Origin of the sequence: Cylindrospermum sp. FACHB-282, assembly GCF_014697195.1 — a bacterium.
GTDB lineage: Bacteria > Cyanobacteriota > Cyanobacteriia > Cyanobacteriales > Nostocaceae > Cylindrospermum.
In genome coordinates this window covers 1-57,671 of sequence record NZ_JACJRJ010000028.1, presented here as the reverse complement: position 1 = coordinate 57,671, position 57,671 = coordinate 1, and the positions used below count along the sequence as shown (strand labels likewise).

At 41.7% G+C, this 57,671-nt stretch carries 49 protein-coding genes and 1 pseudogene (1 of these 50 running past the window's edge); 22 read left to right on the top strand and 28 right to left on the bottom strand.

What is annotated here, in order from left to right:
• Positions 1–574: the 3' portion of a hypothetical protein gene (locus H6G32_RS15600; RefSeq protein ID WP_242046609.1), read on the top strand. It extends 176 nt beyond the left edge of the window; only the last 574 of its 750 coding nucleotides appear in the window; its start codon lies beyond the left edge, outside the window; the stop codon is at positions 572–574.
• Here H6G32_RS15600 and H6G32_RS15595 read toward each other — a convergent pair.
• The 8 genes from H6G32_RS15595 to petN form a co-directional block, all read right to left on the bottom strand.
• Positions 534–983, bottom strand: coding sequence for a type II toxin-antitoxin system VapC family toxin (locus H6G32_RS15595; RefSeq protein WP_190459848.1), 450 nt, complete (start codon positions 981–983; stop codon positions 534–536). The genes H6G32_RS15600 and H6G32_RS15595 overlap by 41 nt on opposite strands.
• A complete protein-coding gene (locus H6G32_RS15590) occupies positions 980–1,258 on the bottom strand; it encodes a hypothetical protein (protein WP_190459845.1) in 279 nt (92 codons plus the stop codon). Before H6G32_RS15590 ends, H6G32_RS15595 begins: the two co-directional genes overlap by 4 nt.
• Positions 1,259–1,627: 369 nt before the next feature.
• Complete coding sequence (locus tag H6G32_RS15585; protein ID WP_190459842.1) at positions 1,628–2,083, bottom strand: DUF29 domain-containing protein; 456 nt, start codon at positions 2,081–2,083, stop codon at positions 1,628–1,630.
• 128 nt (positions 2,084–2,211) lie between these two features.
• A complete protein-coding gene (locus tag H6G32_RS15580) occupies positions 2,212–2,424 on the bottom strand; it encodes a hypothetical protein (protein WP_190459839.1) in 213 nt (70 codons plus the stop codon).
• 114 nt (positions 2,425–2,538) lie between these two features.
• The gene (locus H6G32_RS15575) at positions 2,539–5,634 is read right to left on the bottom strand and encodes a GAF domain-containing sensor histidine kinase (RefSeq protein ID WP_190459837.1); all 3,096 of its coding nucleotides are present in this window, start codon (positions 5,632–5,634) and stop codon (positions 2,539–2,541) included.
• A 92-nt stretch (positions 5,635–5,726) separates the two neighbouring features.
• Complete coding sequence (locus H6G32_RS15570) at positions 5,727–5,894, bottom strand: hypothetical protein (RefSeq protein ID WP_190459835.1); 168 nt, start codon at positions 5,892–5,894, stop codon at positions 5,727–5,729.
• A gap of 178 nt (positions 5,895–6,072) precedes the next feature.
• Positions 6,073–6,234: a hypothetical protein gene (locus H6G32_RS15565; protein ID WP_190459833.1), complete on the bottom strand. Its 162-nt coding sequence runs from the start codon at positions 6,232–6,234 to the stop codon at positions 6,073–6,075.
• Between the two features lie 7 nt (positions 6,235–6,241).
• The gene (petN, locus tag H6G32_RS15560) at positions 6,242–6,331 is read right to left on the bottom strand and encodes a cytochrome b6-f complex subunit PetN (protein WP_012408302.1); all 90 of its coding nucleotides are present in this window, start codon (positions 6,329–6,331) and stop codon (positions 6,242–6,244) included.
• Positions 6,332–6,394: 63 nt separating this feature from the next.
• Here petN and H6G32_RS15555 point away from each other — a divergent pair, with 63 nt between their 5' ends.
• From H6G32_RS15555 to H6G32_RS15545, 3 genes are all read left to right on the top strand, one after another.
• Positions 6,395–6,784: a hypothetical protein gene (locus H6G32_RS15555; RefSeq protein ID WP_309232606.1), complete on the top strand. Its 390-nt coding sequence runs from the start codon at positions 6,395–6,397 to the stop codon at positions 6,782–6,784.
• 667 nt (positions 6,785–7,451) lie between these two features.
• On the top strand, positions 7,452–7,955 hold the full coding sequence (locus tag H6G32_RS15550; protein ID WP_190459831.1) for a MarR family winged helix-turn-helix transcriptional regulator: 504 nt from the start codon (positions 7,452–7,454) through the stop codon (positions 7,953–7,955).
• Between the two features lie 17 nt (positions 7,956–7,972).
• Positions 7,973–8,524 carry a 3'-5' exonuclease gene (locus H6G32_RS15545; RefSeq protein WP_190459828.1) on the top strand — a complete coding sequence of 184 codons (552 nt, stop codon included), beginning with the start codon at positions 7,973–7,975 and terminating at the stop codon, positions 8,522–8,524.
• Positions 8,525–8,693: 169 nt separating this feature from the next.
• Here the strand turns inward: H6G32_RS15545 and H6G32_RS15540 are convergent, their stop codons facing one another.
• The 3 genes from H6G32_RS15540 to H6G32_RS15530 all read right to left on the bottom strand — a co-directional run bounded on the left by H6G32_RS15540 (position 8,694) and on the right by H6G32_RS15530 (position 14,067).
• On the bottom strand, positions 8,694–10,385 hold the full coding sequence (locus H6G32_RS15540; protein ID WP_190459826.1) for a glycosyltransferase family 39 protein: 1,692 nt from the start codon (positions 10,383–10,385) through the stop codon (positions 8,694–8,696).
• A gap of 178 nt (positions 10,386–10,563) precedes the next feature.
• Positions 10,564–11,808, bottom strand: a complete 1,245-nt coding sequence (locus tag H6G32_RS15535; RefSeq protein ID WP_190459823.1) for a glycosyltransferase — start codon at positions 11,806–11,808, stop codon at positions 10,564–10,566.
• 567 nt (positions 11,809–12,375) lie between these two features.
• Positions 12,376–14,067 carry a glycosyltransferase family 39 protein gene (locus tag H6G32_RS15530; protein ID WP_375539802.1) on the bottom strand — a complete coding sequence of 564 codons (1,692 nt, stop codon included), beginning with the start codon at positions 14,065–14,067 and terminating at the stop codon, positions 12,376–12,378.
• A 498-nt stretch (positions 14,068–14,565) separates the two neighbouring features.
• Between H6G32_RS15530 and H6G32_RS15525 the strand changes: the two genes are divergently transcribed.
• The 6 genes from H6G32_RS15525 (at position 14,566) to H6G32_RS15500 (ending at position 21,497) form a co-directional block, all read left to right on the top strand.
• Positions 14,566–16,209: a glycosyltransferase family 39 protein gene (locus tag H6G32_RS15525; protein WP_190459820.1), complete on the top strand. Its 1,644-nt coding sequence runs from the start codon at positions 14,566–14,568 to the stop codon at positions 16,207–16,209.
• 190 nt (positions 16,210–16,399) lie between these two features.
• Positions 16,400–17,542 carry a 7,8-didemethyl-8-hydroxy-5-deazariboflavin synthase subunit CofH gene (gene cofH / locus H6G32_RS15520; RefSeq protein WP_190459818.1) on the top strand — a complete coding sequence of 381 codons (1,143 nt, stop codon included), beginning with the start codon at positions 16,400–16,402 and terminating at the stop codon, positions 17,540–17,542.
• A 104-nt stretch (positions 17,543–17,646) separates the two neighbouring features.
• A complete protein-coding gene (gene psb27 / locus H6G32_RS15515; protein WP_190459816.1) occupies positions 17,647–18,051 on the top strand; it encodes a photosystem II protein Psb27 in 405 nt (134 codons plus the stop codon).
• A gap of 749 nt (positions 18,052–18,800) precedes the next feature.
• On the top strand, positions 18,801–20,303 hold the full coding sequence (locus H6G32_RS15510) for a family 10 glycosylhydrolase (protein ID WP_190459813.1): 1,503 nt from the start codon (positions 18,801–18,803) through the stop codon (positions 20,301–20,303).
• A 508-nt stretch (positions 20,304–20,811) separates the two neighbouring features.
• The gene (locus tag H6G32_RS15505) at positions 20,812–21,081 is read left to right on the top strand and encodes a hypothetical protein (RefSeq protein ID WP_190459811.1); all 270 of its coding nucleotides are present in this window, start codon (positions 20,812–20,814) and stop codon (positions 21,079–21,081) included.
• Positions 21,051–21,497, top strand: a complete 447-nt coding sequence (locus H6G32_RS15500) for an HNH endonuclease (RefSeq protein WP_190459809.1) — start codon at positions 21,051–21,053, stop codon at positions 21,495–21,497. Before H6G32_RS15505 ends, H6G32_RS15500 begins: the two co-directional genes overlap by 31 nt.
• A 98-nt stretch (positions 21,498–21,595) precedes the next feature.
• Here H6G32_RS15500 and polA read toward each other — a convergent pair whose 3' ends face one another.
• Positions 21,596–24,520, bottom strand: coding sequence for a DNA polymerase I (polA, locus tag H6G32_RS15495; RefSeq protein WP_190459808.1), 2,925 nt, complete (start codon positions 24,518–24,520; stop codon positions 21,596–21,598).
• Positions 24,521–24,988: 468 nt separating this feature from the next.
• On the opposite strand from polA, the gene H6G32_RS15490 reads away from it, so the two are divergent.
• Positions 24,989–25,690 carry a choice-of-anchor E domain-containing protein gene (locus tag H6G32_RS15490; protein ID WP_190459805.1) on the top strand — a complete coding sequence of 234 codons (702 nt, stop codon included), beginning with the start codon at positions 24,989–24,991 and terminating at the stop codon, positions 25,688–25,690.
• Positions 25,691–25,956: 266 nt separating this feature from the next.
• Positions 25,957–26,832, top strand: coding sequence for a Cof-type HAD-IIB family hydrolase (locus H6G32_RS15485; protein ID WP_190459803.1), 876 nt, complete (start codon positions 25,957–25,959; stop codon positions 26,830–26,832).
• Between the two features lie 254 nt (positions 26,833–27,086).
• Here the strand turns inward: H6G32_RS15485 and H6G32_RS15480 are convergent, their stop codons facing one another.
• Complete coding sequence (locus H6G32_RS15480; RefSeq protein WP_190459801.1) at positions 27,087–27,953, bottom strand: DALR anticodon-binding domain-containing protein; 867 nt, start codon at positions 27,951–27,953, stop codon at positions 27,087–27,089.
• Positions 27,954–28,228: 275 nt separating this feature from the next.
• On the opposite strand from H6G32_RS15480, the gene H6G32_RS15475 reads away from it, so the two are divergent.
• Positions 28,229–28,987, top strand: coding sequence for a Crp/Fnr family transcriptional regulator (locus tag H6G32_RS15475; protein WP_190459799.1), 759 nt, complete (start codon positions 28,229–28,231; stop codon positions 28,985–28,987).
• Positions 28,988–29,074: 87 nt separating this feature from the next.
• Here H6G32_RS15475 and H6G32_RS15470 read toward each other — a convergent pair.
• The 5 genes and pseudogenes from H6G32_RS15470 to H6G32_RS15450 all read right to left on the bottom strand — a co-directional run.
• Positions 29,075–29,582, bottom strand: a pseudogene (locus H6G32_RS15470) (phosphate ABC transporter substrate-binding protein); the annotation flags it as partial.
• Positions 29,583–29,694: 112 nt separating this feature from the next.
• Complete coding sequence (locus H6G32_RS15465; protein WP_190459797.1) at positions 29,695–31,095, bottom strand: ABC transporter substrate-binding protein; 1,401 nt, start codon at positions 31,093–31,095, stop codon at positions 29,695–29,697.
• Positions 31,096–31,250: 155 nt separating this feature from the next.
• Positions 31,251–32,321, bottom strand: coding sequence for a PstS family phosphate ABC transporter substrate-binding protein (locus H6G32_RS15460; RefSeq protein ID WP_190459795.1), 1,071 nt, complete (start codon positions 32,319–32,321; stop codon positions 31,251–31,253).
• A gap of 115 nt (positions 32,322–32,436) precedes the next feature.
• A complete protein-coding gene (locus H6G32_RS15455) occupies positions 32,437–33,768 on the bottom strand; it encodes a serine/threonine-protein kinase (RefSeq protein ID WP_190459794.1) in 1,332 nt (443 codons plus the stop codon).
• An 84-nt stretch (positions 33,769–33,852) separates the two neighbouring features.
• A complete protein-coding gene (locus H6G32_RS15450; RefSeq protein WP_190459791.1) occupies positions 33,853–34,866 on the bottom strand; it encodes a LysR family transcriptional regulator in 1,014 nt (337 codons plus the stop codon).
• A gap of 212 nt (positions 34,867–35,078) precedes the next feature.
• On the opposite strand from H6G32_RS15450, the gene H6G32_RS15445 reads away from it, so the two are divergent.
• From H6G32_RS15445 to H6G32_RS15435, 3 genes are all read left to right on the top strand, one after another.
• On the top strand, positions 35,079–35,795 hold the full coding sequence (locus H6G32_RS15445) for an NnrU family protein (protein WP_190459790.1): 717 nt from the start codon (positions 35,079–35,081) through the stop codon (positions 35,793–35,795).
• A gap of 381 nt (positions 35,796–36,176) precedes the next feature.
• Entirely contained in the window at positions 36,177–36,563 is a 387-nt protein-coding gene (locus H6G32_RS15440) for a thioredoxin family protein (RefSeq protein WP_190459788.1), read from the top strand.
• Positions 36,564–36,973: 410 nt separating this feature from the next.
• On the top strand, positions 36,974–39,076 hold the full coding sequence (locus tag H6G32_RS15435; RefSeq protein WP_190459786.1) for an NAD(P)H-quinone oxidoreductase subunit 5: 2,103 nt from the start codon (positions 36,974–36,976) through the stop codon (positions 39,074–39,076).
• Positions 39,077–39,189: 113 nt separating this feature from the next.
• On the opposite strand, the gene H6G32_RS15430 is transcribed toward H6G32_RS15435, so the two are convergent.
• Positions 39,190–41,253: a hypothetical protein gene (locus H6G32_RS15430; protein ID WP_190459783.1), complete on the bottom strand. Its 2,064-nt coding sequence runs from the start codon at positions 41,251–41,253 to the stop codon at positions 39,190–39,192.
• Positions 41,254–41,783: 530 nt separating this feature from the next.
• Here H6G32_RS15430 and ndhD1 point away from each other — a divergent pair.
• Positions 41,784–43,358, top strand: coding sequence for a photosynthetic/respiratory NAD(P)H-quinone oxidoreductase subunit D1 (ndhD1, locus tag H6G32_RS15425; RefSeq protein ID WP_190459781.1), 1,575 nt, complete (start codon positions 41,784–41,786; stop codon positions 43,356–43,358).
• Positions 43,359–43,458: 100 nt separating this feature from the next.
• Here the strand turns inward: ndhD1 and H6G32_RS15420 are convergent, their stop codons facing one another.
• The 5 genes from H6G32_RS15420 to H6G32_RS15400 all read right to left on the bottom strand — a co-directional run bounded on the left by H6G32_RS15420 (position 43,459) and on the right by H6G32_RS15400 (position 46,218).
• Positions 43,459–43,890: a DUF29 domain-containing protein gene (locus H6G32_RS15420; protein ID WP_190459780.1), complete on the bottom strand. Its 432-nt coding sequence runs from the start codon at positions 43,888–43,890 to the stop codon at positions 43,459–43,461.
• Between the two features lie 19 nt (positions 43,891–43,909).
• Positions 43,910–44,125 carry a DUF433 domain-containing protein gene (locus tag H6G32_RS15415; RefSeq protein ID WP_190459778.1) on the bottom strand — a complete coding sequence of 72 codons (216 nt, stop codon included), beginning with the start codon at positions 44,123–44,125 and terminating at the stop codon, positions 43,910–43,912.
• 169 nt (positions 44,126–44,294) lie between these two features.
• Positions 44,295–45,116, bottom strand: coding sequence for a hypothetical protein (locus H6G32_RS15410; RefSeq protein WP_190459776.1), 822 nt, complete (start codon positions 45,114–45,116; stop codon positions 44,295–44,297).
• A gap of 35 nt (positions 45,117–45,151) precedes the next feature.
• Positions 45,152–45,376: a DUF4351 domain-containing protein gene (locus H6G32_RS15405; protein ID WP_190459774.1), complete on the bottom strand. Its 225-nt coding sequence runs from the start codon at positions 45,374–45,376 to the stop codon at positions 45,152–45,154.
• A gap of 35 nt (positions 45,377–45,411) precedes the next feature.
• Positions 45,412–46,218 (bottom strand): DUF4351 domain-containing protein, encoded by an 807-nt coding sequence (locus tag H6G32_RS15400; protein ID WP_190459771.1) that lies wholly within the window; start codon positions 46,216–46,218, stop codon positions 45,412–45,414.
• Between the two features lie 235 nt (positions 46,219–46,453).
• Here H6G32_RS15400 and H6G32_RS15395 point away from each other — a divergent pair, with 235 nt between their 5' ends.
• Positions 46,454–46,696, top strand: coding sequence for a CopG family ribbon-helix-helix protein (locus H6G32_RS15395; RefSeq protein ID WP_190459769.1), 243 nt, complete (start codon positions 46,454–46,456; stop codon positions 46,694–46,696).
• Positions 46,686–46,964 carry a type II toxin-antitoxin system RelE/ParE family toxin gene (locus tag H6G32_RS15390; RefSeq protein WP_190459766.1) on the top strand — a complete coding sequence of 93 codons (279 nt, stop codon included), beginning with the start codon at positions 46,686–46,688 and terminating at the stop codon, positions 46,962–46,964. The genes H6G32_RS15395 and H6G32_RS15390 overlap by 11 nt, the downstream gene beginning before the upstream one ends.
• A 38-nt stretch (positions 46,965–47,002) precedes the next feature.
• On the opposite strand, the gene H6G32_RS15385 is transcribed toward H6G32_RS15390, so the two are convergent.
• Together H6G32_RS15385 and H6G32_RS15380 are read right to left on the bottom strand one after the other, a co-directional pair.
• Positions 47,003–47,272 carry a LapA family protein gene (locus H6G32_RS15385; RefSeq protein WP_190459765.1) on the bottom strand — a complete coding sequence of 90 codons (270 nt, stop codon included), beginning with the start codon at positions 47,270–47,272 and terminating at the stop codon, positions 47,003–47,005.
• Between the two features lie 56 nt (positions 47,273–47,328).
• Positions 47,329–48,756, bottom strand: coding sequence for a phosphoglucomutase/phosphomannomutase family protein (locus H6G32_RS15380; protein ID WP_190459763.1), 1,428 nt, complete (start codon positions 48,754–48,756; stop codon positions 47,329–47,331).
• Between the two features lie 110 nt (positions 48,757–48,866).
• On the opposite strand from H6G32_RS15380, the gene H6G32_RS15375 reads away from it, so the two are divergent.
• Complete coding sequence (locus tag H6G32_RS15375) at positions 48,867–49,721, top strand: PD-(D/E)XK nuclease family protein (RefSeq protein WP_190459760.1); 855 nt, start codon at positions 48,867–48,869, stop codon at positions 49,719–49,721.
• 21 nt (positions 49,722–49,742) lie between these two features.
• Here the strand turns inward: H6G32_RS15375 and H6G32_RS15370 are convergent, their stop codons facing one another.
• Positions 49,743–51,104 (bottom strand): hypothetical protein, encoded by a 1,362-nt coding sequence (locus tag H6G32_RS15370; RefSeq protein ID WP_190459758.1) that lies wholly within the window; start codon positions 51,102–51,104, stop codon positions 49,743–49,745.
• A 302-nt stretch (positions 51,105–51,406) separates the two neighbouring features.
• Positions 51,407–53,077, bottom strand: a complete 1,671-nt coding sequence (locus tag H6G32_RS15365; protein ID WP_190459756.1) for a transglutaminase-like domain-containing protein — start codon at positions 53,075–53,077, stop codon at positions 51,407–51,409.
• A gap of 295 nt (positions 53,078–53,372) precedes the next feature.
• Here H6G32_RS15365 and H6G32_RS15360 point away from each other — a divergent pair, with 295 nt between their 5' ends.
• Positions 53,373–56,231, top strand: coding sequence for a cation-translocating P-type ATPase (locus H6G32_RS15360; RefSeq protein WP_190459754.1), 2,859 nt, complete (start codon positions 53,373–53,375; stop codon positions 56,229–56,231).
• A 117-nt stretch (positions 56,232–56,348) separates the two neighbouring features.
• Entirely contained in the window at positions 56,349–57,482 is a 1,134-nt protein-coding gene (gene recF, locus H6G32_RS15355; protein ID WP_190459885.1) for a DNA replication/repair protein RecF, read from the top strand.
• Positions 57,483–57,671 lie beyond the last annotated feature (189 nt).

Sequence of the window (57,671 nt, the reverse complement as noted above, 5' to 3'; positions counted from 1 at the left end):
AATAGACGATGTTGCAAAATATCATGAAGATATGGGAGCATGGGATGCAAAAATACAAAATACATGGAAGGGATTAATTCGTATTACATTAAGTGCTAATGGAAAAGAGAATATTGATACAGAAGATGTTCGTCAATATCAAGTAAATAAATTAGGTAGAGAAGATAAAGAGACTTGTTTATTAGAATTATTGCCTTTACCATCACCATCTATTAATAATTGGATATATGGTAAACATTCTAAGATTCCTTTTTTATCTGATAGAGATACTTATAGAAATTATTGTATTGAGAAACGAATAAATCATATTAGTCAGAGAATCAAAAAATATCAACCTAAAGCTGTTGTTTTCTACGGTATGGGATATGAATATTATTGGAGAAAAGTAACAGATATCGCCTCTTCTCTTTCTTCCTTTGCGGCTTTGCGCCTAACGCACTTCGTGCTAGAGCCTCCGGCACGCTCCGCGAACGCTTCGCTGGTGCGTGAAAAAAAAGCGATACCTACAGTAAGCTACGACAACCCTAATATAATTAAGCCTGCGCTGCAACACCACGTGGCTCAACAGCTATAATTTCCGAAAACCGTTTAAAATCATCAACATTAAATGTTAATAGATGTGTAATATTATGAGCTACCATAGCCGCAGCTAAACGTGCATCATGCACCTGTTTTCCCATAACTTGGTATTTAATAACAAGAGATTCCCACTCAGTAAAAATTAGTGGTGTATCCCATTCCAATATAAATATCTTTTTAAGTTTTTCGCTTTCTTCTTCTGCTTGAGTGATAGATAAACCTAAATCATTTTTCTCAATTGGTCTTGTAGCAACAGCCCAAAATTCAATTATATTTTGTGGGATAATACATAAGAAATCACCTTGTTTTTTGAGCGTTAAAATTGCCCTTTGAGTATCAAGGTGCATGGGACTATTTTTTTGTACTAGACGCAGTAAAATATTAGTATCTACCAGATATTTCATAACATTTCATCTTCTCTGGTATAAATACCATCACGACTAATAGCTGCATCTGAAAGTGGTGGTGCTAAAGCAAAAGCAGGACTATTGATTAAATTTGTTAGTGCAGTTTCCCACTCCTCCTGAGTTGCTACTTGAGAAAAAGATTGTTCCTCCTGATTTGTCAAACTATCTTCAATCAAAGATTCAAGATAAGCTTCTACTGATAAACCTTGTTTAGTAGCTTGGGCAATAATACGAGCTTCTATTTCTGGTTTCAATTGTAGCTGTATAGTCATTTGTTGTCTCATCCTGTTGAATGTAACTTAACTAACATGAAACAGCACATTTTATTACCTGTACATATAACAAGTATATAAGATCAGAGTTGGCGATCGCTCTTAAAAATCCCAAACCTCCAAAATGCAATCATTTCCAACGTGCATTGCCCTCTTCTTACTCTCTCTGCGGCTTTGCGCCTCTGCGTGAGACAAAAAAGATATAGCCACACACCCGAAAAATGCGATCTGCTGAAAGCAGCAGCGCTTCGCTATCGCGCCTTCTTTTTCTTCCTTTGCACCTTTGCGCCTAACGCACTTCGTGCTAGAGCCTCCGGCTCCCGTAAGGGATACGCTTCGCTGGTGCGCGAAACAAAAAACCGATTGTGATTAACTTGGGAAGAAATCAGAGTCTAAGGTTTCATCAACAGAAAAAGGATAGTCTTGAGGAAAAATAGACAGAGGAAGTCCAGTTTCAATAGATGCTTCTTTGCGAGCATGTTGGTAACAAATATCAAAAACTTCCGTATAATAGCTTTTTAGGCTAGGACTATCTAAAAATGCTTCTTGCAATCTTTGACGATGTTCATAGATAGTGTATAACCAGCTATTGGATCGGTTTTGGGGTTGAAATTTGTATTTGAGAAGGTGCATTAAAAGCACTCTAAGATTACTCCTTAAAGCATTTTTATCACTTCTTCCCATACTTTCAATTTCTTCAATTAAAATTTCTAAATCCAACTCTAAGAAATTCTTATTTTTTAACAAATAAGCAGTTTTCTCTAACCATAAATTATAATCTTGTGCGTAGAGATTATTGGTTGTATGAACAGATTGATTGCTCATAATCTTCTCCTTTATGGATATATGATTTTAGCATCACTTCTCTTGTAATAAAAAGATAGATAATTGCTGATTTAAGTTAATCTTTTTATTCGAGTAGTAATAATCAAGCTCAGTTTCAAGCCAAATCGCTATTTTTGTTGTTCTGCTTCCCGCAGTTGTTGCTCTGTCCGCTCATAGGGTTTCGTCTTCGGTTTCCAAGAGGGAGACAGACCCATAAAAAAATTGTTCATGGCTGTACGGGTTTGAGTGCTAGCTTGACCTAGAGCACCAGGAAACACCTTATCACCTCCTGCCACAAATAGCAGAAAGCCAATAAGTATAAAAGGTAGATATTGTTTCATGTTTAAATCCCCTCAAGCTAACTTTTTGCAAAACTTCATCAGGCGATGTTCCTTCAAAAGTTCTAACAATTGTAAATCATCAGATCATCATTTGCGCCAAACAAATACTTTAACCTACCGTTTCATCGGAATTTTTATCCAAATCTCACAACCGTTACCAGGTTGAGAAACACACTTGATTTGACCGCCATGTTTTTCCACAATAATCTGGTAGCTAATTGATAGACCTAAACCAGTACCTTGACCAGGTTGCTTAGTTGTAAAGAAAGGTTCAAAAATACGCGATTCCATCCCCTCCGGAATACCACAACCGTTATCAGCAATGCGAATCTGGATATAATTTCCTTCAATGACTGCTGTACGAATCCAAATTGTAGGATTTTCAATTATTTCTCCAGCAGATGCTAATTTTTCCAGAGCATCAATTGCATTACTCAGAATGTTCATAAACACCTGATTCATCTGAGCTGCATAGCATTCAACTAGAGGCAAATCACCATATTCTTTAACTACCTCAATAGCTAGGGATTTAGTCTCTGGTTGCAGCCAATGTTGCAAAATCAAAAGAGTGCTTTCAATACCTTCATGCAAATCAACAGGCTTCATTTCTGCTTCATCAAGTCGAGAAAAAGTCCGTAACGACAAGACTAATTCACGGATGCGATCTGCCCCCATCATCATAGAAGTGAGGATTTTGGGTAAGTCATCAGCAATAAAATCTAAATCCAGTTCTGCTGCTTGCTGTTGAATTTCCCTTGTTGGCTGAGGATAGTTTTCTTGGTAAAGGCGCAGCAAGTTTAGCAAATCTTTAGTATGTTGAGTAACGTAGGGGATATTACCGTAAATAAAGCTAATCGGGTTGTTAATTTCATGGGCTACCCCAGCAACTAACTGCCCTAATCCAGCCATTTTTTCACTTTGAATTAACTGGCTTTGAGTTTTCTGCAATTCTTTGAGAGTCTGGGTAATTTCTTCTTTTTGACGGCGAGTTCGTTCGAGCAATTCCGCTTGCTGAAGTCCTACCCCCAATTGAGAACCAATTTGCACCAGCAAATCTACTTCATCCTCTTGCCAATCATAGGGTTCTGTATTTTGATACGCTGCCAGTAATCCCCAGAGTTTCTCCCCCTGAAAAATCGGCACAATCATATAGGCCCTCGCCTCCATTGGCTCAATTAGGGCAAAATGGCGATTAGAATCATTGCTGGTGTGGGTATCTTTAATGACAAGAATTTTACCCTTAGCGTAGTCTCCTCCTTGGGTTTTTTGCAGATAATCATCGGCAATTACAGGCACAAGTTCCCGTATCGGTGTCCAACCATAGGCTAATGACTCGGCAACAAATTCCCCACTCCAATCAGGGCGGAAGCGATAAATTGTCACTCGATCAACTTCCAATAGCCGCTGCACTTCTTGAGTACTGGTAGCAAAAATAGTATTCAGATCAAGAGACTGGCGAATTTTCTCCACCGTTGCTGCTAATGCCTTTTCCCTTTCGGTAGCTTTAGCCAGTTTCTCCGCTTGCACCTGCACTTGTTTCAAGGACTCAGCTTGCTGTAATGCTACCCCCAGTTGGATGCCAACTTGGGCCAGCAAGTTGATTTCTTCATCTTGCCAATAACGGGGTTGGGAGTTTTGATAAGCTACTAGCAATCCCCACAATTTTTCGCCTTGAGAAATCGGGACAAATATTTCATTCCGTGCAAATTTACCTGCTTTCGTCCCTTGCAAAAGGAGCCGTTCCGTAACTGGCTGTGGCTTAACCATTGGCGTCCAACCATCAACAATGGAATCAGCAACAAATTCCCCACTCCAGTCAGGGTAGAAGCGATAAATTGCTACTCTTTCTACTTCTAATAACCGCAGAACTTCTTGAGTAGTGGTTTTAAAAATGGTGTCAATGTCAAGAGACTGGCGAATTTTTTCTACTGTGTTCGCTAGTCCTCTTTGCCTTTCCGCAGCTTTGCTGATCTCTGCTGCTTGGGTCTGCATTTGTTGTAAAAATACAGCTTGCTGTAAAGCTACACTAAATTGGCTGCCAACTTGTGTGAGCAAGTACACCTCATCTTCTTGCCAATCACGAGGCCCGGCATTTTGGTAAACGGCTAGCAAGCCCCAGAGCTTTTGATTATGAAGAATGGCAATGATTACATAAGCTCTGGCCTGATAGCTCTCTAAGACTTTAATGTAGCAGTCGCTAAAGCCAGTGTTGTAAATATCATTACAAACACGGTATACTTCACCTCTACTGAAGCGACCACCCTCTGTGTCTTGTAAGTAAGTATCAGTCACTGGGGGTGCAATTAAGTCTTGCAACCGACATTCGCTGATGTTTTCACCCAATTCTGGGCGCTGTAACTGCTCTAGCATCAGGGCGTCCCAACCCTCTGACAGAGATTCAAACACGAATTCACCACTCCAATCTGGATTGAAGCGATAGATAGCCACGCGATCAGCTTTTAGCAAATGCCTGAGTTCTTCGGTGCTGGTGCGGAAAATACTTTCTAAGTCTAGAGACTGACGAATTTTCTCAATGGTTTTGGCTATTATTTTCTGCCATTCCGCTGCTTTTTCTCTGGCTTTTGCTTGTGCTAGTTGTGCCGATTGTAGTTTTACCTGTTCCAGGTAATCTGCTTGCTGCAAGGCAACTGCCAAATGTTCGGCAATTAGTTGCACAAACTCAATTTCTGATCCTTCCCATTGCCGTGGGCCGCTACATTGATGAATACATAGCAATCCCCATAAATCTTTACCTTTCATCAGGGGGGCAGCTATATTGGCACGTACTTGGAATCTTTCTAGAATTTGGACGTGGCAATCGCTGGCACTATCAAGATAGATATCAGCGATCGCTTTAATCCGACCTTGTTGATATAGTCCGGCAAATTCCGCAGCAAAGCAGTGGTCGCGCAGTTTAGTTGCCAATGCTGGAACCCATTCTGTTCCTACATCCTCATAGAGAAATTCTCCTTCCCATTCCAACTCAGGATAAAACCGAAATACCCCAACTCTGTCAGTGTTCAGAAGCTGGCGCACTTCGGTGACTGTAATTTTGAAGATGGTGTCTATATCTAGAGACTCGCGAATGTGAGCAATTACTCTAGACAAAGCTTTTTGTTGGTCACCCTGACACAGGGAAAATGTCATATCTGGCTGATATTTTTGTTGGGAACTTGATTGTATTAGCTCTATTTTAGCTAACTCCGGCATAAGCCTCTCACTCACCGCAATAGCGGGAGTAATGAGTGAGATGAATGCCGGGACAAAAACGATGCAAACTCTGAGTAAATTAAGCCGCAAGCTTAAGAAGGAATCGGGTTAGGGTCGTTTTTGTGAATTTCTGTGTTCGGTCGTTTATCAATCCAGCCTTCTATCAGACTGGTAATAGCCTTTTCTTTATGCACCGTATAAGCTCGTAATTTATTTAACTGCCTTTCTGACAATCGTATATGTAAATCCTTGTACTTCATTTGTGTAGAAAACGCGAACAATATTGCTGGTAATATATTTCCAGAAAGGAAGTGATTTAAGTGTTGAACGCAGTTTGATTAGATTTATAAATCTAAGAATATAAGGACACGACAATACCGTGTCCTTAAAAAATATTTTTGGTCGCAGAAAATAGCCCTATATTTGCTGCATAGAGAATTATCGCCGCTTGGGAGTGTTGCGTCGGAGTTCGCGTGCTTCGTCTTCTCGACGTCGGCGATCGCGCCAATCTGCCAGTGTCAAATAACCAACACCTCCAGTGACTGCTACCAGAAGCAGTACAGCAACTAAAGCCAAAATACTCAGGAATGGATTTTCCACAATTCCTCTACAGTCCGTTGCGTCCCCAAACTACCATTGCAATTGACCAAGTGAATACAACTAGCAATGATACCCAGCCCAGTGTCAAAATCTCCATAGTCTTTATTTTCAATAATTACAAGAGGTCTCTAATATTTATCATACCGGGAAAGGACAGTTGATGAATCAACTGCATTGGTGGAGGTGTTGGACAATTGTGAATCTTCATTCAGATATTCAACTGATGGTAGAACCCTTAGAATCCCTCAAGGCTCTAATAATTGGGGGTTTATCTCTCGGTTTAGCTTTCCTGATTACCAGTTTTGTGAATGCTTTAGTGCTAGCAAAGTATTTTACGATACTTACCAGTTGGCAAATTACTCCTCTAAATTTACACTTTTGGCTGAGTGGGGCGATTGCTAGGTTCTCTGGCTTACTGGTTGGTGTCACCTACCGCTATATTATCCCCTTAGATAAAAATGCCCAACTCAAAGCTGGTGGAGTCTTTGCCTTTGGTTTAGTGCGGGGATTAACCCAGATAGAAGTTGGTTGGAATTCTGCTGGCTCTTGAAAGTGTATTTTGGTTTGTGTTGGCGGAGCCGCTGCTGCTTTGGTGCAGATCACTCTCGATACCGCCTTGCAAATTGGCTGGATCAAACCTTTTGCTTCAGCCTAATTCAGTATCACATACTCACTAATTAGTCAAGCAAGTATTTAGATGTTTCCACGCTTACTTGGATAGTATATTAATCACGATTAATATAATCATAACTTTCATCTGAATACTCTGATGAAAAATCCTAGATACTGGATAGTGATGGCATCCAAAAATCATGTGCAAAAGCAGATCAAAGGTGATTTTATGCAAGCCTGTCATGGCAAAAAGTAACCGCTTAAATGCCTGAACGTCAATAAATAGGTGATTTATTAGCCCCCGAAACTTAAATTTGGGTGCCAGGAAAAATGTCAAGCTTTCACAGTAATCGCTAGAGTTATCGGCAAGGAAACCTATGATTATGATATAAGTAATAAATTTATTCTTTTCTGGCGCGAGATCCAGTTTTTTGATGGTTGTGAAGCATCTATATTTCCAGTAATACCCCATCTGGATTTTATTGAGAATCAACTTTACTGAGTCTATATATTGAGATTTGGTTTATGGGAAATTCACAAACCTGATTTTGATGTAGTTGCTAGCTTGATGTTGCCAAATAGAGAAATAATAAAGAGAGTGAAATTTGACATTGCCGAACAACCAAGTATTTCAGTTTGAGAGTCCAGATGATAGCCCAGGATTTTTACTCTGGCAGGTATCTAATTTCTGGCAAAGGAAAATGAATAATGGACTGAGCCATCTGGGATTGACTCATGTACAGTTTGTCTTACTAGCAGGAATTATTTGGCTAAGTCAAGGGGAAGAAACAGTTACCCAAGCCAGGTTAGCTGCTCACGCTAAGACAGATATTATGATGACTTCCAAAGTTTTACGTGCTTTGGAACAACGATGTTTAATTAAACGAGAAACTGATGCCAAAGATACCAGAGCAAAGGCATTAAGCATAACTAATAAAGGTTATGAGTTGACAATAGAGGCAATTAAGATAGTCAACAAAATTGATCATGATTTTTTCAGTGCCTTGGGTCAACAAGCAGGCGATTTTAATCAGCATTTGCAGTCAATTATAGATGGCACCAAACCCTGTGAAATGGCGGGATGGAGTGATAAGCAGAATAACTTATGACTAAGGACTAAGGACTAATGTCTCATTATTTTCTCATAGTCGATCTGGAGGCTACTTGCTGTAACGAAGGTAGTATACCTCGGCATCAAATGGAAATTATCGAAATTGGTGCGGTGATGCTCAATAGAAAAACCTGGGAAATTGATTCAGAGTTTCAACAATTTATTCAACCTGTGAGAAATGTACATCTGACAGATTTTTGTACCGAATTGACAAGCATATCTCAGAAAGACGTGGCAAATGCGCCTCAATTTGCCGAAGCGATTTCTACGTTTAAAGCATGGATTGATTCATTTCCCCATCATATTTTCTGTTCTTGGGGTAATTATGACAAAGCGCAATTTCTGCAAGATTGTGCTTTTCATAATGTTCCATATCCTTTTGGTTCAGAACACATAAATATCAAAAAGGAATTTTCAGAATATCTTGGCGTATCTAAAGGGTTTGGCATGGCAAATGCTCTCACCCATCTGGGAATGGAATTGAAAGGCACACACCATAGAGGCATTGATGATGCCCGCAATATTGCGGATATTTATCGATATATGAAAACTCAAAAGCCCAGATGAATAGCTGTCAAGTGTAACTACTATTTATCTATCATCTGGGAGAGGATATTGCGCGTCATAGCTTGAGCATCAGTACTCAAAACAGAGGGGCGTAATTGTGGCGCATTGAAATCATCGTAGAAGGTAGGGACTGGGGATTGGGGATTAGGGATTGGGAAAATTTCTCATATTAACTATCACCGCAGTGATACATTTTATATTCGTAACCATTGACTGCTGGTAAGGATTGGGTGTCAGCAGCACATTTTTTCACTGCTTCGGCTACAGGAGCATGAAAATTTACTAACCACAGGTCAAAGGGTCGTGGTAATACCTTTAAAGTATTTTCTAGGCTAGTAGTGGAAGTATTGGGATCTTGGTCTTGATGGGCGAGAAGAAACAGGGAAGAGGGAAATTTTGGATTTTTAATTTTAAACTCCCTGGCTACACCCATCATTTCCCCAATGTGTACATGAGTTTTGTGGGTGGTGGCAATCAGTACTGGTACTTGGGATGTTTGCTGTATTAGTTGCACAAATAGGTCAGGGCGGTAGTATTTTTGATAGCCAAGATTACACACAACTGTCACGGCGCTGAGAAATCCCATCAGCAAAATTAACATCACGGCTTTTGGCCCATTTATTCCCCATCTGCCGATAAATTCCTGGGGAGAATGCCAACAAACTGCCAAAGTTGCCCCTAGTAAAACTATGACTGCGGGAAAGTAAACGAAGTTATAACGTGCGCCCCGTGTTAGGTCAATTCCTAGAAAGTAGGTAAAGATAAAGAATAATGCGATCGCACCGACAACTAGCCCAATAAACACCTGAGTTGTGAAACGGGTTTCTGGCTGCTGTAGCTGAATCTTAAACCCATGAACCAGTATTGGGGCTGCCCAAATCATGAAAATCAGCATTACCAGTCCAGAGGCAATCATAATTGCTAGTTGTGGGGCTTCAACTGGTAGCAAATAAAGCATCGTTATCCAGGCGGCGATCGCTTGAAAAATTGGGCTTAACCAAGCAAATCCCACGCGGGGCTGCTGTATCCACTCGGTTAATTTGCTACCATAGCTGTTTTGCAAAAATATTGGGATCCAAACCATACCCGCCACACAAGTGCCCACAGCAACAGCATAGATGCGCCACCAAGGTGGGGAGAGAGGGGGGCGGTGTTGCCAAGCCAGAACAAGCAAAACCAGCGCTTCCGAGCAGAGGGTGAGGGTGAAGAAATAATGTGTTGCTATACCCAAAGCATTAATTACCACCCAGGTGAGTGCTGCCCAAATGGGTAATTGTGTGCGGTTTTGAATGTGACTTGTGGTAATTACCAAGCAGGCGAGAGAAGCAATCACCCACAAGATGGCCAAGGTATAATGGCGTGCTTCTTGTGCCAGAAATATGCCGTAGGGCGAGACTGCCATCATGGCAGCAGCTAGATGACTAGCCTTGTGGGAGCGAAAACTCAGCCAGCTTAAGCCATAGATGACGGGGATAGATGCAGCGCCAAAAATAGCAGCCAGCGATCGCGCCCCCCACAACGAAACTAAACCTCCTTGAGTGGGAAATAACTGCATCCACCAGTGAGCTAACACAAAGTAAAGTGGGGGATGGTTAGTTTCGTGGCTCAAGTGTGCCCAGACGTCTTGGAAAGTAGCACCAGCTTGGGGTTGTAGTGGTTGCAAGAGGATATCAGGTGCGATCGCTTGATCTAGCGGTACTTGCAAAAAACTATTCCCCAAACTAAACACCAAGGTAGAAAATTCATCAGTCCAAGGAGGCTTTGCTGTTAAGTTGGCTAGGCGCAAACCGAGTCCGAGAATAAACCACATCAGGCACGGCCAGGCATGGGGCACTTTAGCATACCGATTATATAAATGCATCCTTTGTCAGATAGAGGTTTTGCTTGCAAGAGTTGGTAGCTAGTGTATGCTCTCAGCAACCAAATTATCTTCCTACAAAAGTGGTGTAAACCTCAAAAAGAAACTCTCATCGCCATGCCATTAACAAGTCGAGTTGGACTGTAAACGAATGTTTGAGATATAAAATCCCTAGCTGTGACTATTTCACGTCAGTCACTCGCCAACTCAGTTTTAAGTTAACCCAGAAATTCCAGATGGTAGCAACTGCGATCGCGATTAGGTTGGCGATGTAGCGGTTAGGAATCAGCAAATTGAACACTAAATTCAATACCAGTACATTCAACACCAATCCGGCCAGGCAAATAATGTTGAATTTCAAAAAGCGCTTCAGGCGTTGATGTCCTTCCTGCTGTCTCATACTGACATCAGCAAATGTCCAAGCGTCATTCCACAAGAAATTATTGAAAATTGCAATTTCGCCAGCAATGATTTTACTGCGCGTCAGGGGCAAAGCTAGGGTTGTAGGATCACTCAGCAAGTAAAGCATCAGCATATCCACAAATACCCCACTTAGTCCCACCAACCCAAAACGAACGAAACGACCAATGGGAAAATTAATCTTGCGCCTGATTTTACCCAGCCGCCCTGTGGACACCCGCAACCGCACTAAGTGATGAATGTAATCTAAATATTGCTTCCATGTAACCTTGCTTTCACCTTCTTTCCGTTCGCAAAACACATAGCCCACTTCGGCAATGTTGCCCACATTTCCCCGCCCGATCACCTCCAGAAGAATTTTATAACCTACTGGATTGAGTGTTGCCCCGGCGATCGCATTCCGGCGCACCATAAAATAACCACTCATCGGATCAGTTACTCTTCCCAATACCCCCGGTAAAATAATTAATCCCAGCACCTGAGCACCACGGGATAAAAACCGCCTGACAATACTCCAACTACTAACGCCTCCTCCTTCGACATGACGGCTGGCTACTGCCAAATCTGCTCCCTGTTCAACCTTGCCGAACAATTGCATCAGCACCTCTGGTGGATGCTGCAAATCCCCATCAATCACACCTAACACAGTTCCCCTAGCTGCTTGCCACCCACGTATGACCGCCGAAGACAGTCCCCGCTCCTGTTGGCGTCGCATCACCCGCAACTGGGGATAGTCTTCCATCAATGATTGTGCTACTTCCCAAGTATTGTCTGGGCTATCATCATCAACCACAATCAACTCGTAGTTTCCAGGGATAGCTTCATCCAGTAACCCGCTTAATATAGAAACAACATTTTTGATATTGTCACATTCTTTATAAGTGGGAATCACTAGAGATAGATGGACAACGTTACTACCTGCACCCACATTAGTAGCAGTAAATTCCGAAATCTGTAATTGCCCAGTAGGAACTGTTAACAGCGAGTTTGATGGGTTGACATTCATAAAATAAATTTCAATTTGCAGGAGATAGTGTATGAAAGTTGACAGTTAATCAAGCGTAATATCTTTTGTCCCACAGATCAGGGCTTTTGTCACCTGAACTATAGCAGCCAACATTTCCTAAAATTTATGATTATTGTTAGCTGTTCTGATATTAATTAATTGCTAGCTATTAGTTCATAGGATTTTCTTTTAATTCATCATATTTTTGTTTTAATTCATCTAAATTTTACATTTAACTAATAATTCCTCTAAAAAAATGACGGTTCTATAAGGTTCATTCAATAAAAACAACTATAACCGTAATTATCCAGTAATCGATGGACTATTAACCAGGTATAGCAGTCCTATTTGATTTATAAAAAACCGTGCTAAAGGGGGATGAAAAGGTTCATCTGTATACTGTCCTTTATCAAGCCATTCCCTACCTGCGGTAATATGGGCTGGCTCATCATAAGTTTGCTAAAATACGTTATAGATTAACGATAATCGTATAAGTACCAAAGCTATTAAAAATCGGGAAATAAGATAGATAAAAAGTCGCAAATTGATTTCTTTATGTGAATAATTTCATTTAAAAGAAGCATTTTTGTAAAGACTAGCAGTAAACTTATCAAGAAACATAGTACCGGATAAAGACTGAGTGCTATTTAGCTGAAACTGGGTTGATAAAACTTGTTTAACTTTCTGTTTTTGGGTTTCTATTTCCGCTTCAGTTTTCAAACGAGACCACAGAGGACTGCTGCTATCTAACCAAATAACACGATGATATTTACCCGCTTCATCCTTCAGGACTTTTTCTAAAGAAGTTGCCAATTCTCCGGGTTTTTGGGCTAGCAGCATCACAGGGGACTTTGAGGGAATGTAATAAGCCAAACGCATAACATGACCCCAAGCTTGGGAATTCATCGCTATTAAAGTTGGTTGATTTCTTTCTTGTAAAATCAATTCGGCAACTGAATGAAAAACCGAACGTGGCCGCAAGCTAAAATCACCAATACTGATGGTGAGATACACAAGTAATAAACCTGTTGCTATGGGTGTACGCAATTGACTAGAAACTCCCCTTTCGACCCATAAAGCTAGTAATAATAAACAGCCAGGGAGAATAATAATCATCGTTCGTCCCCAGCCAAACCCCAATGTAAATTTTTTAGTTGCTATGTCTACTACCAATGCTAGAAACAGCGGCAAAATTCCTAATATCAAAGCTACACCTAATTTCTTCTGCTCACCCTGACGCCAAAGGCTGATACAACAGGTTAACAGTAACAAGATGACCAAACAACCAGCTATGGTGACGTTAATTGGCTCTAGACTAGTTACCCAATCTCCCACAAGTAAATCAGTACCCAAAGTCCGAGTCACATCCTGCAAGTGATTCAACCACGCAGGTACAGATTTAGCCCCTGCACCAAAACGGTTCAAGTCGCTATTGCGGAGTTGTTTGATAGTACCCCATAATATCCAGGGCATAGCCAGCAAAACTCCAAATCCCAAACGGCAGCCATGCTGCAACCAATGCTGTCTATCAAGGTAAAGTACCAAGACTGCTAAAACAATTACCCAATAGCCATATAAATAAAAAGTTAGTAATCCAGCAGGGATGGACACAATCAGAATGGTATTCCATAACCACTGACTGCGGGGACTGTCAGGAATTTGAGTATCCCGCTGATCAATCAGATGCAGTAGTGCCCATGAACTTAATGTTACCCACAAAACTAGAGGGGCATACATCCGGAGATTGAGAGAGTGGAATAAAAAAAACGGATTAATTCCTAGTAAGGCTGCTAAAAATAGTCCTCCACGATGTCCTAAAAAAGTCTTACCTAAACCGTAAGCACTAAATATCGCTGCAATGCTAAATAATGTGTTCAAACTCCGCATTGCTATTTCACTGTTACCAAAAAGACGTAGCCAGAGATGCTGACTTAAAAAGAATATTGGTGGATGAGGTTCCCCTCCTAGGAGACCATGAATTAGCTGTTTCAGGGTGAGGATTATTTCGCCCACACCTGACTCAACGGGTAAACTTAACAAGGATGTATAGTTTGCCAAGACTACTGGTGTATCCCCAGGAGTGTTGTAAGCAGTTTTCTGCCCAGTTGAAAGGAGTAATGATAAAACTTCGTCATACCAAAATTCCCGACTTCCCAGATTGAGAATTCGCAGCAATATTGAGATGGCGATCGCACTCAGCAGCAGCCACTCTAGTGAGAAGCCCCAGGAAAACTTCGGGATTACTAAACTTTTATTCATCATAGAAAAATTGATATTTTTTTCAAAATTAAGCTGACTCATTCAATACGCCAAAACAATACCGAACACAAATTCAAACGAACGTGATAGAAACAAAGCTACCTTTAGTAGTATATCAGTATACATGGACTGCAACTTAATTACCAAAGGAAAAAGAGCTACCTAAATACTGAGCAACGAGATGAAGTGCTGATTTAGTCTTCAGCCAAAGATGTTTCAGGCTATTTTCACAGCCTGAAACAGGTAGATTTTGCCATGCTGAATACTCCACTTGGTTCCATTTATCCTGACATTTTATACTTCCTAAATATTATTTTAAGTACTTTTGAATTACTCATTTATAGCATTCATTTTTAATTCATCAAAATTTTACATTTACTTAAAAATTCCTTGTGTTTGAATAACTATTCAATCAGGTTCGTTAAAAAAATAATTATGTCCGGAATTATCTAGAAGACGATGAATTAATATTTACCAGAAATATTCTATCAAGCTATAATGAGGATAAGTTTCTCGCTTTCTTCGGACAAACATTCTAGGATTTTAAGATTTATACTTGTCATTGTCTTAGTATTAGGCGTAAGTTTTCGTTTTATAAACATTGACAAAAAAGCCTACTGGGATGATGAAGCCTTTACATCATTAAGAATTTCAGGATATACAGAAGCTGAATTAGTTGAGCGGGTTGCTAGTGTTGATAGAATTAGCGTTAAGGATTTAGATAAATACCAAAATATTAATCTGAACAAAGGTTTAAATGATACAATTAACTCCTTGGCATTAGAAGATCCTCAGCATCCACCAGCATATTACGTAATCACATGGTTCTGGGTACAGTGGTTTGGTAATTCTGTGGCAGCATTCAGAAGTTTGTCTGCTTTACTTAGCTTGCTAGCTTTGCCTTGTATCTATTGGTTGTGCCGAGAATTATTTGATTCGTCCTTGACAGCATGGATAGCTGTTGCATTAATCGGTATATCACCATTTCATGTACTATATGCTCAAGAAGCGAGGGAGTATAGTTTATGGACAGTAACAATTTTGTTGTCAAGTGCATCACTCCTCCACGCAATACGCCTCAATACAAAGCTGAAATGGGGAATATATGCAGCAACTGTAGCCCTTAGTCTTTACACTTTTCCATCTTCTGCAATAGTTACAGTTGCACATGGAATTTATGTAATTACCATTGAAGGTTTTCGCTTCAGCAAGAGGATGATTAATTATCTGTTGGCATCCATTGCTGGATTTACAGTTTTTTCTCCCTGGCTTGTAGTGATTATTACGAACTTAAATCACATCAATAAGACAGTTGGTGGACAGGGTAATATGCCTACATTGTCTTTAATTAAAATATGGACTTTTAACCTGAGCCGGATTTTTATTGATACCAATAATGAGAGAGCAGTTATAGATTTTGGGTTTGAAAATCCCTTGACATACATAATTCAGATCACCCTGGTAGCACTGTTGGTAATTCTGTCAGGGTATTCTCTTTATTTCCTTTGTCGAAAGACTTACATTCAAGCATGGTTGTTTATTTTGACATTAATATTAGTAACTTGCCTACCCATTATGTTGAAAGATTTAATAGATGGGGGAGCCAGAACAATAATTTTAAGATATCTCACGCCTGGTTATTTGGGTATTCAAATATCTATTGCTTATCTTCTAGCTACTGGAATTACAACTATCTCACGCCAACAGAAACTATGGCAAATTATTTTATGTCTACTGTTCTCTGGCGCAGTCTATTCTGGTGTGATTAGTTCTCAAGCTAATTATTGGTGGACTAAGAGCCATAGCGATGTTAATTTCTATGCTGCTGAGTTTATTAATAGAGCTAATAGACCGCTTTTGATCAGTGACGGAAGTATGGGGATGATATTAGGCTTGAGCCATCAAATCAATTCCCACGTGCAGCTACAGTTAAAGCCTTACTGTCATACTTGCCGTGTAATTTCTCCTGCTGTTCTGAAAAAAAATCTCTTACCGATTCCTGATGGTTTTGATTTGTTTTTGGTTGCACCTTCTCATGGACTAATCAAGGAAATTGAGAAAGATGCAAAATATAAAATAAAGCCTGTTAGTGTAGAACTTTGGCAACTAGTACCGCAAGGCGTAATAAAAAATAAAAAATAAAAATGAATACAGTGTCAGATTTTCGTCTATTTTGAATGGTGGCTTCATTTCCGCCGTGTCGTACTAGATAAGAAAATAATCTAAGTTGAATAAATTTAAGTTAAATGATTTGTTGCCGAAATACAAAATCAGATGCCAATTAGTTGAATTTATTGCGAAAATAAGATAAATGATTTGTGTTTGATGAACTGTGCCTACTATAACTGTTGATGATATTCTTGAGCGAGCCTTAATAGGATACGATTTATCGCCCTCAGAGGGAGTTGTATTGTTAAAACAAACTGATCCAGAGGCGATCGCTCATATTCGGGCTACGGCTGACAAACTCCGCCAAACTCAAGCAGGTGACACTGTCACATACATAATTAACCGCAATATTAACTTTACTAATATTTGTGAGCAACACTGTAGTTTTTGTGCTTTCCGCCGGGATGATGGTGATGCCGATGCATATTGGTTAGATTGGGCGCAAATTCTGGAAAAAGCTACAGATGGGGTGCAGCGGGGGGCGACAGAGATATGTATGCAGGGGGGATTAAATCCACAAGCCCAAATAAACGGCAAATCTTTGCCTTATTACCTGAAGCTGGTAGAAACTATCAAGCAGGAATTTCCCCAGCTACATTTGCATGCTTTCTCTCCCCAAGAAGTGCAATTTATCGCCAGACTTGACGGACTTTCTTATGGGGATGTAATTACTGCTTTGCGGGATGCTGGTGTGGGTTCAATGCCGGGAACAGCCGCTGAGGTGTTGGATGATGAAGTGCGGCGGATATTGTGTCCTGAGAAAATTGACACCGACACTTGGCTAGAAATTGTCAGTACGGCTCACAAATTAGGTTTGCACACTACCAGCACCATGCTGTCGGGGCATATTGAAACGCCAGAACAACAAATTGGGCATTTAGAAAAATTGCGATCGCTCCAACAAACTGCAATCAATCAGGGATACCCTGCCAGGATTACTGAGTTTATTGTCTTACCCTTTGTGGGACAAGAAGCGCCCAAATCCTTACGTCGTCGTGTGGGCCGCGATCAACCAGTATTAGCTGATGTGTTGCTACTGGGGGCTGTGGCGCGGATTTTCTTGGGAAATTGGATACCTAACCATCAACCGAGTTGGGTCAAACTGGGATTAGCTGGGGCGATAGAAGCCTTAGTTTGGGGTTGTAACGATATTGGTGGCACATTGATGGAAGAACATATTACCACAATGGCAGGTGCTGTGGGCGGTACTTGTATGGAAGTAGAAACCTTGCAAAATGCGATCGCATCCCTAGGACGACCTTACCACCAACGAGATACTCTCTATCAAAGAATCGAGAAAAGGTGAAAACACTTCTTTTGACTCTTGTTTTTCTTCACTCAGCACTCAAGCGATCCCCAAGATACCATTCCAGGATAGGATAGTCCTTGATTTACGTATTGTTTTACTAAATGCATATGAAGCGCTATTGGTCGCGTCTGCTTGCCCTAGTTTTAGTTGTATCTATCGGCTTAATAGGCTGTTCTGGCAGTCCTGATAGTTTAACTGGTGATTATCGCCAAGATACCTTAGCTGTAATCAGTACCATGAGACAAGCCCTAGATTTATCAGGTGATTCACCAGATAAAGCAGCAGTTCAAGCAGAAGCACGTCAAAAAATTAATGACTTTTCAGCCCGCTACCAGCGGGCTAACTCTATTTCTGTCCTTAGCTCCTTTACAACAATGCGAACAGCTCTCAACTCCTTAGCTGGGCATTACAGTTCTTACCCAAATCGACCCGTTCCTGAAAAGCTCAAAAATCGTCTAGAAAAAGAGTTAAACCAAGTAGAGGCAGCGCTAAAGCGTGGTGGTTAATTATTAGCTACCCTATTATCAAGAGTCAAAAGTCCAGAGTCTAACTTTTTGACTCTTGATTAATTTGAACCTGTAGTCTGCTGTAGGCAGATTTTGAATTAATTAAGATTTTTGAAAAAACAACTAACCTCTATTATTCATGGGCTTATTAGTTAAGCAATGTTTCACAGACAAATAAAAGTAGCTATCATGAACTGCACATACTATAGCAGTCCTAAATCATTTGTGTTCACAAATCAAATAGGATTGCTATATAAAGCATGAACAAACCTTAGTTTGTCCTAACTCTTGCCTTTTTTTCAGTCAGGTGTATAATCTTCCCAAAAGCAGGTTTAGCCTGCTTTTTTTCCAGGCATTTGGCAATTTATATGATTTGAGGACTGATTTTCCTTGACAAATTTAGCCGTTTTTGATGCGTCCCCTGACGCATCCTACCTGTAGCGTGAGTTCCCTAAGGCAGGAATTATGCTTTTAATGGCACAAACCCATACCCCATGTTTGCTATTTTGTGTCCGTTAAGTCCTAAATCTATAGGACTTTCCATCAATCAAACTGATAACCATATTTACTATTTTTTGTCAATGCGTAAAACGTAGATTTGTTTATAAAGAAAGTGGCAACAGAAATAGGAATTTAGGAGTCTGGAAAAGTTAGGGTAGAAAACCCTGATTAACTAGAGATTTCGATACATATTGTCCCCAATTATTTCACTTGGGGTCAATGCTTGTTTTGTCCATCTACCTGTGTATATGTCTAACCATCCCTTGAATATTACAAGACCAATATTATTTTGGCGGCGCTTATTAGCTGTCGTTTTTAGCAGTAGTTTGTTGATTCCCAATTTTGGAAACCAACCAGCAGAGGCGCAAGTATCTCAGTATTGTCAGCTATCACCAACGGCGGCACAAGAAAAAGAAAAGTTACGTTTGTCAGCACTGAAAAACAATCAAGATGCCGAGAGGCGATACCAAAAGCTAGTACAAAAACACGCACAGGAATTACAGGATTGCCGCAATCGTACTTGGCCGGAAAACCAAGCAATTTGGTTGCGCTTGTATCCCTGTGACATTCAGCCAGGAGCAGTTGACCAAATTATGGATCGGATTGTCAACCGTGGCTATAACCAAGTTTATTTAGAAGCATTTGCTGACGGGCAGGTACTATTGCCAGGGGCAGCTAACCCCACGGCTTGGCCTTCTGTAGTTCGCACCCCAGGTTCAGAAAATACGGATCTACTTGCCGTAGCAATTAAAAAAGGGCGGGAACGAGGCTTGAAGGTTTATGCTTGGATGTTTACCGTCAATTTCGGCTATACCTACGCCCAGCGTCGAGATAAGGAAAGTGCGATCGCTCGTAATGGCAAAGGTCAAACAAGCTTATATCTTGTAGATAATAGCTCTCAAGTATTTATCGACCCCTACAATTCCCAAGCAAAAACCGACTACTACCGCATGGTACAGGAGGTGCTGCGTCGTCGCCCAGATGGCTTGCTATTTGACTATATACGCTATCCCAGGCAAGCAGGAAGTGATTCTATCGCCACTAAAGTTACAGATTTATGGTTATTTACGCCAGCAACCCAAGAGGCTTTATTTAGAAGGGCACAGAATAACAAAGGGCTAGACTTGATTCGGCGCTTTTTGAGTAAGGGATACATCACCGCTGGAGATATCAATGAAGTCGATAAACTTTATCCTCAAGAAGGTGAACCCCTATGGCAAGGGCGCACTCCCCCACCAGCGCCAAAGTCAATCTTAACTGCAACTGACAGACAACCACTTCTGCAAATGGAATTATGGCAGTTAGCAGTTGCCCATGCGATGCAAGGTATCCTAGATTTTGTCTCCTTAGCTAGTTACCCAGCACAACAGCAAGGTATTCCCGCAGGAGTGGTGTTTTTCCCTGAAGGTAACCAAAATTTAGGACAAGGTTATGATTCTCGCTTACAACCTTGGGATCGCTTTCCTAGTAATCTGGAGTGGCATCCTATGGCTTATGCAACTTGCAATAACGGCAATTGTATTGCCGCGCAAGTGCAGCGGGTTTTGAGTGTAGCAAAACCAGGTACTCAGGTGATTCCCGCTTTGGCTGGTAAGTGGGGCGCATCAATCGGCCCCAATCGTCCATCGCTAGAAGTGCAAATGCAAGCACTGCGCCAATTTGCCCCCCAAATCAAGGGGGTGAGCCATTTTGCTTATTCTTGGCAATATCCAGAGCATGATGGCGATCGCAAATTCTGCCGCGCTCGGTAAGTAGTTGAGAACCACAGGGGGTGCAAATGTACCCCTCGACTCCTAATATTCAACTTCGCCAATCGCTCAAGGGTTTTTGCAGGTTTACCCATTGGTAGAGGGGGTGCAACGCCATCACCGTGGTTTTACGGTACAGATATGGATGCTATGGTGATATAAAGTACGTTACATTATTATAATGATTTAGTCTTATAATCCTTCGCCAAGTTAAGAGCCTACAGCAGAAATTTTGCCAGTTTTGCCAAGATAACCAAGGTATAAATATACAATTATTAGTTAAAATTTTCAGAAAATTAGTACTGGCAGATCCTTATAGCGATTAAGAGTTACGTGAGGTACAGATAATATTTTGAAACGCAAAGGGACGCAAAGTAAAGCGCAGAGGTACGCAGAGATTTGTACCTCAGCAGACTAGGAAACGCTATATTATTACTCCCGCACTCCCCACACCTCTATAAATCATAGATTAATTAAGGCACAATAGAACTAAAGACACTATGAACACACAATGACTACTCAATTAATGGTTCAACCCTCATCCTTAATATCTTCTGGTATCAGGATGAGCGAATTTGGTAATATTTATCTATTTAAATTTACCGAGGAACTACAGTCTCGCTTTGAAGAACTTTTAGAAAAGAAAAAAACTAATACGCTCACTCCTGAAGAAGAAGCGGAATATGTAGGTATCTCTGAATTAGAGCGAATATTTACCTTGATTAACGCTCAACTAGCAGCAAAAAGTAAATGGTGTCCGAACAAACTCGACGACTTATAAGAAAACGAGCTAAATTCCTCTGCGAATACTGCCACTCTCCAGAATATCTAAGTCCAGACCGTTTTACGATTGACCATATCATGCCTCAGTCCTTGGGTGGCTCAGATGAACTGGATAATTTGGCTTTAGCTTGCCATCGTTGTAATGAACGGCACTATAATTTTATATTAGGTATTGATCCGAAAACTCAAGAACAAGTCTCTCTATTTAATCCCCGTCAGCAACAATGGTCTGAGCATTTTATTTGGACAAAAGATGGGATAAAAATTGTAGGTACAACTCCTACAGGGAGAGCTACTAGCAATCGCTTTGACTTCAATGATGAACGGCGTGATGAGCCTTCCATTCAAGTTGCTCGTCGTTTTTGGGTAGAAGCGGGTTGGCATCCACCCCAGTTAGATCCATGTCAAGAATAACAAAAAATCCCCCTAGTGACATCCACTCCCGCCTCAGTTCACCTGCGGTGTCCGCGAAGCCCTTGCCCCTTGGGGAAAAACTTTGTGATTTACTGACTTCACGTCATCTCCATCCAATTATCACCTGCACGGACATCTACCACCAAAGGTACAGTTAAAGAAACAGCATTTTCCATCACTGACTTAATTTGCGGTTGCAATTCTTCCCACTCTTGGGGAGGAACTTCAAACACCAATTCATCGTGAACTTGCAACAACAAACGCGCTTGATATTTCTTTAAAATCTCATGCAATCTCACCATGGCAATTTTGATAATATCAGCACTGGAACCTTGAATTGGTGCATTAGCAGCAGAACGTAGTAACCCTGCATCATAAGCACCTAAGTTTTTTAATTTGCTTAAATCAATATCTTCTCGATTGCTATTTCTTAACTGGCGCAAACTATTGCTAGTAAAATCAAAATAACGCCTTCTACCAAGAATAGTTTCTACATATCCTTGAGCGATTGCTTGTTTCTTTACTCCCTCCAAATAGGCAAAAACTTGGGGATATCTTTCATTAAATCGCTTAATAAACTCATTCGCATTATTTTTATCTACACCAGTTGAACGCGCAAACTTTAGAGAACCCATTCCATAAATCACGCCAAAGTTGATGGTTTTTGCTAGCCTTCGTTCATCTGAGGTGACATCTTCTTTTTCAAATACCAACCGTGCTGTTACAGTGTGAATATCTTCATTCTGTTTATATGCTTGCACTAATATAGGTTCTTGACTCAAATGAGCCAAAATTCGCAATTCAATTTGTGAGTAATCAGCAGCTACCATTAAACAACCTGGTTCTGGCAAAAACGCCTTGCGAATTTGGCGACTAAAAGCAGTACGAATCGGGATATTTTGCAAATTTGGATTAGAAGAAGATAGCCTTCCTGTTGATGTCGCGGCTTGATTAAAATCAGTATGCACCCGCTGGGTATCTGCACGTACTAATGCTGGTAGTGCATCCACGTAAGTAGATTTTAATTTAGATAGAGTGCGGTACTCAATGATGGCTTCAATAAAACCAGTTTGATCAACTTCTAGGAGTTTTTCCAATGTTGCTGCATCTGTAGAATAACCGGTTTGAATTTTCCGAGAATACTTAGTACTCAAACCCAATTTTTCAAATAAAATCTGGCTCATTTGTTTGGGAGAACCCAAATTAAATTTTTCTCCAGCTATTCCAGTAGCTTTCTCTTCTAACTTGGCTAAGTCTGTTTCTAGATGCTGGGAAAGTTCTTGGAGATAAGCTGAATTAATGCGAACTCCTGTATATTCCATCTCCGCTAAAACTGTTTCTAGCGGTTGTTCTACCTCTAGTAATAGCTTGTGCAAAGTAGGAATTTTCTCTAGTTCCTCTCGCAGTTTTGGTACTAATCCAAATGTCGTATAAACATCCATACCGCAGTAATCTGCTACAGCAGGAATGCTGATATCAGCGATGGTTTTGCCTTTAGGAACTAACTCTAGATAACTTTTAGCTGTCAACCCCAAGTATCTCTGCGCCAAATCAGTCAAATTATGGGTATTATCTGGATTTAACACATAACTTGCCAGCATGGGATCAAACACTACTCCTGCCAAATTAATTCCTTGACACCGCAGGATTAAACGGTCAAATTTGGCATTTTGTAAAGTTTTGGGATAATCAGCACTTTCCAGAATTGGACGTAGTGCTGTTAATGCTAAATGTTGATTGAGATTTTCCCCAATTTTGTGATTTAAGGGAATATAGGCAACTTCATCTAGTTGGCTTCCCCAGCAACAACCAATTCCCACTAAAGTAGCATCTCTTGGTTCTAAAGCCGTGGTTTCAGTATCCCAAGCAACGGGTGTTTCTGAATTGGTAAATTTTTCTAATAGTTTTACCAACTCGTTTAGTTTGGCTTCGGTGTTGATGATTTGTGGTTGAATTAGTAAAGCAGTTTGCCGTTGAACTGCTGCTGTTTCGCTAGCACTGTAAAACGATGTATCATCATCTTCATCAGTTTTGGGTGTGGCTGGAGTTTCTACAACTTTGCCCCCAAATTGCTGTTGAATTTCGTTGATTTTGCCTAAGAATTTATTTAATTCTAATTTTTCTAAAATTGGTGTGAGAATGCTGGCATCAAATCCTGTTAATTTACAATCTTCTAAATCAAGTTCTAGGGGAACATCAAGAACTATTTTTGCTAAAAAGCGTGACATTTTAGCATCTTCTTTACCAGCTTCGAGTTTTTTCTGAGTTGCACCTTTAATTTGGTCTAATACAGCATAAATATTTTCTAGGGAATTGTATGCATTAAGCAGCTGTACTGCTGTTTTTTCCCCAATTCCTCTGACTCCAGGAATATTATCAGATTTATCACCGCACAGAGCTTTGAAATCGACAACTTGCGAAGGAAAGACGCCTAATTTTTCTTTTACTTGTTCTGTACTAAATTCAGTAATGCTGGATGTGGAACGCTTCCAGGCATCTGGACTAAAATACAGGACGGTGATTTCTTTGTCAGTGTCGATCAGTTGAAATAAATCGCGATCGCCTGTGAGAATCTTCACTCTATACCCAGCAGCAGCAGTTCTTTGTGCTAAGGTTCCCAATATATCATCTGCTTCGTAACCCGGAGCCGTTAAAACAGGCAAGTTGAAACCACTCAGCAACTCTTGCAAGTTTGCTAAGTCGGGAATAAAGTCTTCTGGCGTTTCCGGACGATCAGCTTTATAGGTATCATCAGCTTGATGGCGGAAAGTTGTATCACCCAAATCAAAGGCGATCGCCATTGCTTGTGGCTGTTGTGTGGCCATTACCTCTAGCAGTGACTTAAGAAAGCCAAAACATATACTGGTAGGAACCCCCGCTTTTGTCCGCAGTCCTCCGTCTCTTCCTTTAGCAAAAGCGAAGTATGAACGATAAGCGAGGGAGTGTCCATCGACGAGGATGAAGGTGGGCTGTGTTGTGGTTGCAGAATCGGTAGTCAACTGGTTAGCAAAATTTTGGGACATAGCCCTATTTTAAATATCTTAATTGGTATTCAGAAGCCTACACTGTACTGTAATCAGTGCGGTGTCGGTACGTCACGTTATCCAGCTACTCATATCAAAGCACAACACTGGTGATCACCATTGTTCACTCATCAAAACTCCTAAGACTAAAGGACACAAAGTTTTTAACGTCACCAGCATATAATTTCCTATTTGTCTAATTTGTAAATATTCGTCTTGATAGTCTTGTCCGTTGTTGTTCGGCTGGTGCCATTCCGGTAAATATTATGAGTAGCTGGCAAAAACTAGTCTGATACTCAGTCCCCTGGCTCCCCACAGCAAAGTTTTACACTAAGCTCCGAAAAGCGATCATTGGTCAAAATCAAGTTTAAGTTAAAATTTTACACAAAATTAAGTATATTTATCCAGGCTTTAAATAAAGCTATTGAGTTAAAAATTATAATAGTACAGGTATCATATAATTTAGGCATGAACACAAAACTTTTTAATGGTTTAGTAGCTGCTACTACCCTAGCCGGGGTGGTGGCAACTGCCGGGTCTGCAAGTGCAGCTAGTCTCAGCTACACCACTTCTACGCCAACTCAGAAGACAAACGTCATCAACCAAGCCCTAAGTATCCAGCAGTTTGACTCGTCTCTCGGTACCCTAGAGTCAGTAGTCCTAGATTTCAGCGGTGACTTAGCTGGAAATGCCAAGTTTGAAAGTATGGACGCACTCCCAGCTACAATAAATGTGACTTGGGGTGGGATATTATCCATAGTCAACAGTAACTTGAATCTCGCCGGTTTAAGTCCGATATATATCACCCAGAATATGAGTTACGATGTCTCGGCCGATGACGAGACCTTAGATTTTGGAGGCACTTCTGGAAAGACAATCAATAATCTAACCGCCAGTAGCTCCCAGACTAAGACCTTTAATAGTGCCTCGGACTTGGGCATATTTACCGGACTTGGCAATGTCAACTTTTTGTACTCGGCTCAAGCTGTGTCATCGTTTACAGGCACGGGTAATATTACTAGCGTCGCCACTACTTTAGCCAACGCCAAGCTGAAAGTCACATACAACTATAAGTCAGTACCTGAACCCTCAGCCTTATTTGGGATTGGTCTAATTGCAGGGTTTGGTTTGTGGTCAAAAAACAAAAAGCTCGCTATGGTAAAGTCATAGACTTTGTCTCATGAGTGTTTTTTCACCTAACTCCTTTGGCAGTCAAGTTTGAAAATAGATTGGGGTATCAATCCCAGTTAGGTTATCAAATATTGAATGGTCAACCACTACCAATTTCTTCAGGTTATTTAGATGTGCCTTTCCCCACTTCATAAACCGGATTACCTAAAAATCCTGGTTTTTTTTATTGCGTCTGTAAGACGCAATATTTCTTTGTATCTCCCCACAGCCCACTAGCGTCAATGAGACTTTAACCAGGGGAATTTATGCCGAAGAAATCAACCACTCACTTGGCATTGACTGGCAATCAGGGTGAAGCTGGAATAGATATTAAGCTATTGGTTTTAGATATAGATGGTACGATCGCTGGGGAATCTAACACCTTGAGCGAATCTGTCAAGCAAGCGATCGCTGCGGTGCAAGCAAGAGGAATTCAAGTGGCGATCGCCACCGGTCGGATGTATCGTTCAGCCTTGCATTTCCACCAAGAAATTAACTCCACTCTGCCATTAATAGCCTATCAGGGAGCCTGGATTCAAGACCCAACCAGCCAAAAAGTTCATCGCCATTTGACGCTTTCTAGGGAAATTGCTGGGCAATTACTAGATTATTTTGAACAGCCTGAAAGGCGATCGCTTTTATCTGTCCACTTCTACATTAATGACCAGCTTTACGTGCGGGAGTTAACCAAAGAAACCCAACTTTATGCTGAACGTTCTGGTATTGTTCCCATACCCGTAGGTGATTTGCGTCAAATATTAACAAACGAACCAACTAAAGTCCTAGCTTTGTGCGATGACACAGACCTAATCGACGAACTTCTGAGCAATTTGCGCCGCCAATACACACCCGCCGAATTGTACCTGACAACATCTGTAGCCACCTTTTTGGAAGCGGCTAATGCTTTTGTCAATAAGGGAACTGCTGTAAGTTATCTAGCTGAAAAACTGCTGGGATTAGAAAGAGCCAACGTTATGACCATTGGCGATAACTTCAACGACATAGAAATGCTGGATTATGCTGGTATTAGTGTAGCGATGGGCAACGCACCAGTAGAAGTTCAAGCGATCGCTCAGTGGGTAGCTCCTAGGGTAGAAGAAGACGGCGCCGCAGTAGCCATCGAAAAATTTTTGCTGCTGTAAAAGAACTCTTTCAAACCAGTACCATAAACATCAGAAAGGGCACCGACGACTGGCCGTGTTTCGTCTCGGCGCCCTTGCTGGTTCGCTCCTCACACACCTGATACTATAGCCGAGGCGATTCATACAGTCAATAGCTGCGATAAAAGTTTTTAGATTTTCCACAGACCCAATTTTAGATTTGGAATTGAGGATTTGGAATTGAGGATTTGCCATTAAGCGGTAAGACCAAATCTAAATTTAAATCTGATGACCTCCTATAGTTCCAAGAGCGCAAAAACACCCAGTTTTTCTTCCAGCAAAGACCTTAAAACAAACTGAGTCGCCATCAACAATCCGAGTCTTGCTTGGGCTAGCTCCGGTGAGGAAATTTTCACCTCACCCCAAATACGGCAATTACACCAGAAGGTTTCAAAAGCTTGGCTCAAATTTAGCGCTGCTTTTTCCCAATTAACCGAGCCACTACCATCAGAACACTCCCAATCATCTACCACTTGCACCAACTCGGCAATTAGATGGGCCTCATCAGGGTGATTAAGGCGAAGTCTCTGATCACAGTTAAGCCAAGGTATAGGCTGTTGAGCGATGACATCTGAAATAGCTAGACTACCATCTGTCACTGATCCGCTCAATTTAATTAATCCCTCTCGTTGAGCTAGTAAGACTAGGGAACGGCAGCGTGCATGGGCATATTGAATAGCAAACAATCTAGAAGGATTTTGGATGAGGCTTGCTTCTCTACCCTGAACCTTCTCTAAAGTTGCACTACCAACTGCGAGATTTTGCAGCCAAACCGCTAAAGTAGAATGAGTCAATTTTAAATGAATCCAACCTGGGGGAACTATTTGGACATTGAAAAAGTCGCTAGATGTCGCCAATAAGTGAGCAGCAATCCCATCAGCAAGCTCCATAGCTTTTGAATTCTGAGATTTTGATAGCCGCAGAGCTACACCTGAAATATATAAAATTTCCCCATCGTCTCTACCTTTAAATAGAGGAATTTTTCCATCTTCTATGCATACAATTACCCCATTACTGGTATAAATATTTAGGGCAGCCACTAGTTGACTGCATACTAACTGCTTAGTCGCTGCATATTCACTAACGAGTAGCCTCTGATGCACTTAGTCCTTTGTAAAAAACCTGTATCACAGATCATTTGATCCGGTTTCTTCTATCTAAAGATAGAAGCTTAATCTAGATAGAGAAAAATGAGAGTAGGATAAAATTTGATGAATAATCGATGAATAGTGAGTAAACTTTACTACCATCATTGTACAGTAAGAAGTATAACAGAAGAGTAGAGGGCAATTTTGCTTTCTACACTCACTTTAGATGGCTGGCGCTGTTAGGCGTTTAGCCTGCCTCGCCAACACAAAGACACTCCTTGCACCTTTTTATGTCGTCTTTGTCTTCAGCCGAACGCTCTTTGTTACCTATGCAATCTCCATCTTCTTTCTCCGAGGCATCACGGCCTTTCTTAACTTGGCAACGAATTCTTGATTGGGCCCAAGAACACTACCGCTGCCGCACCTTCAGCAAAGATGAGCGCATTCCAGCTAGGCCTGGATTGCTATATTTGGTGCAAAGGGGTGCGATCCGCATGGTAGGAACCGCCCAGGTTAGTGCCACTGCCAGTCAGCTAACATCTCGACGAATCAACAGAACCCCAGAAGAAGCTTTCTTGGGTTTTGTGGGAGCGGGACAGCCTTTTGAAATTGTTGCCCAGTCACCATTCACACTTCAGGCTTACGCCCACGTTGATCAAACTGCGGTGCTGTGGATGTACTGGCATGACTTAGACAACTGGCCTCACTTCCGCCGTGAAGTCATGGATGCCTTTAGATACCAGCACCAGCGTAAGCTGCTGTGGCTGAGTGCTTTGGGACAACGACGCACAATTGACCGACTTTTAGGATTTCTCACATTGTTAATTGAGGAATATGGAGAGCCGGCAATGAGCGAAACTGACCCCGATGTGATTCGCGGCTATTGTCTGCCTTTCCCCCTCACTCATGCCCAAATTGGTAGCGCGATTGGTTCAACTCGTGTCACCGTCACCCGCTTGATGGGCAAGTTGCGTCAACGCGGCTTAATCCTCACCCAAGGTGATAATCTTATTTGCTTGCCAGCAGAATCGATTAATAGAACCAGCTAAAGAGCAGATTCAGATATCTTAGGAGAAACCACCCTCCGGAGATATACAACAGGAGCCACTGCTCTCTCGAGCTATTAAGAACAGGTGTCAGGGGATTTTGACGAACCCAGTTTGGTTAATCAGTTCCTGTCCCTGCTCAATCAGCAGTAAGTTGGCTTAAGCCACACCTGCTTACTGCTTAGTTTGACTATTCTGTTTGACTACCACAAACAGATTAAGGGTAATCGGGTACTTTCCTGATTTCAAAGCCTCAATGTTCAATTTGTTCCGTCTATCAGAATATTTAGACGGGAGGACAAATGATTCTTGGTAGGGAGCAATGTATTACCCTTGTGTTCACCCCAACAGCAAGGCTCTAATGGAACATTGAGGAATAATCTCTGGGGTAAAAGCGTAAATAGATGCCACCAGGACTACCAGCCAATTATTGCAAGGCTTGGGTGGTTGTGGAGACAAATTCCACTTAAGTACCGAAAGGTTGACCACCCAAGATGTCTTGGACAAAAAGTTCTACTGTCCCGCCATCATTGATGCAGCAGAAATCAGGCATAATCGGGAGATTGGGGCCCATAACTTGCCTCCGATTATTTATCTGGTCGTTAGTTCAGTTGTAATTATTGATTTCTGCAAGCCGCACACTCGTGACTTCCAGTCATGAGTTAGGCGCAAATTATTTCTGTATTTAGTCATGGGAAGTTCAATGCTAATTATCGTAATGGCTGAAAGTCATACCCAGCACGAGAGCGATTACCAGGAATAATTTTTACAAGTTGGACTGGGGCATTCCGGTCGCCTGATGCTAAGAACCGAATCGCACCAGAAGCGCCTGTTGTAAAAAAGCTAGGGGAGGAAAGGGCCTGTTGTATGCCAGAACGCGTAGGATTAGACTCTAATGCAGCAATAAGAGTACGTGCGGCATCATAAGCGAGGGCACTACGCCAACTTACATCAGCACCCCACAACTGCCGGGATTTCTGAGGAAAATCTGACTGAGAATCGCCATCGATATGCCAAGGAACTGCCACTACCATCCCATCAGCTTGTTGCCCACCAACTGCTAAAGTTTTAACGGTGTAAACATCATCACCCCCCAGTAGAGGCAACCGTTTCTGGTTAACCTGAACTACTTGCAAAGCCTTATCCAAGGAATCACTGTTAGTGGCTAGCATCAACACTTCAGCTCCTTGCTGAGTCGCTTGTGCTACGCTTTGAGCGGCACTAAAATCAGCTTTGGACAAATCAAATTCACTGGGTACTTGTCCACCCTCCAAGGAAACAGATGAAACAAACTCGGACTTGAGGGACTGGCTATAATTACTCTGGGAATTAAAGAAAACCGCGGCTTTTTTTTTCTGCAAGGTTTTCACCATGTAGTTGGCTAAACTTCTGGCAGCCATGAAATCACTGGGCACCGTGCGAAAAACGTAGCGGCTAAAGTTGGAAATTTTGACTGAAGTGCTGGTAGGGGAAATAGCTACCAGTTGTCCCTTAGTATAGATAGTGCCTGCAGCTAAAGTAGCATCGCTAGCATTAGGGCCCACTACACCTAATACGTCTGGATTTTTGACTAAGTTGGCAGCAATTTGCTGAGATATCTCTGGCTTGTCGTCGTCGTTAGCTATGCCAACCTTTAACGGCACTCCCTTAATTCCTCCAGAGGAGTTAATTTCGTTTTGGGCTTGAGCGATGCCACGTAGAATTTCTAAAGCAGTATTGGGTTCAGTACCCAGTGGTACAGATGCAACAACGGTATAGTTTTTGCCAGATTTTATGCGGGCATTATTAAGAAATATCAGTGCCTCTGGATCGTTTCGCTTTAGTTTTATGGCTGCTTCCAAATTGGCGATCGCCTGATCGTAACTTTTATCAGCGATCGCTTGCACACCCTCTTTTTTAGCTGGAGTTACATCACCCGGAGTTAAAGTTCTTTCACCAAAACTAATGCGTTCTACCATTGATGCATTGCTGACACTTTCCGGATTTTGAGCAGTAGAACCACCAAATTTAACCCCAGAACTACTAGCAAACCACCAAATACCGCCACCTGCTAACCCAGTCGTTAGGATTAGGGCTAAGGCTAAAACCACTGTTTCATTCTTTTTTGACATGAGCTAGTTTTAATAATGATGTTTAAAATTTGATTATTTTGCCACGTTAAACAGCTGCGAACATTGATGGCTTTGTTGCCGACAAGTTTAAAATTTAGCTAACAAATTCAGCCTTTTGCTTTCATCAGCAAGTTGCAATTAGGTACAAACCTAGCTCACTTAATTCTGATAAATCCAGCCTTTTCGATCAGTTCTTGGCCTTGTGATGTCAACAGCCAATTTGCATAGGCTTCCCCAGCTTGCTCGTCTGTTTGACCATTCTGTTTCAAAATTACAAATAAATTACGAGTAATTGGGTATTCCCCACTTTGAAAATCCTGATCATTCAACTGGTTACGCTTCATAGGACATTCAGAGGTAGGTATATAGGGTTCTCGGTAGGGAGTTACCAATTGCCCACTTGTGCGCCCTAGTGGCAGGGGCTTAACGGTACACTGGGGTACAACCTCTGGGGCAGAAGCATAATAAATTCCACCCGGATTTAAAGCTAGTTTTCGTAGTGCTTCCGTAGTAGTGCCAATATAACTAACGTTGATACCAAAATTCTCTTTATTAAGAACGTTGTCGATAAAGAATTCCACTGTACCTCCCGCTTCTTTGCTACGAGATAAGGGCGTAATGGTTAAATTTGGCCCACCTACCTCTTGCCAGTTGGTAATTTTGGCAGTGTATATGTCTTTTAGTTGAGCAACGGTTAAACCAGGGATGTTAAGGTTTCGGTTGACTGCGATCGCAATTCCATCAATTGCTACTGGAATTTCTTTCAAGCTAAATCCTTTTTGTTGAGCTTTTTGGTTTTCTTCACCCTTGATTGAGCGAGAAGATTGAGAAAAAGCTAGTTGATTATCTATCAACATCTCAATACCCGTGCCAGAGCCGGGTGGTTTATTAAGAGATTGAGTGTAGCGTAAAGTAAATTGAGGGCAGGTGCGTTCAAGCACTGGATCTACCTGTCCACGAATCGGTGCCCATGTTGTGCTACCGCCATAGTTGAATGTCCCACCTGGTAGGTTTGCCACATTACATTTAGTCACTGGCTGGTTTTGAATCATCCAAGAATTAGTCTGGTTACCACTCTCTGAAGAGTTAGGAGAGGAAGAAGTGCTAACTTGATTTTTAGTTAATTGTGCCCAGCGTTCCATCAGAAACCATAAGCCAGCGAAGATTAAGCCAATGCTTATGAGCATTGCTAAGAAAAGGTTAAGTGTTTCCTTTTTCGCAGACATAATATTTTGGGAAATAAAAAATACGTACTGTTATAAACAGTATACTTAAAAAATATAAGTTTTAAAAATTACTGAACTATTTTTCTAATCTCTAAACATTCTGAACATAGTGCCATTAAAGCAGAAGAGATAACAATTTATAAATAAGACGAAATAGTGCTGTTATGGCAATAGCTATTAAACTAGCAGTAACCGCTAAAATCACCACTTGTGGAATACTAAGACCGACCCGAAACAAGGGAATGAAAAATATCAAAGCAAAACTAATACCTGGAATAATTAACAAATCAAATTTTTCAATCCAGCGCCTCGTTTGGGAAAAAATTAGTATCCCTAAAATCACCGCTGAAATACCCAGAGTAATTATGGGGTTATGTACCAGACTTAAAAGGGCGATCGCGATCAATGCACCCTCAAACCCACTAAATGCTGCTCCAGCTAACAACTCCCATGTGGAAAATGCTGGTTGACTCTTTATTGGCAGTGGTGGTTTATTACCTGGTTCTAGGGCGTCTAAAACCTCCTGGGCTGACTGAAAGCGTTGGTTAGCAGCAGGCAGGAGCATCTTGTCTAAAATATCAGCCAAGGGGCGGCTTACAGTTGCTTGCGATCGCCATTTCAATTGGTTACTATAGGCATCAAATAGCTGACTTGCTTCCTGACCTGTCAGCAAAGTAATAATAGTTACAGCCAAAGCGTATAAATCTGTAGATGGGAATACTTGCCCTCCAGCCATTTGCTCAGGGGGTGCAAATCCCAGAGAATAAATTCCTGTGGAAGAAGCAGCAGAACTAGAAGGGGCGTTTGTAACTTGCTTAACTGCACCAAAATCTAGCAGGAAGACTCTACCATCTCGACGACGCATGATGTTAGAGGGTTTAATATCTCTGTGGATAATGCTTTTGTTATGGACGAACTTTAGGACTTTGAGAATTTCTCTGAGTAATTCCAACACATCTGCTTCAGAAAACTTGCCCTTTTGAGCTAATTCTTCCTCTAGGTTTTGCCCATCAATATATTCTTGTACTAAGTAAAAAAACTGGTCTTGCTGCCCTGGTTGAAGGCTCTGGACTATCGCTGGAAAAAAAGCAAATAAGCCAGGAATTTGCTCGTGTTCGTTACCTATTTGCGCTAAAACGTCTGCTTCTCTCTCAAATAGCTGTTGCGCTAGTTGCAGTTGATTTGAGGTTAAATTTCCCGCGGGTTGGAACTGCTTAACCACGCATGGGCGCATTCCGGGAATGCGGCGATCGCCTGCCAAAAAGGCTGCACCAAAACCCCCTCTTCCCAGCAGCTTGCTTGGCACATAGCGACCATCTAATATTAGTGGCATTCCGCAGGTAGTGCAGTATTTTTGCTGGGTTGTTTTCAGGGTCGTAATATCATCTAAGTCAGCAAAAAAGTTTTTTGGGCGGGAGCAGCGGGGACGAGTGCAGTAAACTTCCATTTTAGTTTTTAGTCATTAGTCATTAGTCATTAGTCCTTAGTCCTTAAAACTAATGACCAGTAACTAATGACCAATGACAATATGTTAGCTGACGTCTGAGGATCGGGGAGTCGCTGCATCCAATGTAGTTACCACTAGTTTCTTTTGTGCTAATTTTAACACATCTTGATTCCAGCCAGGAGTAGCAAACTGCGGCAGAATTTCCTGACTAAAGGCTTCTGCTGCCTTGGATCGATAACGATTGGGATTAAAAATCAGCCATAGCGTTCGCTTGACAACAACACCTTCAATGGGAGCACAATGCAGCACGCCCATTTGTAATTCTTTAGCGATCGCCGAGGTAGAGACAAAAGCCGCACCCAAACCAGATTGCACGGCATTTTTAATTGCTTCTATGGAATTTAGTTCCATTTCAATTTTAAACCGCCTGGTATCAATCTCACAGCGTGCTAGCACCTGATCTATGACTTTGCGGATAGTCGATTGAGAATCTAGAGAAATGAATTGTAGTTTATATAGGTCTTCTTTTTGGATCGTTTCCAGTTTGGCAAAAGGATGGAATACAGGTAAAATCAGCGCTAATTCATCCTCAGCGTAGGGCAAAATTTCCAAAGATTCTGCCAATTCACCGGGAATTTCACCACCGATAATTGCCAGATCTACTTGTCCGTTAGCTACACTCCAGGCAGTCCGCCTAGTAGAGTGAACGTGTAATTGTACTGCCACATCTGGATATTTTTGCCGAAATATGCCAATCATTCTCGGCAAAAGATAAGTGCCAGTAGTTTGAGAAGCGCCAACAATCAAAGTACCGCCTTGGAGATTTTGTAAATCCTCAATAGCGCGACATGTTTCCTGGCACAAACTGAGGATTTTTTCACCGTAGCTTAAAAGTAGATGCCCTGCTTCAGTTAATTGTGCGCGACGTCCGCCACGGTCGAATAAGGGGACATCCAGCTGCCGTTCTAGATTTTGGACTTGTAAGCTGACGGCAGGTTGGGAGACGTAAAGACTATCAGCGGCGCGCTTGAAGCTTCCTTCTACAGCGATCGCTTTGAGAATACGTAACTGATCTAAAGTGAAAGGAAGGTCAGACATAAGGCTCAACCCACAAACTTTGAAAGGAGTGGCTTTGGCAACAAATCAGGTGTCACAGCAATCAGCTGGGCAAAATTTGTTGCATCTTAAACTTGGACACTTTACTGGAAAAAGACAGTACCACAACATCTTGACTAAAGTCTCCTTTGGAATACTTTGTGGTATTGGTTGTACTGAATTAAGATTTTTTTAAATTACTTCACCTAATGTATATGATGCCGAATCCTTGGTTTACCTCCAGTCATTTTGTCATGCTGGGGTTGCAATTAGCTTTTGCGATCGCCCACAGTGGTGGAGCAGCCTTGCGCCCTTGGGCAGAAAAGCATATCGGACCAAGGCTTTATCGCATTTTCTTTGCACTCATCAGTCTACCGTTAGCTGTAATATTGATTACCTACTTTATTAACCATCGTTATGATGGCTTGCAACTTTGGCAGGTGCAAGGTGTGCCTGGAGTGGCAGCAGTAGTTTGGGTGCTGTCAGCGATTTCGTTTTTGTTTTTATATCCTGCTACTTTCAATCTACTAGAAATTGCTGCCATTCAAAAGCCCCAAGTCCACCTTTACGAGACAGGAATAATTCGTATTACCCGTCATCCCCAGATGGTGGGGCAAATAATTTGGTGTGTCGCTCATACAGTCTGGCTAGGTACTACCTTTACCTTGATGACCTCGATAGGGTTAGTGTTGCATCACCTTTTTGGGGTTTGGCATGGAGATCGTCGCCTAGGCTACCGCTATGGAGAAGCCTTTGAATTGGTCAAACAGCGGACTTCAACTATTCCCTTTAAAGCAATTATTGACGGTCGTCAATCTATCAAATGGCAGGAATTTCTGCGCCCTGCTTATTTAGGAGTTGCCATTTTTATATCCCTGCTTTGGTGGGCGCATCCTCTGTTGCTGATAGCTACTAGTAGGATAAGATGGTAATTTTAGACGATCCCCACTATCAGCAAAAAATCCCAAGTCAAGGAAAATATCAGCTTATCAAATGCTACCGAATCAATGTAGGATGAAATCAAATAGCTGTCAGTGGAGTTGTCCTCAGTCGGTTTGAGATTTTATATTGGTAGTTGCTGGTTAATTGACTTTCCTGAGTAGTCAACGGCAATCAGGAGTTGAACATCTAATAAAAAGCCACCGTGAATGTCGCGCTGGCTTTTTTGTCAAAGCCACAATCAATAGGCTCAATTTTTTTCGCATAATTTTTTATTTATGCCCTGAGCGCGTCTATCGGCAGTGACTAAGAAAGCCAACTCTTCGGTGCTGATAGCTAGTTTGATATAAAAACCCTATAATTCAAGAGGCGTCATGGTGTTGTCGGTTAGTGAGCGGACATTTACTCAAGAAGTTTTAGAATCTCCAATTCCTGTTTTAGTTAATTTTGAAGCACCTTGGTGTGGCTTGTGTCGCATCATCCATCCGTTGCTGTTGCAATTTCAAGCCCAATGTGGTGACGAAATTAAACTAGTTGGGATTAATGCCGATCAAAATTTCAAACTGTCTAACACTTATAGACTTAAATCACTACCAACTTTACTTTTGATTGAAAATGGCATGATCCGGCATCGCCTGGAAGGTTTTCGCGGTAGAGAAGATCTACGTCTGGCCTTAGAAGAAATTAAACTAGAGTTTAGCACTAGCCACAAATCATACAATAGCCCAAAATCAGCAGATTTGGAGTGTCGATCAGCCTAAAGGGCAAGACTAACGTCGGCAAATCTAAAACCATGCTTAACACCCCACCCAAAGGTCATTGGGTGGGGTATTTTATCCTCAAGGGTGTGTGTCACAATTATTAACAGTTCCGACCTGGACAGTTGCCTGCGGACGGGCAATTGGCTAGGCACGGAGACCACTCAAACTTCTCTCTCCGTCACAGTCCTCTGAAAACCGTCCGCAGCGCAGTTCACTCAACGGGAAGTCGCCCTCTGGGAGACTACAAGTCGGGCATTGCTGACGGCAGTTGCTACTCTTCGGGAAGGCGTTCCGCCTATAACTCACCGCAGGGCAGTACACTCTCCCCCTCAACGCAGTGGATCGATAACCCCCGCAAGCGACTGCTACAGTCCTAAGTTAATTAAGAATTCTAAAAGTAGGCGTCAGTGATGGAAGTAATCTATCAGTATGCCTGGCTGATTCCAGTATTACCTCTTTTGGGAGCAATGCTGGTCGGTCTAGGGTTAATCTCGTTGAATCAGGTAACAAATCGCCTGCGGCAGCTTAATGCTGTAGTTATTATCTCCCTGATGGGAGCGGCCATGGGGCTATCGTTGGCCTTGCTATGGAGTCAAATTCAAGGACACGCGCCTTACCTCCGCACCCTAGAATGGGCAGCAGCGGGCAATTTTCACCTGAGCATGGGCTACACTATTGACCACCTGACAGCCCTGATGCTGGTGATTGTGACTACAGTAGCCTTCTTAGTTATGATTTACACTGATGGCTACATGGCTCATGACCCAGGGTACGTGCGGTTTTACGCCTATCTCAGCTTGTTTGGCTCTTCAATGTTGGGTCTGGTGGTCAGCCCCAACCTAGTACAGGTTTATATTTTCTGGGAACTGGTCGGCATGTGTTCCTACTTGCTGGTCGGCTTTTGGTACGATCGCAAGTCAGCAGCAGATGCTTGTCAAAAAGCGTTTGTCACTAACCGCGTCGGTGACTTTGGTCTGTTACTCGGCATCCTGGGGCTGTTCTGGGCGACAGGAAGCTTTGATTTTAATATCATGGGCGATCGCCTCGCCGAACTCGTGCAAACAGGTTCTATCAGCAATTTCCTCGCTGTCCTGTTGGCGATTTTGGTCTTCCTCGGCCCAGTGGCAAAATCAGCCCAATTCCCCCTCCACGTCTGGCTACCAGATGCGATGGAAGGCCCCACCCCCATTTCTGCCCTAATCCACGCAGCAACAATGGTGGCAGCGGGTGTGTTCCTGATTGCCCGGATGTACCCTGTATTTGAAAATGTGCCAGCGGCAATGAACGTGATTGCCTTTACTGGTGCATTTACAGCGTTTCTGGGGGCGACTATTGCCATTACCCAAAACGATATCAAAAAGGGCCTTGCTTACTCCACCATTTCCCAACTCGGTTACATGGTGATGGCCATGGGAGTAGGCGCTTACAGTGCTGGATTATTCCACCTCATGACCCACGCCTATTTTAAGGCGATGCTGTTCTTGGGTTCCGGTTCTGTGATTCACGGCATGGAAGGAGTCGTCGGTCACGACCCCGTATTAGCCCAAGATATGCGCTTGATGGGGGGACTACGGAAGTATATGCCCGCCACAGGTGTCACATTTTTGATTGGTTGTTTAGCAATTTCTGGGATTCCCCCCTTTGCTGGTTTCTGGTCAAAAGATGAAATTCTCGGAAAAGCCTTTGCTGCTAACCCATCTCTCTGGTTAATTGGCTGGGTAACTGCCGGGATTACAGCTTTCTATATGTTCAGAATGTATTTCATGACATTTGAAGGCAAATTCCGGGGCACTGACGAGAAAATCAAGCAAAAACTTAAGAAAGCAGCAGCTACTATTGTTCTGGAATTAGAGTCAGCAGAACCAGCCCCGAATTTTGGACCAGGGGCGATGAAAAAAGGAGAATTGGCGGCTACTGGTGCCCACCATGATGCCCATGACTCCCACGGACATCACAGCGATACTCCCCATGAATCGCCGTGGACAATGACTCTGCCATTGGTGGTTTTGGCAGTACCTTCAATTTTGATTGGTTTGGTAGGCACACCCTACGCCAACTACTTTGAGCAGTTCATTTTTCCTCCTAGCGAAACTCTGGCGGAAGTTCTGGAAAAAGCTGCTGAGTTCGACCCGTCGGAATTTTACTTGATGGCGGGGAGTTCAATTGCGGTTTCTGTGATTGGGATTACCTTGGCGCTGCTGATGTATTTGTGGCGTAAGATTGACCCAGCTGCGATCGCCGAAAAAATCAAACCACTGTATGATCTATCCCTTAACAAGTGGTACTTTGACGACATTTACCATCGGGTCTTCGTCATCGGCTTGCGTCGTCTAGCTAGACAAGTCATGGAAGTTGACTTCCGTGTTGTCGATGGCGCTGTTAACCTTACAGGTTTCTTCACCTTGGTCAGCGGTGAAGGTCTGAAATACCTAGAAAACGGTCGGGTTCAATTCTATGCCTTGATCGTTTTTGGGGCTGTTTTGGGCTTAGTCATCGTCTTTGGTGTTACCTGATTTTAATAGGGGTGGACGAAAGTCCGCCCCTACATCTTTTTTATCTCACGCAGAGGCGCAGAGTCGCGGAGAGGAATTAAGAGTTTGGTTTAAAAAATGGATATTAAAATTATTTACGATAAAGCCCATTTTCTAAACTTGTCCATTGTTTTCTTATCTTTTACCGCTTCTAAAGCAATATTTGCGTCAATAATTATCTCTCTAAAATAAAATTCCAATGACATAATTTCTGCATCGTCTGAGGTTGTACATATTCTGTATCCAATAGAATTTAAAAGTGCAAAGCAATACTCTCTACTACGTTTTGAATAATAATCTAGTAGCTTACTTTGCGTATTACTTGAATGAACAAGCATATTACGGATCCGGTAAATATTATAAATATTACTTTTAATTTCAAAAATTTTTTCTAATATGTATTTTTCACAATCAAGAGGGTTATAATAAACCTCATAACAAGTCTCAAGGTATGTAGGTATTTTTTTATCATGTTTCTCTAATTCTTTTTTTATTGCAGGTAGTTTTTCTACAAATTTTTCTATACTAAGCTCAACATCGTTGTAAAAATAATTGAGTAAATCACTGGAAATATATTCTACTAATGATGGCTGATTAGGATCGGATATATATTCTTCTACAAAAAATTTTGGCAGTTGATTACTAAGTATTATTGGTCTAGTAAATTCTATTAAAGCATTTCGAGCTTCTTTATGTAAGAAAATTCTTAACTCACTAAACACTAGAAGTAACTGAACTGTTTTAATAGCATCATCGTTTCCAACCCATAAATCTATAGTTTCTAAAAAAAGCTTAATGTTAAGCTTCTTTAAATCAGTTGATAAATTAGGCAGTCTTGTAGAAACCACCCCAGAGTCAGCAGAAAACTTTTCTATAGCAAACCATGAATTTAACAATTCTTGAGAACTTTGTAAAGATTCAGATGCCTGTCTGTATAAATCGATAGATGTAAACCATTTTTCTACAGTTGGGTGACATATAGTTTCAGAAGATATCCAGCTACCTATTCTTAATCGTTGATTTTGTGTTTCGATAGAATTTTCTTCATTAATTATTGTATTGTCTCTACGTCCTTTAAACTTGAAATCTTGTATTTTTCCTGTGATATCACATATCAAAAAATCATCTGATAAAATAATAGGCTGTTCTTTCATTTTTCGCGTTGATAAAGCAGCTATAGTTCTTTCAGCCATCTGTTTGGCTCTAATTGCCATAAATTTGCTGTCTATACCTTGTATATCAATTGCTACACAATAATGTGATTTATTTTCCCATTTTTGTAAACAATCGTCTAAATTATCTTCATTTTTAATTTTTTTGCCATGCCTTTTTGGACTATAAAAATAGACATTTCCAATATTAAATTTATTTTCAAATTGAATACCTTTTATCCAAAAAATGACTTGATATTTTTGAGGATCTTGGCAATAAATCTTATTTAAAAAATAAAGTCTTTGTTCAAAACTGAGATTTTCATAATATAGTTTAAGTTCTTCCCTATACTCGTCAGATGATTTTTGATTTTGTGATGGTGATCCCCATACCCTTGGAATTAAATAATCTTGATTTATATCTTTAAAATCTTCAAACTGACTATCTAATATGTCTTCTATAGATAAGATTCCTTTCCTATTAAAAAGTAAAATTATTGTGTCTACGAGAAATTGGATTTGCTGATCATCTGGTTTACTTTCAAGGAGTTGTTTGTATAATAATTTAAGAGTCAGTTCAAAGTTTTTTACTGAGGTTAATTTATTTTCTATATTTCTAATTAATATTAGAAAGTCTTCTAATTTAAATTTACCTCCAGTTTTATTATCCTTGGATAAAGTCTCAACAATAAAAGATAATTCCTGGTTTACCTTTGCTGCCCAATCTCTTTTTAGCTTATTTAACTCTTTTTGCGTTGGCAAATCAAATCCTTGCCCTTGATTATCTTTAGTATTAGTGAAAAAAACGCAGTAATTACATAGAGATATTTCAAAAAACTTTTTTCCATATTGACTTTTGGCAAAATGATCTTTATTGACATAAATCTCTTCGTGTAAATCTTGCAATATTAGCAATAAATGACGACTATAATCTCCTGTTTCATTGTTTTTAATTAATTCGCATCTTTCTCGCCATATCTTTTTTAAGATTTCAATATTTTTTATCATGATTGCAGCTACATTAAATAGATATATTTTAGTCCACAAACTAACCTTATAGAAAATAATCATATTCATCGCAAAATAACAATTGGACTATTTTACCACTTTTTTTTTGTAAAAGTAATATATAATACCGATCCTAATATTATAGAAGCTGATGCCGATCAGATTATTCAAAGAACTATCGAAATTCTAAATTTTGCCAAAGCAAATATTGACCCTCTATCCCCTTGAAAAATTACAAAAATCCTGTTAATCCTCTAATCCTGAAAATCCTGATTCTGACATTTGAGGATTCCCAGGATGTCGATGATTGGTGATATCGTCTTTGATGTAGGGTAAACTTTTGACTGAACTGGGAGTATTCCACCCTACATTCCGTACATCAGATGTTAAAAAAGACTCCTCGAAAGCAGAATGAGGGATTGCCAATTTGATTAAATCAACCTAACAATGAAGGCAAAACCGCCAAAAAGCTGTTAGTTAATAACTAGTGACTTTTTGCCAAACATGATTTTAATTGCAGACTGATTGTGATGAATATAGCTAATTTCCCGTGGCTGACGACGATTATTCTGTTCCCAATAGCGGCGTCACTACTGCTTCCCATCATCCCAGATAAAGATGGCAAAACAGTGCGCTGGTATTCCCTCATCGTCGGGCTGATAGATTTTGCACTGATTGTTTACGCCTTTTATACTGGGTATGATTTCTCCAATCCCGATTTGCAGCTGGTGGAGAGTTACCCCTGGGTACCACAACTCGGTTTGAATTGGTCAGTAGGGGCAGATGGCTTGTCCATGCCCCTAATTATCTTGACAGGATTCATTACCACCCTGGCGATTTTAGCAGCCTGGCCTGTGACCTTTAAGCCGAAACTCTTCTTCTTCTTGATTTTGGCAATGTATGGCGGTCAAATTGCCGTTTTCGCCGTCCAGGATATGCTGTTATTTTTCCTGGTGTGGGAACTGGAACTAGTACCGATATACTTTTTGTTGTCGATTTGGGGAGGTAAAAAGCGGCAATACGCAGCGACTAAGTTCATCTTATACACCGCTGGCGGGTCGCTATTTATTTTACTGTCTGCCCTGACAATGGGATTTTATGGCGGTACAGTCACCTTTGATATGCAAGCCCTAGGGCTGAAGGACTTCGCCCTCAATCTTCAACTGTTACTTTATTCAGGCTTCCTGATTGCTTACGCCGTCAAGTTGCCGATTATTCCCTTGCACACCTGGCTACCTGATGCCCACGGTGAAGCTACAGCGCCGGTACACATGTTGCTGGCTGGTATTCTGCTGAAAATGGGCGGTTACGCCTTAATTCGGATGAATGCTCAAATGCTCCCCGATGCCCACGCTTATTTTGCGCCTGTGTTAGTGGTTTTGGGGGTAGTAAATATCATCTACGCCGCGCTAACATCCTTTGCCCAGCGCAACCTTAAACGTAAAATTGCCTATTCCTCAATTTCCCACATGGGCTTTGTCCTCATTGGTATTGCCTCCTTCACCGATTTGGGATTGAGTGGGGCAGTGTTACAAATGGTTTCCCACGGGTTGATTGGGGCGAGTTTGTTCTTCCTTGTAGGCGCAACTTATGACCGGACACACACCCTAATGTTGGATGAAATGGGTGGTGTTGGTAAGAGAATGCGGAAGATTTTCGCTATGTTCACCACTTGTTCAATGGCTTCTTTAGCATTGCCAGGAATGAGCGGTTTTGTGGCAGAATTAATGATATTTGTTGGCTTTGCTACTAGCGATGCTTATAGCCCTACATTCAAAGTCATTGTGATTTTCTTGATGGCAGTTGGGGTGATTTTAACTCCAATTTATCTGCTGTCAATGTTGCGGGAAATCTTCTACGGTGAAGAGAACGAAGAATTAGTTTCTCATCAAGCTTTGATAGATGCTGAACCCCGCGAAGTCTTTATCATCGCCTGTTTGTTGATTCCAATTATTGGTATTGGTTTCTATCCCAAGTTGCTAACTCAAATGTACGACGCTACAACTGTACAATTGACAGCAAGATTGCGTGATTCTGTGCCGACACTAACAGCACAAAAAGAAGTGCAAAATGTTTCTTTGAGTGCGCCGATAATTGGTAATTAGCAATTGATGGTTTAAATTAATATTGCTTTGAGGGTGGGTTTTGTACCTGCCCTTTTTTCTAGTTACTTTGTTAATTATTAATTAATAAATTTTTAATTTTTTATTCAGGTAGCCAGTCTTCATTTAATACTAAATCTAAAGAATATGGGCAATTTTCTGGAAATACAGAAATTAGTAATCCTGTTTGTTTCGTAGCTTGCCGACGTGCTCTTTCATAGCTTTCTTCAAGTTGTTCTGTCGGATACTTTTTAAGACTGGGACTATCTTTAATAGTTAATTCAATTTGGGTACGAGCATCAGTGATAGAATCTAGCCAACTATCTGAGCGCCGCTGGGGTTGATATTGCCATTTGAGCAAATGTAAAAGCAAGCGAATTAGTTGACTATAAATTGCTCGCTTTTCACTTTTACCCAAGTCGGAAATCTCCTCAATTAAATGTTCTTTATCAATTTCTTGCCAGCGATTTTCCCGCAATAGTTGGGCTGTTTGTTCTATCCAAAAGTTGAAATCTGTTTGATATGTTGCGCTCATAACTTGCTGGTGAGTGAGTTTATTTAACAGTTTCCCGTTCTCTATCAACGGCATAGCTGAGACAAGCTAGGATATCTTCTTGTGTCAAATAAGGAAAATCACTAAATATTTCCTCATAAGTCATGCCGGAAGCAAGATATGATAAAACATCATATACGGTAATTCGCATCCCACGAATACAAGGTTTCCCACCTCGTTTTCCTGGTTCAATGGTAATAATATTTTGATACTGCATATTGTTTAAAGGTAGGCTGGTTTTGTTTTCTATTTTAACTGCTTACCGTACTACCTGATCGCTGTTTTTTGTCTCACGCAAAGGCGCAAAGGCGCTAAGAAGAAAGCAAATAAGCGTTTTGTTTTGTCAAGAAGTCTAGGATTACTGATACTGGAAGTACAGAACAGTATTAGACTGTCTCTCCAACTTCAGAAGATTTCTTCTTTTCTTGCAACATTTGGTCAATTTCGGTTACAAAGTTTTCAATATTGTTGATTACTTCATTAACGATTGATTCATCAATAAGAATCTTTTTACTATCTTTAGTTTTTCCATTTCTATGGACTAAATCATGTCTAGTAGCTATATATTTGTAAATTTTGCCGCTTTCGGGAAATGAAATATTTAGAATTGCTTTGTACATTTCGCTAACTTTTGGCAAGTTATGGTATATGATTTCCAGCATAGTTTTTTTTGCTATTTCTTCTGCTTTATCAAGGTAGTTAAATAACTCATTCATTCCCAATTTTTGTTTTTTAAAGTCTTTAAATGAATAGAAGAAAGATTTAATATATTCTTGGTCTGATAAAACCGTGTTGATAAACGCGTCAGACAAATAAGTTTCAAGACAAGTGATTGCACCAATATAAATTTGCCTTTTGAGACTTTTTTGAGTCTTATCACCAGAAATCAGGATGCTATTGAGAACTCTTAAACTTTTAATTTCTTCAGAGAAGGTGTGATAAAACTCAGTATTGGATAAGATCGCATCCAATTGATTATCATCAGGTTCATCTGGATCTAGCCAAATTTCTACATCCCCGCCTTCATAACTCATTAACTTTTCACTGACGAGATCATTAACGTCATATCCCATCTGGTAATACTCGTAAAGTTCAGGGTGTTGAACTTTTGCATAGTCTTCATCAAGATAACAATAGTCAATTTTTCCGCCTGATGCCATTGTTAACTCTTCTACCCATTCATCCCAAGTCAATTCTTGCTCAATCATAATTTCTTTTCAAAGTAAAAATATAGTAAACCATCTTACCCTTGATTAGCCATCCAATCTACCAAATCAGACAGTTGTGAAAAATCTAAAAATACATCCACAAGTGCATCTAACTGTTGATTTGATAATTCTTTGATTTGTGACTCTAATTCTGGTAAAATTACCCCAAAGCGCCGATTGATTTTACGGAAAATAATTTCCAATTTACCAATGTTCATGCCTTTTTGAAAAATCTCTTGATACTTTGGGGCTTCTTCCATTAATTCCTCTCTGAGATTTCAACTCTGCCAAGATTTTACCCTTGATTATCCATCCAAGTTACTAAATCAGAAGGTTGAGAAAAATCTAAAAGTGCTTCGGAAAGATCATCTAATTTTTCACCTGATAACTCTTTAATTTGTGACGCTAACTTTGGCGAAATCTCCCCAACACGACGTTTCAACTGGCGGATAACAAGCTCTAATTTACCGCGCTTAATAATTTCTTGATACATGGGTGCTTCTTGCATAAGTTCCTCCCGGAGATATTGTTGAATTAATTGTTTATCAAACTTCAAACTAGCCAATACTTCTACACAAGCTGCAATATTCTTTTGCTGCGGCTGTTCTTCAATTTTATCTATAGCTAAAGCAACTTGCTGTAGTAATTTATTTGGTTCATCTGTCTTGGCTAAAACTGCTAATGGTAATAAAGCGGGAACTTGTAAAAGAGGTTCGCTTTCTTGTTCCCATACCCTGATCACTTGGTATTGATGCCGTGTATTCTCTACTATTAAACTATCAACAAAAACATCAGGTGAATTTGTCTCCTGGAGAAAAATCACTACCTGTTGTACAGGACACGAATATTTACGGTAAATCCTCAACCAATAATCTAACATCCGTATTGGCATGGGTGGATCAGATTTTGGCGAAGTTTGAATTTCTAGATACAGAATGCGATTTAATGTCGGTAGCAGAAACAATGCATCACAACGAATCGGTTGAATAGGTAACTCAGTCGGTAGTACCTCAATTTTATTGATATCTTCTGCAATTAACCATTGCACAAAAGATAACGGGTAATTATCGGTGAGGTAGCGGCAAATATTATCGTAAGCCAAAGATTTTCATTTAAAACACACAATTTAGATTTTAGCCCCTTCCTCTGGTGCGCCTTTGCGCCTTTGCGCGAAACCAAAACCCTAAAAATCTTCATCATCAACAAAAAACTCTGCATCTTCATCTAAACGCGATGGGCTATGCCCCACGGTAGGTGATTGCACCTCCTATTACTTGCATTGCAATACAAAATAAGGCAATATGATATTATGCAATACAGATTGATCTGGTGAGGCGATGAGCAAAGAAAATATTACCTTTCGGATAGACAGCGAGAAAAAAACCGCACTTGATACAATTGCCACAGGGATGAACCGCGATCGCAGTTACGTTTTAAATGAAGCAGTAGCCGCTTATTTAGAAATGTATCAATGGCAAATCGAAGAGATTCAAAAAGGTATTGCTGAAGCTGATGCTGGAGACTTTGCTAGTGATGAAGAAGTAAAAGCCACATTTGCCAGACTTACCCATGCAGATTAGATGGCTACGTCGGGCGCTGCGTAACTTAGAACAGGCACATAGTTACATTCTCAAAGACAATCCCACAGCAGCACCGGAACTAATATTGAAGATTCAAAATGCTGCCAATCAACTAGAAAATTATCCCTTTATGGGGAAATCTGGACGTGTAGAGGGGACAAGGGAACTGATAATTTCTAACTCACCGTATATACTCATTTACCGAGTCAAAGAAGAAACAGTAGAAATTCTGCGAGTTCTCCACACCTCAAAACGCTATCCCGATTAACTTCTCTGCGCCTTTGCGCCTCTGCGTGAAAAAAACTCCTAAAAATCCTCATCATCAACAAAAAACTCTGCATCCTCATCAACTCTAGACTGAGACTCACCCAACCCCCAGAGAGGCTGCAAAACCGCCATTCCTATCAATCCCACCGCAGCGCTAAAAGCCAGCACCAAACCCATTGGGATTTGCACCGATTGGAATATCAAAAACTTTAACGATACAGGGGTGGCGTTTTGAACAGAGATAATCGCGATCGCCACAACCCAAACAGCTATAACTACAGATATCAGCAAACTAGTAATATTTTTCATAACTTAAAAAATAATTCCCCTCCCCGCAAGCAGAGAGGGGCTAGGGGGATTCTACACTACTCTAGTTTAGCGATCGCACTCTTCATTTCTGCAGCGATTTGCGCGAGTTTTTCTGGAGAGTTGGTTTCCAGGTAAACCCGTACCAGCGGTTCAGTACCAGAAGGACGCAGCAGCACCCAGCTACCCTCTTCTAAATAGAGTTTAATGCCATCCTTGCGCCCGACTTCCTTCACCTTAATTCCGGTGACTTCTGTCGGCGGGTTTTTGGTAAAGGCGTCGATCACAGCGATTTTGTGAGGTTCGGTGAGGTGTAAATCAAGGCGATCATTATACAGCGGCCCATCAGCTTCGGCGATCGCTTCCTTCACCAATTGACTTAAAGGTTTACCCTCATAAGCTATAGCCTCAGCCACCAGCATATCGGCTAAAACGCCATCCTTTTCAGGGATATGCCCAATAATACTTAAACCGCCTGATTCTTCCCCACCAATCAGCACAGCAGTTTCCCGCATCTTTTCACCAATGTATTTAAAGCCTACAGCGGTTTCATAAATTTGCAGCCCATGTTTAGCGGCGAAATTATCTAGCAGGTGAGTAGTAGCCACAGTCCGAACAATCGCACCGGTTTTACCTTTGTTTTTTATTAAATGACGTGCTAGAACTAACAGCACAGTGTTGGGAGTAAGAACAGTTCCCTGTTCATCAACAATACCAAAGCGATCGCTATCGCCATCCGTAGCCAAACCCAAATCCGCATGATCAGCCTTGACAGCTTCCACCAAGCCAACCAATTCTTCTCCCTTGGGTTCTGGCATCCCCCCACCAAACAGCACATCCCGCCAAGCGTGGAAGCTTTCTAACTGACAGCCACTGTGCAACAAAACCTCATCTAAATAGCCGCGAGAGGTAGAATAGAGCGCATCATACTTGACCTTTAAATTAGCCCCCCTAATCTTTTCTACATCAAGTAGTGTATAGATAAATTGCAGGTAATCTGGTTTCGGATCAAAAGTAGAAATTGCTCCTGTTGGGTTGCTTCCGGGCAACTCATCCGATGCACCTTCTATATTTGCCACAATAGTATCAGTAATTTCTGGAGTGGCAGGCCCAGCATAGTCTGGGATATATTTAATTCCACAGTAGGGTGCTGGATTATGGCTAGCGGTAAACATTAACGCCCCAGCGGAATTCAGGTGACGGGCGTTGTAGGCAATTACTGGTGTAGGACAATCCCGATCAGTAATTTTCACATTCCAACCCAAATCTGCCAAAACTGCGGCAGATGTCCGGGCAAACTCATCCGCTAAAAACCGAGTATCGTAGGCGATCAGCACCGGTCTGTCTTTGCTATAGGCTGTTTCCAGATAACTAGCTATTGCCCTAGTCACTTTCCGCACATTGGGGAAAGTAAAATCATCGGCAATAATACCTCGCCATCCATCAGTACCAAATTTTATCTTGCTGGAATTGCTACGGTTGCTCATATATGCCACTTTCTCCCGTGCATGATTGTTTCGTTACTAATAGGAAGCTTCCCGCAAAGCGTGCGTAGCCGCAAGTATCCCACCGTATTTTCTCCCATTGTGCCTGAGCGATGTCAACCCCCGACCGACCATTTGCCAGCTATCACCTTTGGTCTTTAATTGCCCCAGCGACAGGGCAAGAACGCTGGCATTGCCAGATGAGGCGGGGGTTTATCAAAGCGCGGCAACATGAACCACAAGTTAAATCCCTGTTGGCAAATACCACACCACCCCAGCGGATTGGTATCCTTGCCCAAAAAGGGGTATATGAATTTCACCATCATCGGCATTTGTTAAATCAGTCCGATGGGGTAGAAAAAGTTGCCCAGCTACTAGAATTGAGTAATTCTGCTGAACAAGTTAAGCAACGGGTGCTGCAAATTTTGCAAAAATACCATCATGCACCCTTGCTTTTGGGTAAACACATTCTTCAATTAACTCCTGGAGATGAAGGTTTTCCCAAACCAATTATTATTGAACAAGAGGAATATTGCTTTCGGTTGTATGCAGCTATGGACTGTGTTTTTAGTGAGTCCGATAGCACTTTACATATATTAGATTTCAAAACTGGTAAATCTGCTTTTGACCGCCGACAAGCATTAGTTTATTTGCTAGCTGCTCACTATCTTTACCCTGGAAAAATAGCCTTTGCCTCATTTTATAATTTAGAAGTTTGTCAAGAATCGGAGTTAATTAGTATAAATAATAGTGAATTAATATCTTTAGAATTTGAGTTAGCTAATATTGCTCAAAAGCACCAGCAAGATTTACAAAAATATCAAGCAGAAAATAATAATTTTAATAAAATATTTCCACCCAACCCTGGAACCCACTGCCGCTTTTGCCCCTTTAATTCTATCTGTGAGTTTTCCAGCTTAAAATCTTCACAATCAAGCCCAAGGCCAATTTCTAGAACTCCCAGGTAATTTCCTAAAATTGACTGAGCATTAACGCATTTGCTTAAAGTAGGATACATCAAGATTCCCAAAGTGAATACTGAGGGCGATATTTAATTGTTCTAGAGCTTTGACTAACCACTGAATACAATTAGTAGTAGAAGATTCGTAGTGGTTAAACAAAATTGCCAACCGCTTTTCTAGATGTGGCTTGACTTTACGACAAATTAGCACAATTTTCAGCAACAACCCAATGGTGAGCATCGAACCTTGGTTAGTGACCAAATCCACAAAGGTAAAGTGCTGCGGTGATAATTGGCTATTAACAACTAAAAAGTTGAGTAGCTGACTACAAGTTCTCACAACTAAAAAATCATCTAGTTTCTGAGAATTAGCTTGTGGTAATGTATTTTGCAGTTGGTTATATAACCGCTGATTAAATTGGCGTTTTCCATATTCTCCATCAATGGAGGATGTCAGGTATTGATATAGATCATCTTTAAAAGCGCGGAAAGAAGAAACCTGACTGCTATAGCGTAAAAAATTCTGCGCTAAGTCTTTGTAGGTGTAGTCACCTTCAACTTTACCGATAAATTGTTTAAGTGTGGAAAATAGTTCGCGATCGCTCAACAATGTAGGATTATTAACAGGTCGTAAAATCCGATTGATATCAGCTACTGAAGCTCCTTGGATTATCTGATTGCAGCGCACCTTATAGATCACATATTGCGACAAATCAATTTCAAATTTTTTCTGAGCTAGTGTCTGAATTTGCCGCACTGTCTGCTGCTGTTCTGAGGTAGAATCTTCACTGATTAAGTAATGTTCATGTAAGTAAGGATAGCGGCGAATCAATGTGATCAGCGGCTGATTTCCCTTTTCAGTATCCAACTGACTGGGTTGATTGACTACCTGGGTGAACCGAAGCAAAATTTGGTATTGGTCACTTTCGGTAAACACCTTGATTAGTTCACGCAAGCGCCTAATTTCTCTGTAACGTAAACTAGCTGACCTTGATTTGATAGGTGGGGATACAAATAAGTTGATTAACTCAGAAATGGCATGATGCATTTGGGGTTGCATATGCCATCGATTTATTAAAATATGACAGCAACGGTTGAGAAAAAACTTAAACTCCTGTACTGCTGTCTTCGAGGCTGTAATTTTGTCCAGCATTAACGGAATTTGTGGCTCAGGATAACCTAGACCCTCAATAAATAAGGCTCGAAAGCGCTCAATCATTTGTCCGGGAGATTCTAGGCGTACTAAATGCAGCAAATGTTGGTATATCTGCTGCTCTTCGGGAGGAGAGTAATGAGGATTATGAGTATTGTCTAAGTTCCCCCCAGTCCTCCTGTCAGAGGGTGTTTGTAGCACCGTTTTTTCAAATTCAGGATTGATCCAAGTATTCACTTTTTTATTACCGTTGAAAAACTGGGTTTATATCTATCGTTCGGCAGAACTGTGCTTTTTTCAACCGTAAGAAACCCGATTTCTACTATGACTGATTTTTCTATGTAAGAAAATGATCAAAATCACATCTTCTTAGTTAAACCAGTAATTGAAATAACTTGATCAAGCAGTAATCAAGCTCAAACGCTAAATATTAATTAAAATTATTCGCCTGAGAAAATAAGGGAATGGGGAAACTGTAAAAATGCCCCATACCCTTTGCCTAGTAATTAATTACCAATACCCAATGCCCAATTCCCAACTCAAAAAGGTGGTAATTCTTTAAGAATTGTAAACCGAATATGATTAATTGCCAAATCACCAAGAGGTACATCTTCTTTCGTCAGTCGGGTACCATTACTGGTAACAGTTTCAAAGGTGACACCTTTACCAATTTCGATGTGATACCAGCATAAGCCCATAAAAAAGCGTGTGGGATATGGGCCAGCATCCCCAACATCATCAGGATTCGATTCCATTGGCAACCAGCCAATATTCGGTATGTAGAACTCTAGCCAAACATGGTTAAAGTCAGGTTGCAAGGGTACACCTTGTTGTTCACCATTGGGAGGGCATTTGTACCTGCCTACGGTGCGGCAGGGAATACCATTCAAACGGCAGAGGGCTAGTAATACACCGACGTATTCGCCACAGGAACCCACACCACGTTCTAACACTACATCTGGTGTATCAATGTAGGGTTTAATACCATAAGATAACTCATCGTAAACGTAGTTGCGGATATTGTACATTTTCCGCAACATATTAGTTTCCGAACCGATGGCTTCACGAGAGGCACGGCGGACAATGGCAGTATCCATTGCTAAGTCGTCATCATCCACTAGGTAGCGAGCTTGGAATTCTGGTGAGAGTTCGGGTTGTCCTTCTGCATCTTTAGGTGTGATGCGATATTTGATCCCTCGGACTTCTAACAGCGCTTTCCAGCCAAATAGATGTCGTTCGCCTGGGGTGAGGGCATCAAATTTAAATACTGCCACCCGTTGTCCCTCAAGGATTTCTTCTGTGAAGGGTAAACCAATGGGTTCAACGTGTTTCACCTTTTGGCGTTCAGTTTCTGATGGTAGGGCGATGCGCCATTCTACGTTTGGTAAATACACCTCGTCTAGGGGGGAAATTTCCTCAACATAGGACATTTCTACGAGATAACCATTAGAGAGGGCGTAGCGTTTATCTGGCTCGTAATGATAATACAGGGGGTGAATAAAAGTGCGATCGCGGTAGGTTAGCTCATGATTCGGGTCTGCATTGGGGTTATCCCGAATATAAGGCTCCTCAGAGGCATAAGCGATGTAGAGACATTCCTGTCCTGTTTCATCATTTTTATGTAAGCCGATGCCTGTAGGCGAGTCAAAGGGAGTCAGCACACTAAAGCGAATTTCTCCAGTTGCTCTGTCCATTGAGTAAACTGTTTGTTCTAGGCGATCGCAAACCCAAAGATTTTCTTGACTGACAGTCAAATTTTCTACCCCAACTCCAGGGGCATAAAATCTGGTAATTTCTTTGCGTGTCTCACGATCAAATACTAGAATGTAACCCAGCCTTTGACAACTGACATAAACTGTTGACTCCCAAACAGCAACGCCGTCAGCAGGATAAGGTAATGTGGCGAAATGCTCCAGACCTAACGAGGCCAGCTTTGACAAATAAACACTGTTACCACGGGTTACCCACAAGGTATCTTCCCAGACTGCTATACCAGTGACCTCAGCAAATTCTCTTACTTGGTGGGGATTGAGTATTTTGCAGTTATCAGAGGTAGGATCAATTTCCAGGAGATGTCCCTTGCTACTGTCGATAGCTATGAGTCTATCTTTGATGAAAGCAATGCCATACAGGGTAGCGGCAGTAATCGGTCGGATCGTTTTTTGCCCAAACATTTGGCTAGAGGTCAAACTGGGGAGTGCAAAACTCATATCAAGCATATTAATTCAACGGTTTAGCACGCCTAGAGTCAATTGTGGCATATATTTTGATTGATCAAGGCACTTTTGCTTTGTGTGATTTACCCTTTTCCAGAAAATTTGTTCTCAATAAATTGTTATTAAGAAATATTACATATTTTCTCAAGAAGAAAATTGGCAAGGGTAACCGAATCACTTCTATACTTTATACAGCTTGGCGACAGCCCTAATGTAACTTTAGTTGATGGTTTTCCTGCCATCGCTAAATTATGATCGAATTTTGTAACCATTTCCTGTGACCTATACGATGTCTGCTAATTCTTTGCCTGAAGCTGCTGCCGTTTGGCATAGTTTAGAAGTTGATAAAGCGCTAGACCTGCTTGATAGTAACGCAGACGGAGGCTTAACAACTCAAGAAATTCAACAGAGGTTGCAAAAATACGGCCCCAACGAACTCGAAGAAAATGTTGGCCGCAGTGCTTGGGAAATTCTGCTGGATCAGTTCAAAAACATTATGTTGTTGATGCTGATTGGCGTGGCCTTAATTTCTGGGATTTTAGACGTGATTGCTTGGCAAGCAGGCAACTTGAAGCCTGGTGAAGTGCCATTCAAAGATACGATCGCGATTATGGCGATTGTCATTCTCAATGGCATCCTTGGCTATGTCCAAGAAAGCCGGGCGGAAAAAGCCCTAGCCGCCCTAAAAAAATTGTCATCTCCCTTAGTGCGAGTCCTGCGCGACGGCAAACTGGTGGAGGTAGCAGCTAAAGAAATAGTTCCAGGGGATGTCATGCTGCTAGAAGCGGGTGTGCAGATAGCCGCTGATGGACGCTTGATCGAACAGTCTAATTTACAAATACGTGAGTCGGCATTGACTGGTGAAGCGGTAGCTGCCAACAAACAGGCAAAACTAACATTACCAGTAGAAACAGATTTAGGCGATCGCGTCAATTTAGTCTTTCAAGGCACGGAAGTCGTCCAAGGACGAGCCAAAGTTCTCGTCACCAACACCGGGATGCAAACCGAACTTGGCAAAATTGCTGCCATGTTGCAAGCGGTGGAGAGTGAGCCTACGCCTTTACAGCAGCGAATGACCCAACTAGGCAACGTTCTAGTTACTGGTTCTTTGATTCTAGTAGCGATCGTTGTGGTTGGCGGCATCATTCAGGCAAGAGGCTTTAGCAACATCCAAGACCTCTTGGAAGTGTCTTTAAGTATGGCGGTGGCTGTAGTCCCAGAAGGCTTACCTGCCGTAATTACCGTTACCTTGGCCCTAGGAACCCAGCGGATGGTGCGCCGACATGCCTTAATTCGCAAACTGCCAGCAGTAGAAACATTGGGTTCGGTAAACACAATTTGCTCTGATAAAACTGGGACCTTGACTCAGAATAAAATGGTGGTGCAATCAGTCTATACGAATAATTCTGCTTTTCGTGTCACTGGCGAAGGTTATGCACCCACAGGAGATTTTCAGTTAAATGGGGCAAAAATTCCCGTAGATGAGTATCCAGAAATCTCTGCTTTACTAGTCGCCTGTGCCGTTTGTAATGATTCGGTACTGCAACAAGACAAAGGGGAATGGGCGATTCTCGGAGATCCCACAGAGGGAGCATTAGTCACCCTGGCGGGAAAAGCGGGAATTGAAAAAGACCAGTGGAACAGTAAACTACCCCGTGTTGGTGAATTTCCCTTTTCCTCTGAACGCAAGCGCATGAGCGTAATTTGTCAGGTGGAAGAAGTCGCCACAGGTGAAGCTTCTGTGACATCTGTTGATCCAGCGATCTCTGGATTTTTGCAATCTGAAAGTTACTTAATGTTTACCAAAGGTTCACCAGAGTTAACCTTGGCACGTTGCACTCAAATTCATCTAGGGACTTTAGCCGCCCCTGTGAGCGATGAGCAACGTCAGCAAATTTTGGCAGAAAATGATCGCCTGGCGAGTAACGGTTTGCGGGTGCTAGGTTTTGCCTATAAACCCCTGTCCGAAAACCCGCCAGAAGGGTCAGATGAGACATCAGAGCAAAACTTGGTTTGGCTGGGATTGGTGGGGATGCTAGATGCCCCTCGTCCAGAAGTTAAAGCCGCAGTGCAAGAGTGTCGGGAAGCAGGCATTCGCACAGTGATGATTACTGGAGACCACCAGTTAACCGCACGGGCGATCGCCACTGATTTAGGAATAGCCGAGTCCGGTGTACGCGTCCTCACGGGTCAGGAATTGCAGCGGATGAGCGACGAAGAACTAGACCAAAACGTTGACCTGGTGAACATCTACGCGCGAGTCGCCCCAGAACACAAACTGCGAATTGTCCAAGCAATGCAACGCCGGGGCAGGTTTGTGGCGATGACAGGGGATGGCGTCAACGATGCCCCAGCCCTGAAACAAGCTGATATTGGGATCGCAATGGGCATCACTGGTACGGATGTGAGTAAAGAAGCCAGCGATATGGTGCTACTAGATGACAACTTTGCCACCATTGTCGCCGCTACCAAGGAAGGCAGAGTCGTTTATACCAACATCCGCCGCTTTATTAAATACATCCTGGGTAGTAACGTTGGCGAAATTCTCACCATTGCAGCCGCACCACTCCTCGGACTGGGAGGTGTTCCCCTTACCCCCTTGCAAATTCTCTGGATGAACTTGGTCACAGATGGTTTACCAGCTCTTGCATTGGCGGTGGAACCCCCGGAACCAGATGTGATGAAGCGTCCGCCCTTTAGTCCCCGCGAAAGCATCTTTGCTAGGGGGTTGGGTTCTTACATCGTTCGGATTGGGATTATCTTCGCCATCATTACCATTATTCTCATGGAGTGGGCATACAATCATACCCATGCCGCTGGCTATCAGGGTAATAGTGAAGCTTGGAAGACGATGGTATTTACTTCCCTCTGTATTTCCCAAATGGGTCATGCGATCGCCATTCGCTCTAACAACCAACTGACTATTGAGATGGATCCCTTCTCCAATCTTTTTGTGCTGGGATCTGTGGTAGTGACAACGATTTTGCAACTAATGCTAGTTTACGTTCCACCTCTGCAAGCTTTCTTTGGTACTCACCCTCTAAGTCTCTCGGAGTTGGGGGTTTGTATTGGCTTCAGTGCCTTGATGTTTGTCTGGATCGAAATGGAAAAGCTATTCTTCCGGTTTATGGGTAAGAAAACTGTGTGATTGGGAATTGGGGATTAGGGATTGGGAATTCGGGATTGGGGATTAGTTTTTACCAATTACCAATTACCAATTACCAATTACCAATTACCCATTACTCATTACCCATTGCCCAACACCATGTACCTCAAATCCATTCACCTCCGACAGTTTCGTAATTACCAAGACCAAAAGGTTGAGTTTACTGCTGCCAAAACGATTTTGGTTGGTAATAATGCTCAGGGAAAGTCTAATTTGTTGGAGGCGGTGGAGTTACTGGCAACATTGCGATCGCACCGGCTCTCACGCGATCGCGATTTAGTCCGCTCCGGGGAACCTACAGCCCAAATTAATGCCACCCTAGAGCGAGATACAGGTACTAGTGACTTGACCTTAACTTTACGCCGTAATGGTCGCCGGAGCGTCGCTCTTAATGGCGAATCCGTGCGCCGTCAAATGGACTTTCTCGGCGTCCTCAATGCAGTCCAGTTCTCCAGTCTAGATTTAGAACTGGTGCGCGGTGGCCCTGAAGGTCGCCGCAACTGGCTAGATACACTCTTAATCCAACTCGAACCGATTTATGCTCACATTTTGCAGCAGTATAACCAGGTTTTACGCCAGCGCAATGCTTTCTTAAAACGCCATGTAGAGACTTTGCCAGCAAAGTCTCTACAATCTGAATTAGCCCTCTGGGATGCACAATTAGCTACCATCGGCACAAGCGTAATTAGACGCCGACACCGAGCTATCCAGCGACTGACGCCCATCGCCGCCGCTTGGCACGCTAGTATTAGTGGCAGTACAGAAATACTACAAATCAAGTACGCGCCTAATGTGCCTCTGACGCCAAACAATCCAGAAGCAGTGCACTCAGACTTTTTGGACAAAATACAACAGCGAGCCGTTGCCGAAATATACCGAGGCACGACCCTTGTCGGACCTCACCGCGACGAAGTAGAATTAATTATTAACCAAACACCAGCTCGTCAATACGGTTCTCAAGGTCAGCAACGAACCCTGGTTCTAGCCTTAAAATTAGCAGAACTACAACTAATTGAAGACGTCGTCAAAGAGCCACCACTACTCTTGCTTGATGATGTTCTAGCGGAATTAGACCCATCCCGCCAAAATCAATTGCTTGATGCTATTCAAGATCGCTTCCAAACCTTGATTACTACCACTCACCTGGGTTCTTTTAATTCCCCTTGGTTGAATTCCTCCCAAATTCTATTTGTGAAGGCGGGAGAGATATCATCAACAGTAAATTTTTGCTAAATCAGTAGTTAAAAGTCAATAATTTGACTACAAAAATTAATATTTTACTCGATTAATTGGGTATTTTTTGAGTCTGTTTAGCTGAAACAAAAAGAAGCCTCTCACCTACCCGAAGGGAGGTGATGAGATGAATTTTTGGGTGATGAGGAATTGACCTCTAACCAATTCAATCCGCTGTCCTTGAGAGGG

What these genes read in the sequence shown, in the direction of transcription:
- H6G32_RS15575 (WP_190459837.1), bottom strand. Translation starts at nt 5,634, where the DNA reads ATGCCGGAGTTAGCTAAAATAGAGCTAATACAATCAAGTTCCCAACAA.
- H6G32_RS15415 (WP_190459778.1), bottom strand. Translation starts at nt 44,125, where the DNA reads ATGCAGTATCAAAATATTATTACCATTGAACCAGGAAAACGAGGTGGG.
- H6G32_RS15505 (WP_190459811.1), top strand. Translation starts at nt 20,812, where the DNA reads ATGACTACTCAATTAATGGTTCAACCCTCATCCTTAATATCTTCTGGT.
- H6G32_RS15385 (WP_190459765.1), bottom strand. Translation starts at nt 47,272, where the DNA reads ATGAAAAATATTACTAGTTTGCTGATATCTGTAGTTATAGCTGTTTGG.
- H6G32_RS15540 (WP_190459826.1), bottom strand. Translation starts at nt 10,385, where the DNA reads ATGCATTTATATAATCGGTATGCTAAAGTGCCCCATGCCTGGCCGTGC.
- H6G32_RS15450 (WP_190459791.1), bottom strand. Translation starts at nt 34,866, where the DNA reads ATGTCTGACCTTCCTTTCACTTTAGATCAGTTACGTATTCTCAAAGCG.
- H6G32_RS15595 (WP_190459848.1), bottom strand. Translation starts at nt 983, where the DNA reads ATGAAATATCTGGTAGATACTAATATTTTACTGCGTCTAGTACAAAAA.
- H6G32_RS15545 (WP_190459828.1), top strand. Translation starts at nt 7,973, where the DNA reads ATGTCTCATTATTTTCTCATAGTCGATCTGGAGGCTACTTGCTGTAAC.
- H6G32_RS15380 (WP_190459763.1), bottom strand. Translation starts at nt 48,756, where the DNA reads ATGAGCAACCGTAGCAATTCCAGCAAGATAAAATTTGGTACTGATGGA.
- H6G32_RS15525 (WP_190459820.1), top strand. Translation starts at nt 14,566, where the DNA reads ATGAGGATAAGTTTCTCGCTTTCTTCGGACAAACATTCTAGGATTTTA.
- H6G32_RS15510 (WP_190459813.1), top strand. Translation starts at nt 18,801, where the DNA reads ATGTCTAACCATCCCTTGAATATTACAAGACCAATATTATTTTGGCGG.
- H6G32_RS15475 (WP_190459799.1), top strand. Translation starts at nt 28,229, where the DNA reads ATGTCGTCTTTGTCTTCAGCCGAACGCTCTTTGTTACCTATGCAATCT.
- ndhD1 (WP_190459781.1), top strand. Translation starts at nt 41,784, where the DNA reads ATGAATATAGCTAATTTCCCGTGGCTGACGACGATTATTCTGTTCCCA.
- H6G32_RS15430 (WP_190459783.1), bottom strand. Translation starts at nt 41,253, where the DNA reads ATGATAAAAAATATTGAAATCTTAAAAAAGATATGGCGAGAAAGATGC.
- H6G32_RS15590 (WP_190459845.1), bottom strand. Translation starts at nt 1,258, where the DNA reads ATGACTATACAGCTACAATTGAAACCAGAAATAGAAGCTCGTATTATT.
- H6G32_RS15530 (WP_375539802.1), bottom strand. Translation starts at nt 14,067, where the DNA reads ATGAATAAAAGTTTAGTAATCCCGAAGTTTTCCTGGGGCTTCTCACTA.
- H6G32_RS15455 (WP_190459794.1), bottom strand. Translation starts at nt 33,768, where the DNA reads ATGGAAGTTTACTGCACTCGTCCCCGCTGCTCCCGCCCAAAAAACTTT.
- H6G32_RS15420 (WP_190459780.1), bottom strand. Translation starts at nt 43,890, where the DNA reads ATGAGCGCAACATATCAAACAGATTTCAACTTTTGGATAGAACAAACA.
- H6G32_RS15580 (WP_190459839.1), bottom strand. Translation starts at nt 2,424, where the DNA reads ATGAAACAATATCTACCTTTTATACTTATTGGCTTTCTGCTATTTGTG.
- H6G32_RS15445 (WP_190459790.1), top strand. Translation starts at nt 35,079, where the DNA reads ATGATGCCGAATCCTTGGTTTACCTCCAGTCATTTTGTCATGCTGGGG.
- H6G32_RS15465 (WP_190459797.1), bottom strand. Translation starts at nt 31,095, where the DNA reads ATGTCAAAAAAGAATGAAACAGTGGTTTTAGCCTTAGCCCTAATCCTA.
- H6G32_RS15490 (WP_190459805.1), top strand. Translation starts at nt 24,989, where the DNA reads ATGAACACAAAACTTTTTAATGGTTTAGTAGCTGCTACTACCCTAGCC.
- H6G32_RS15405 (WP_190459774.1), bottom strand. Translation starts at nt 45,376, where the DNA reads ATGGAAGAAGCCCCAAAGTATCAAGAGATTTTTCAAAAAGGCATGAAC.
- H6G32_RS15375 (WP_190459760.1), top strand. Translation starts at nt 48,867, where the DNA reads ATGTCAACCCCCGACCGACCATTTGCCAGCTATCACCTTTGGTCTTTA.
- H6G32_RS15365 (WP_190459756.1), bottom strand. Translation starts at nt 53,077, where the DNA reads ATGAGTTTTGCACTCCCCAGTTTGACCTCTAGCCAAATGTTTGGGCAA.
- H6G32_RS15485 (WP_190459803.1), top strand. Translation starts at nt 25,957, where the DNA reads ATGCCGAAGAAATCAACCACTCACTTGGCATTGACTGGCAATCAGGGT.
- H6G32_RS15535 (WP_190459823.1), bottom strand. Translation starts at nt 11,808, where the DNA reads ATGAATGTCAACCCATCAAACTCGCTGTTAACAGTTCCTACTGGGCAA.
- petN (WP_012408302.1), bottom strand. Translation starts at nt 6,331, where the DNA reads ATGGAGATTTTGACACTGGGCTGGGTATCATTGCTAGTTGTATTCACT.
- H6G32_RS15570 (WP_190459835.1), bottom strand. Translation starts at nt 5,894, where the DNA reads ATGAAGTACAAGGATTTACATATACGATTGTCAGAAAGGCAGTTAAAT.
- H6G32_RS15440 (WP_190459788.1), top strand. Translation starts at nt 36,177, where the DNA reads ATGGTGTTGTCGGTTAGTGAGCGGACATTTACTCAAGAAGTTTTAGAA.
- polA (WP_190459808.1), bottom strand. Translation starts at nt 24,520, where the DNA reads ATGTCCCAAAATTTTGCTAACCAGTTGACTACCGATTCTGCAACCACA.
- recF (WP_190459885.1), top strand. Translation starts at nt 56,349, where the DNA reads ATGTACCTCAAATCCATTCACCTCCGACAGTTTCGTAATTACCAAGAC.
- H6G32_RS15395 (WP_190459769.1), top strand. Translation starts at nt 46,454, where the DNA reads ATGAGCAAAGAAAATATTACCTTTCGGATAGACAGCGAGAAAAAAACC.
- H6G32_RS15585 (WP_190459842.1), bottom strand. Translation starts at nt 2,083, where the DNA reads ATGAGCAATCAATCTGTTCATACAACCAATAATCTCTACGCACAAGAT.
- H6G32_RS15360 (WP_190459754.1), top strand. Translation starts at nt 53,373, where the DNA reads ATGTCTGCTAATTCTTTGCCTGAAGCTGCTGCCGTTTGGCATAGTTTA.
- H6G32_RS15500 (WP_190459809.1), top strand. Translation starts at nt 21,051, where the DNA reads ATGGTGTCCGAACAAACTCGACGACTTATAAGAAAACGAGCTAAATTC.
- psb27 (WP_190459816.1), top strand. Translation starts at nt 17,647, where the DNA reads ATGCATATGAAGCGCTATTGGTCGCGTCTGCTTGCCCTAGTTTTAGTT.
- H6G32_RS15410 (WP_190459776.1), bottom strand. Translation starts at nt 45,116, where the DNA reads ATGATTGAGCAAGAATTGACTTGGGATGAATGGGTAGAAGAGTTAACA.
- H6G32_RS15390 (WP_190459766.1), top strand. Translation starts at nt 46,686, where the DNA reads ATGCAGATTAGATGGCTACGTCGGGCGCTGCGTAACTTAGAACAGGCA.
- H6G32_RS15555 (WP_309232606.1), top strand. Translation starts at nt 6,395, where the DNA reads ATGAATCAACTGCATTGGTGGAGGTGTTGGACAATTGTGAATCTTCAT.
- H6G32_RS15460 (WP_190459795.1), bottom strand. Translation starts at nt 32,321, where the DNA reads ATGTCTGCGAAAAAGGAAACACTTAACCTTTTCTTAGCAATGCTCATA.
- H6G32_RS15435 (WP_190459786.1), top strand. Translation starts at nt 36,974, where the DNA reads ATGGAAGTAATCTATCAGTATGCCTGGCTGATTCCAGTATTACCTCTT.